Genomic DNA, 54,832 nt, shown 5'->3' on the forward strand with positions numbered 1-54,832 from the left:
CTCCACAAACTCCGCTGCTGCCCACTTCTCGCAGGTCAGCTCGTCAAAGCAATCCTTGTCCTTCAACTCCGCGACGCGGGATGAAAAGCGCTCAAGGAATCCGGCGTCGAATTCGCCGACGAGATCCACAACGAGCTGGTCAAGGTTCGTGCCGACCAGATGGAACTCGCGCAAGACCTGACCGAGCGCATCAACGGCGTCGCCAACCACCTCAAGCGCCTGGACGCGAGAGTCGAGAAGCGCTTCGAGGCGATCGACCAGCGCTTCGAGGCGATGGATCGTCAGTTCGAGGCCATCGATCAGCGGTTCGTGGCCATCGACCGGCGGTTCGATGGGCTCGATCGGCGACTCGACGCCATGGATCGTCAGTTCGAGGCCATCGACGTGCAGTTCGGTGAGGTCGGGAAGAGGCTCGACACGCTCGAGAGCACGCAGCAGGGGATGGTGACGATGCAGGCGGAGATGATGCAGGTCCTGCTCGGCATCCAGCGCAAGCTCGACGTCAACTGACCCCTCCGGCACAGGCCGGCCCGCTCTGGCGGACCGGCCTTCCGGTGTGCCCGGCCGTGCACCCTCAACGGACGACGCCCCAGGGCCGGGCCTCAGGCCGCCCGGGTCGGGCCCTCAGGTCGCCTCAAGGCCAGGCTTCCGGGGGTGGCCCCCAAGGAGCTCAGGCGTACAGGTTGTCGATCTCCTGGGCGAAGTCGCGTTCCACGAGGTTGCGCTTGACCTTGAGGGTGGGGGTGAGGTGGCCGCTGTCCTCGGTCAGGTCGGCGGGCAGGATCATGAACTTCTTGATCTGCTCGGCCTTCGAGACCATGAGGTTCGCCCGGTCGACCGCCTCCTGGACCGCCGCCAGCGTCTTCGGGTCGGAACGCAGCTCGGCCGCGGACGCGTCCTCAGGCAGCGCCTCCGGATCGAGCGTGATCAGGGCCGCGACGTACGGCCGCCCGTCGCCGACGAGCATCGCCTGCGAGATCAGCGGATGCGCGCGCAGCGCGTCCTCCACCGGGCCGGGCGCGACGTTCTTGCCCGCCGCCGTCACCAGGATCTCCTTCTTGCGCCCGGTGATGCGCAGGTAGCCGTCGGCGTCGAGCTCGCCCGCGTCGCCCGTGTGGAACCACCCCTCGGCGTCGATCGCCTCGGCGGTGGCCTCGTCGTTCTTCCAGTAGCCGTGGAAGACGTTGCGGCCCTTGGCGAGGATCTCGTCGTCGTCGGCGATGCGCAGCGTGACGCCGGGCAGCGGCTTGCCGACCGTGCCGATCTTGTTGGCGCCCGGCATGTTGACCGAGCACGGGGCGGTGGTCTCGGTCAGGCCGTACCCCTCGAAGACCTCGATGCCGACGCCGCGGAAGAAGTGTCCGAGCCGCTCGCCCAGCGCCGAGCCGCCGCACACCGCCGCCGTGAGGCGGCCGCCGGTGGCGGCGCGCAGCTTGGCGTACACCAGCTTGTCGAAGACGGCTCGCTGCAGGCGCAGGCCCAGCCCCGCGCCGCCGGAGCCCTCGGCCTTGCTCCAGGCCACGGCCACGTCGACGGAGCGGGCGAAGATCTTGCCCTTGCCGCCGGCGATGGCCTTCTGCTCGGCGGCGTTGTAGACCTTCTCGAACACCCGCGGCACGCCCAGCAGGAACGTGGGGCGGAAGTCGATCAGGTCGGGGCCGACGTTCTTCATGTTGGGAGTGTGCGCCAGCACCGCGCCCACCTCGAAGAGCGCCACCTGGATGATGCGGGCGAAGATGTGCGCGAGCGGCAGGAACAGCAGCGCGGCCGGGGTCTTGCCGACGAACAGCGGCTCCAGCGGCCCCCGCACCACGTTGAGCGCCGTGAACAGCAGGTTGTCGTGGGTGATCCGGCAGCCCTTGGGCCGTCCGGTGGTGCCCGAGGTGTAGACGATCGTGGCGAGGTCGGCACCGACGACCGCGTCGCGGCGCGCGTCGACGTCGGCGGCGGTGACGTCGCCGGTCTCGAGGGCGGCGTCGATCCGCCACACGCGCTTCAGGCCGGGGGCGGCCTCTCGCAGGGTCTCCTCGTGCGTGTCGAGCTCGACGAAGACGGCCTTGGCCCCGCTGTCCTCGACGATCCACCGGACCTGTTCGACCGACGAGGTCTCGTAGATCGGCACGGTCACCGCGCCGACGGTCCAGAGTGCGTAGTCGACGAGCGTCCACTCGTAGCGGGTGCGGGACATGAGGGCGACCCGGTCGCCGTGCTCGACGCCCGCCGCGATCAGGCCCCGCGCGACCTCGATCACCTGGTCGCGGAACTCGGCCGCGGTGACCTCGGGCCAGCCGGCGCCGGTCTTGCGCCGCATGACCACGGCGTGCGGCTCACGTTCTGCGCGCTCGAACACGGTGTCGGCCAGGCTGGCGGAGGCAGGCACATCGACCAGCACAGGGACGCTGTACTCGCGCACGGATCAACTCCTCTTCGGGGACCGCCGAGACGTTACCGCGTTAAGTTACGCGCCGGTAGGTTCGTCATTGAGGCGTTATGAACAGCGTTCAACACGCTAGCAGTCGCACTCGTAAGATCTGTCTCATGAGGGTCCATGTCATCAGCGACGTCCATGGCAGGGCCGACGCGCTGGCCAGGGCCGGAGACGACGCGGACGCGCTCGTCTGCCTCGGTGACCTGATCCTCTTCGTCGACTACGACGACCACGCCAAGGGCATCTTCGCCGACCTGTTCGGCGCCGCGAACGCCGCCGAGTTCATCGGCCTGCGCACGGCCGGACGGTTCGACGAGGCCAGGGCGATGTCCGCGCGGCTTTGGGCGACGCTCGACGGCGACCCCCGCGAGCACATCGAGCGCAACGTCCACGCCCAGTACGAAGCCCTCTTCGCCGCCATGCCCGTCCCCGCCTACCTGACGTACGGCAACGTCGACCTCCCGCGCCTGTGGACCGACCACGTCAGGCCCGGCCAGCGGGTGCTCGACGGAGAGGTGGCCGAGATCGGCGGCCTGCGGTTCGGGTTCGTCGGCGGCGGACTGAAGACCCCCTACCGCACCCCCCACGAGATCAGCGACGAGGAGTACGCCGCCAAGGTCGAGGCGGTCGGCGCGGTCGACGTGCTGTGCTGCCACATCCCGCCCGCGGTGCCCGAGCTGCTGTACGACGTGGTCGCCCGGCGCTTCGAACGGGGCAGCGAGGCGACCCTCGAGGCCATCAGGCGCACCCAGCCGCGGTACGCCCTGTTCGGCCACGTCCACAATCCGCTGCGCGCCCGCACCCGTATCGGCCGTACCGAATGCGTGAACGTGGGCCACTTCCGCGCGAAAGGCGTCCCGTACGTGCTGGAGTGGTGACCTGACCGCTTCGTGGTGGCGCGGACGCCGGTCCGCCGCAAGTTGCGGATTGTGCACTACGGTGGTCGCATGCCTGATCGCACCACTTCGAGCATCACCGTCGGGGCCGCCCGCACCGAGGTCATGGCGGTCATCGCGGACTTCGCCCGCTACCCGGAATGGGCCGGCCAGGTCAAGAGCGCCGAGGTCGTCGACACCGGCCCCGAGGGCCTGCCGTCGACGGTGCGGTTCGCGCTGGACGGCGGCCCTATCAGCGACACCTACACCCTGGGCTACACCTGGCAGGGCGACGACAGCGTCAGCTGGAAGGTCGTCGAACCCGGCCGGATGGTCTCCGACCTGCAGGGGAGTTACCGCCTCACCGACAAGGGCAGTGGCACCGAGGTGACGTACGAGCTGACGGTCGAGCTCAGCGTGCCGATGCTCGGCCTGATCAAGCGGAAGGCGGAGAAGGTGATCGTGGACACCGCGCTCAAGGGCCTGAAGAAGCGCGTCGAAGGCCGCCGGAGTTGAGCCCGCGGGTCCTGCTCTTCACCGGCAAGGGCGGCGTCGGCAAGACCACGGCCGCCGCGGCCACGGCCACCCTCGCCGCCCGCCGCGGGCTGAAGACGCTGATCGTCTCGACCGACACCGCCCACTCGCTGGCCGACGCGCTCGGCGTCGAGCCGGGCGAGGTCGCGCCGGGCCTGCACCTCCACCAGGTCGACACCCAGAAGTCGCTGGAACGCCACTGGGGCGAGCTGCGGGAGTACGCCAGGAACGCGCTGGTCGAGCTGGGCCTCGACGAGATCACCTCCGAGGAGATCACGGTGCTGCCCGGCGCCGAGGAGGTCATCGCGCTGCTCGAGCTGCGTGAGCGGGCCCGCGAGGGCTGCTGGGACGTCATCGTCGTCGACTGCGCGCCCACCGCCGAGACGCTGCGGCTGCTCGCCCTGCCCGAGGCGCTCGACTGGCACGTCAACCGGCTGCTGCCGATCGGCCGCAGGATCGCCCGGCTGGTCTCGCCGTTCGTGCGCAACGTGGCCCACGTCAGCGTGCCCGGCGACGAGGTCATGAACGCGGGCGAGCGCCTGCACCGCGGCCTGATGGAGGTGCGCGAGCTGCTCACCGGCGACCACGCCTCCGTGCGGCTCGTGCTCACCCCCGAGTCGGTGGTGCTCGCCGAGGCCCGGCGCACCCTGACCTCCCTCAGCCTGTACGGCTACCGCGTCGACGCCGTCATCGCCAACCGGGTCTTCCCGGCGGAGGGCGCCGACGAGTGGCGCGCCGGGTGGGTGGCGGCGCAGGGGCGGCTGCTGGCCGAGGCGGAGCAGTCGTTCGCGCCGCTGCCCGTCCACGTCGTCCCGTACCTGCCGGGAGAGCCGGTCGGGACGGACGCGCTGGCCGAGGTGGGCGCCGCCCTGTACGGCGAGTCCGACCCGTTCGCGCCCCACGACATCGAGCCGCCGCTGCGGCTGAGCGCGGACGATCTGTCGCTGGCCCTGCCAGGAGCCGACCGCGAGCACGTCGATCTGGCCCGCAAGGGCGACGAGCTGATCATCACGGCCGGCCCGTACCGCAGGATCCTGGCGTTGCCGGCGGCGCTGGCCCGTAGGAAGATCGGCGGGGCGGCGCTGCGCGACGGACATCTGCGCGTGTGGTGGGAGCCGTCCGGCCCGCCCACGGGGTCCTCGGCTGGGCTACGGTCCAAGGCGGGGAGCGATTCCGCTACCTCATGAGTTGTAGTGGATGAGCGACCCCGGACGCAGGAGGGCCACATGACCGAGAGCAATGACCGAGACCCCATCGGCACCGTCGCCGACGAGGCGCGCAAGCTGTTCGAATCGATTCAGGGAGCGGCGACCCGGCAGGTCGGCAAGAGCGTGCTCAACTCGTTCACCACGGGCGGCCGCCGCGAGCGCGACGTGTGGGAAGAGGCCGTCTCCGAACCCCACGACGAGTACATCTGCCGCGCCTGTCCCGTCTGCCGGGCCATCGCCGCGCAGCGCGAGGCGGGCGGCGGCGACGTGACGGGCCACCTGATGGCCGCGGGCGGCGAGCTGTTCGCGGCGTTCCGCGGCGCGCTCGACACACTCAGCCGGCCCGCTCCCCGTACCCCGCGTGACGACCGTGATCGGTCGGAGCGCGACAATGTGGAACGCATAGATCTGGGATAGGGAGACACGTCGCATGCTCACGATCGGTGTCGACATCGGCGGTACGAAGGTGGCCGCGGGTGTGGTCGACGACAACGGCGAGATCGTCGCGCACACGCGCAGGCCCACTGCCGCCGACCGCCCCGAGGTGGTGGCGGAGACCGTGGCCGACGTCGTTCGCGAGTTGTCCGACGGCAGGGACATCGAGGCGGTCGGCGTGGGCGCGGCCGGGTTCATCGACGAGACCCGGTCGATGGTGCGTTTCGCCCCCAACCTCGCCTGGCGCGAGGAGCCGCTGCAGAAGAAGATCAGCGGGCTGGTGGGCCTGCCCGTCGTCATCGAGAACGACGCCAACGCCATGGCCTGGGGCGAGTCGCGCTTCGGCGCGGGCCGCGACCAGTCGCACGTGGTCTGCATGACGCTCGGCACCGGCATCGGCGGCGGCATGGTCTTCGACGGCGCCCTCTACCGCGGGCGCTGGGGCATGGGCGCCGAGCTCGGCCACATGCAGGTGCGGCCCGGCGGGCGCGCGTGCGGCTGCGGCAACGTCGGCTGCTGGGAGCAGTACGCCAGCGGCCAGTCCCTCGTCAAGGACGCCAGGGAGATCGCCGAGGCCCACCCCGAGCGCGCCCGTACGCTGCTCGGCCTGGCGGGCGGCACGATCGAGGGCGAGGAGGTCACCGAGGCCGCGCGCCTGGGCGACGAGGCCTCGCTGGCCGCGTTCGACTCGTTCGCCGACTGGCTCGGCCAGGGCATGGCCGACCTGGCCGCGATCCTCGACCCCGGCTGCTTCATCATCGGCGGCGGCGTCTCGCGGGCCGCCGACCTGTTCCTCGACCGGGCCAGGCGGGTCTTCGCCGAACGGCTCACCGGCCGCGGCCACCGCCCGCTGGCCGAGATCAGGCTGGCCCAGCTGGGCGCGTCCGCCGGCCTGGTGGGGGCCGCCGACCTCGCCCGGCGACGCTAGAGCCGCCGTACGTGTCGGTCAGGGTCGCCACCTACAACCTGCACGGGATGCGCGACAGCGTGCCCGCGCTCGCCCGGGTGATCACCGCCATGGACGCCGACGTGCTGTGCGTCCAGGAGGCGCCCAGGTTCGGCCCGTGGCGGGCCAGGCGCCGCGCGCTCGCCGAGGCGGCCGGCCTCACGCTCGTGACGCCGGGCCGGATCGGCGGCGTGGCCGTGCTGTGCGGGCGGCGGGTTCGTGTCGTGCACGCCGCCGCCCACCGCCTGCGCGGCTTCGCGGGGCTGGAGCAGCGCGGGCTGGCCGTCGCGGTCGTGCAGGCGGGCGCGGCGCGGCTGGCCGTCGGCTCGCTCCACCTCGACCTCAGTGGCCCGGCCAGGATGCACCACGTCGCCGAGGCCATGACGGTCATGGAAGGGGTGGCCGCGCGGTTCTCCGCCACCGTGGTGCTGGCCGGCGACGTCAACGAGCAGCCCCATCAGCCCGCCTGGCGCTACCTCGCCGCCCGGCTGGCCGACTGTCACGCCGTCGCCCCCAAGGGCGACGGGCTGACCTTCGCCTCCCGGCGGCCGTCCGTACGGATCGACGGGGTGTTCGCCGGGCGGACGGCGCAGGTCGTGTCGTGCGGGGGAGTGGACGCCGAGCTGGGTGACCTCGTCACGGCCAGTGACCATTTGCCGGTAGTGGCGGAGTTGCGACTTGGGCACTAAAGGGCAAGAGGGGCCGGGCAGTGCGTAGCATTTTCCCTATGACCCGTCGCTTTCGGCGGCGTGCGCTCTCTTCGCTCCTGGTGACACTCGTGGCCTGGTGCCAGGTCGCTCCGGCCGCGCATGCCGATCCTCGCCCGCGCTCGATCGAGGCGTGGCAGCAGTCGACCAGCGTGCGTCTCCAGGCCGACGCCTCGCTCTCCGACGTGCTGGCCCTGTCCGCGAGCGACGTGTGGGCGGTCGGCCAGCAGGAGATCTGGGACGTCTGGAAGAACCGCGGCACCATCCGCCACTGGAACGGCAGCGGGTGGTCGGAGGTGCCCGTACGCGACAACACGGCCGCCGGCAACCTGCGCGGGCTGGCGGCGGCCTCGCCGTCGCAGGTGTGGGCGGTCGGCGACGGGCACGACGGCCTGCCCTATCTCGCCCACGGCGACCAGTCGGGCTTCGACCGCGTCAGGCCGCAGGGGCTGCGCGCGGGCGACTGGCTGGGCGGCATCGACGCCAAGCCCGGCCGGGTGGTGGCGGTCGGCAGCCGCGAGCGCAACGGGCTGATCCTCACCGGCGAGGGCTCCCACTGGACCGTCCAGGAGACCAGGAAGGGCGCCCTGTACGCGGTCGACGGCGGGTTCGCGGTGGGCGACACCGGCGCCCAGCCGCTGGTCGTCCACCAGTCGGGTGGCTCGTGGAAGGCCATGGAGCTGCCGTCCATCCGCGGCGGCTACCTGCGTGACGTACAGGTCGACAACTCCAAGCGGGCGATCGCCGTCGGCGGCGTCTACCACGGCCCCGGCGACATCTCCCCGCTCGTGCTCGTCTGGAACGGCAAGCGCTGGCGCGAGGTGCGGGTGCCGGGCGAGGCCCGGCTGTACGGGGTGACCGGCGACGGCAAGGGCCGGTTCTGGATCACCGGCTACGACCCGTCGCGGCCGGCGGAGCCGTACCTGCTGCGCTGCGAGAAGAACGCGTGCGCGGCCATCCGCGGCGGCGCGCAGGACGGCCGGCGCAGCGTGCGGCTGCAGGCGGTGACGTACTTCCCCGGCAAGGGCACGGTGTGGGCGGTCGGGCACGTGGTGTCCGACGACGACCGCTACACCGACGTCGTCGAGTCGTTCGCGCCGAAGAACGTCATCACGAAGTCGTGAGCCGGCACGCGGCGCCGCTCAGAACGGCGGCGCGGCCGGACCCGGATGCCGCTCAGAACGGCGGCGCCGCTCAGACGACGGCGCCGTCGTCCCAGCCCGAGTCGTTGGGCGGGCCGTCACCCATGCGCACCACCAGCGCCACGAACCCGCCGATGAACGCCGCCACCGCCGTGAAGAGCGCCCAGCCCTCCATGTGCCAGCCCGCCACCGCCGCGACCAGCAGGTACGCCGGGCCGCCGAACAGCGCCACCCACGCGAGCTTGGTCGGCAGGTCGAGCTTGGGCAGCGGAGGCGGGGGCGGGGGCTGGAAGTGGCCCTCGTCATCGTCGTCATCGTCATCGCGGCGCTCGAGCTCGTCGTCGCGGAGTTCGTCGTCGCGGAGTTGGTCGCCGAAGGAGCCGGACATGAGGGGCCCCTCCGGCGGCTTGACGACCCGGCGGGTCGGCTCGGGGGAGAGGTTCTCGCTGTCCGGCCATGGCTGATCGGCCGAGTCGTGCTCGGCTGTGTCGTTGAAGGACGCGACGATCTGCCGCCAGACCTCGTCCTCGTCACTCTGGGGCGTCACCTAGATGAGCCTCTCCGCAGCGACCGCAACTTCCCCCTGGGTGCGATCAGTCCCTCTGCAAGGGTACCGAGGCATGTGTCCGGATGAAGTCGAGGCTACCGGCAAAGATCCTGTGGGCATCGTTGTCCAGCGTCGCAACATGGTAGCTATCGGTAAGCTCCTCGATCGTGGCCTGCGAGACCTTCTCACGGATGATCGCGACACTCGTGGGCCTGACCACGTGGTCGTCCGTGCTGTGGAAGACCAGCAGCGGCTGTGTCACCTTCGCCAGGTCGGCCTGGACGAGCGACCACAGCCCGGGCAGTGAGGCGGCCGCCTTCACGGGGGTGCGGGTGTAGGCCAGCTCGGTCACGCCGGGCTTCTTGACGTCGTTGCCGACGCCGGGCACCGACGGCACGAACCACTTCAGCAGCGGAGCGAGCCGCATCAGCGGCACGTCGTTGACGATCGACGGGTTGACCAGCACGACGCCCCTGATCGCCGAACCGTGCACCTCGGCCAGCCGCAGCGCCATGCAGCCGCCTAGCGACAGCCCGGCCACGAAGACCTCGGCGCAGCGCCCGCGCAGGTCCTCGTACGCCTTCTCCAGCTCGGCGTACCAGTCCTCCCACCGCGTGCGGTTCATCTCCTGCCACCGTGTGCCGTGGCCGGGCTGACGCGGCAGCGAGACGCTGAGCCCCCGTCCGGCCAGGTATTCACCCCACGGGCGCAGCGACTGCGGCGTGCCGGTGAACCCGTGGCACAGCAGCACACCGATCTCGCCCGCCTCATGGTGGTACGGTTCCGCGCCTGGCATGAGCGGCATAACAGCTCCTCCGTGCCGTTTCATTCCGGCAATTTCTTCCAGAACGGCCCGATCGTCGCATGTTTGTGGGTAGTTGTGCGAGAGCTGGTGTAGGAGCATCGTGCTCGAGGTGGGAAGATGACTGTGCTCGCCCACACTGCTCGACCAGAACAGCGCTGAGGAAGAGGTGCCAGGTGTTCTACTGGGTGGTCAAGGCCATCTTGGGGCCGTTCCTCCACCTCGTGTTCCGGCCGTGGACGGAGGGCGCCGACAACGTGCCCAAGCAGGGTCCCGCGATCCTGGCGGGCAACCATCTGTCCTTCGCCGACCATTTCTTCGGCCCCCTGCAGATCCGCCGTAAGGTCATCTCGCTGGGCAAGGCCGACTACTTCACCGGGCGCGGCGTGAAGGGCTTCTTCACCCGGCTGTTCTTCAGCGGTGTCGGCACCGTGCCGATCGACCGTTCCGGCGGCAAGGCCAGTGAGGCCGCGCTCCGCACCGGCCTGCGGGTGCTGCGCGAGGGCTACCTCCTCGGCATCTACCCCGAGGGCACCCGTTCACCCGACGGCCGCCTCTACAAGGGCAAGACCGGCGTCGCCCGGCTCGCTCTGGAGTCGCGGGCCCCGGTGATCCCGTGGGCGATGGTCAACACCTACGAGATGATGCCGACCGGGCGTCCGCTGCCCAAGCTCGGCATCCGGCCGGGCGTGCGGTTCGGCAAGCCGCTCGACTTCTCCCGCTACTACGGCATGGAGGACGACCGCCTCGTGCTGCGCGCGGTGACCGACGAGATCATGTACGCGCTGATGGAGCTCTCGGGCCAGGAGTACGTCGACAAGTACGCCGCCAGCGCCAAGGTGGAGATGGAGCGCGCCAGGCGCGCCGCTGCGGCGGGCAACTGACCGCACGAGGGCGGGTCACCCGGAGGCCCGTAAGGCCTCTTCCGTCCTGCGCATCGCCGTGGTCATCGCGAGCAGTTCCGCGCGGCTGAGCCGGTCGACGAGATAGTCGCGGACGATCTCCAGATGGGCCGGCGCCACCCGCTCCAACAGGTCGGCGCCCGCCGAGGTGAGCCGGGCGAGCACGCCGCGGTCGTCCGACGGGCAGGTCAGCCGCTCGACGAGCCCGGCCTTCTCGAGCCCGCCCACCTGGTAGGTGAGCGCGCTCTTCGACACCACCACGTCACGCGCGAGCTCCGTCATGCGCAGCCGCCGCCCGGGTGCCTCGGCGAGCCGGACGAGGATCTCGTACTGCGGGTGGGTGAGGCCGGCGGCGGCCTTGAGGTGCTCCTCGATCCGTCGCTCCAGCAGATGCGAGGTCGTCAGGAAGGCCCGCCACGCCGCCATCTCGGTCTGGTCGAGCCATCGGGGCTGCGTCATCGGCTCAGTCTACTTGTCGTTCAGATTTGAACCCCATCTTGTTACAGTGGTCGTTCAAATCTGAACAACAGCTGGAGGAGGCCGTATGGCCGACCAGGTGCGTCCCGTCGTCCTGCTGGTGGCCAGGGTCGCCATCGGAGTGATCTTCTTGGTGCACGGTTACCAGAAGTTCTTGACCATCGGGATCGAGGGCACGACCGAGTTCTTCGAGTCCGTCGGCATCCCGTTGGCGGCGCTCGCGGCCCCGGCCGTGGCGGCGACGGAGGTCGCGGGCGGGCTGGCGCTCATCGCGGGCGCGGCGCTGCCGCTCGCGGGCTCCCTGCTCGCCCTCAACATGATCGGCGCCATCGTGTTCGTGCACGGGGAGAGCGGCTTCTCCGCCGGCGACGGCGGTTACGAGTTCGTCCTGGCGCTCGCGGCGGCCAGTCTCGCCGTCGGGTTCTCCGGTGGGGGCGCGTTCGCGCTCGACAACGTGCGGTTGCGCCGCCGCGGCGCCGCCGCCGTGATCGCCTGACGCCCGCTCAGGTCAGATGGGCCCTGATCTGCTCGATGTGCTCGGGCGTGGTACGGCAGCAGCCGCCGATCAGTGAGGCCCCCGCCTGCTGCCACTCCTTGGCGGCCTGGCCGAACTCCACCGGGTCGGTCAGGCCGAGCCACCGGCGGTTGCCGGCGTCCCACGTCTCGCCCGAGTTGGGGTAGACGACCACGGGCAGCCCTCCCGACAGTGTCCTGACCAGCGTCGGCATGTGGCGCGGCGCCGTGCAGTTGACACCCACCGCCACCACCTGCGGGTTGCCGGTGAACAGCGCAGCGGCCTCGGCGATCGGCGTGCCGTCGCTGATGCGCTCGCCGTCGCGGCACGAGAAGCTCACCCACGCCTTCACCCCGGGAGTGGCCGCCAGCAGCCGGGCCAGCGCCCGCGCCTCGGTGTAGGACGGGATGGTCTCGCAGGCCAGCAGGTCGGGGCCGGCCGAGGCGAGGATCTCCCAGCGGGGCAGGTGCCAGGCGTACAGGCCGTCCTCGTCGAGGTCGTAGTCGCCGGTGTACTCGGCGCCGTTGGCGAGGTAGGCGCCGTACGGGCCGACCGAGGCCGCCACCAGGCCGCCACCCGCCTCGTCGCGCGCCTGGGCGGCGAGCTCGACCGACAGCCTGATCAGCTCCTCGGACCGCGCCTGGTCGAGGCCGCGCCGTGCGAAGCCGGGCAGCGTCGCCTGGTAGCTCGCGGTCGTGGCGACGTCGGCGCCCGCCGCGAAGTAGGCGGCGTGCACGCGCCTGATCAGCTCCGGCTCCTCCATGAGCAGCCGCGCCGACCACAGCTCGTCGCGAAGATCGGCGCCGAGCCGTTCGAGCTGGGTGGCCAGCCCCCCGTCGAGGACAAGTGTCGTCACCCATCCAGGGTAGAAGCTACGGCGGACATCTCCTGACACGCCTCCGCCCGGGCACCGGACGCCAGGGCCGGAGGACGGCCGGCCCGCGGCTCCGGCCCCGACCGTCGGCACAGGGCCGCGGCGGCCCGGCTCAGGCCGCGAGACGGGTCAGGGCGGGGCGGTCGAGGACGGTCACCTCACCGTGCCCGATCACGATGATCCCGCGGCGCTCGAACCCGCGCAGCGCGCGGTTGACACTCACGCGCGTCGCGCCGATCTCGGCCCCGAGGCCCGCCTGGCCGCCGTGCAGGGCCACCCGGCCGCCGTCGCACCGGCGCACCAGCCAGGACGCCACCCGCGCGGGCACGTCGCGGACCGCCGCGTCGAGCAGCCGCTCGTCCAGGTCTCGCACGGTGGCCGCCAGCGTGCGCAGCAGCCGCGCCGCCACGGACGGTTCCGCCTCGAGCAGCTCCAGCACGGCGGCCCGCGGCAGGTAGGCGACCCGCACGGCGGTCATGGCCGTACGGGTGGCGCGGTGCGGGCCGTCGACGAGGAGGGCTGTCTTGTCGAAGGCCACCGGCGCCTCCTCCACCGCGAGCACCACCTCCCTGCCGTCGGCGCTCACCCTGGCTGCCTTCACCCGTCCGTCAAGCAGCACGATCAGCTGGTCGGCAGGGTCGCCTTCCGTGCACAGCACCTGCCCGGCCGGGTAGTCACGCCACCGCGCCCGCCCCGCGAGCCGGCGCACCCGCTCCTCGTCGAGCCCCGCGAACATCGGCAGGTCGGCCAGCGCGTACGTCATGTATCCCGTGATACACCAGCCGCGTGCCCGGCGATGCCGTGCCCGCCGGGCCGCGGCGCCTAGGGTGCGGGGCCATGGCGAGATACGTGATGCACCTGGCGTTCGACGACGACCCCCGGCGGCTGGCCGCCCGCCCCGCCCACCGTGACCACCTGCGGCGGCTGAAGGAGGACGGGCGGTTGGTCACCGCCGGGCCGTGGGCCGACGACAGCGGAGCCCTGCACGTCTACGAGGTGGCGGACGAGGCGGAGCTGCGCGCGATCCTGCGGGACGATCCGTACACGGCGGTGGACGGCTACGAGATCGTGCTGCTCAAGGAGTGGACCCCGATCCTTTGACGCGCTCCCCGACCTGAAGGCCGGGGATTCAGCCTGTGCCGCGCGTGCGGCACTTCTGAAGGCTTCCTGTTTCGCCGGGTCCTGCCCTCCGCTAGGCGGCGGGTCTTACGGTCCCTCCGCAGGCGTTTAGCCTCTCCGCCCGTCCGGCGGCGAGGATGTTGATCGCGGCGTTGACGTCCCGGTCATGGGCCGCGCCGCAGGGGCACACCCACGACCGGACGTCGAGCGGCATCGACTCGGCGAGCGCACCGCATGCCGAGCACAGCTTCGAGCTGGGGAACCAGCGGTCCACCTTCACGAAGGTCCGGCCACGCCGGGCGGCCTTGTATTCCAGCATGCTCACGAACGCCGACCATCCGGCGTCGTGGACGGACTTGGCCAGGCGCGTGCGGGCCAGGCCCTTCACGGACAGGTCCTCCACCATCACCGCTTGGTTGTCGCGGATGATCTTCGTGGAGAGCTTGTGCGCGAAGTCCCGGCGCGCGTCGGCCACCCGGGCGTGCGCCCTGGCGACCTTGACGGCAGCCTTCTTCCTGTTCGCCGACCCCTTCGCCTTGCGGCTGAGGTTCTGCTGCGCCTTGCGCAGCCGTCGTTCGGCGCGGCGCAGGAAGCGGGGGTTGTCGATCTTCCGGCCGTCTGACAGGACCGCGAAGTATGTCAGGCCCAGATCGATGCCCATCTCCGACGCGATCCGCGGCAACGGCTCGTCGCCGACCTCGACCACGAACGAGGCGAAGTACCGGCCCGCCGCGTCCTTGACCACGGTCACACTCGAAGGCTCGGCGGGCAGCGAACGCGACCAGCGGACCGGCACATCCCCGATCTTCGGCAGGCGCAGCTTCCCACCCGCCGTGACACGGAACCGGGCGTTGCGAGTGAACCGGATCGCCTGCCGCCTGTCCTTGCGCGACCGCAACCGGGGCGGGGCCACCTTCAGCCCCTGGCGTTTGCCGGTGATCGAGGCGAAGAAGTTCCGGTAGGCGGTGTTCAGGTCGGCCAGTGCCTGCTGTAGCACCACCGCCGACACCTCGCCCAGCCAGGCCCGCTCGGGGGTCTGCTTGGCCTTGGTGATGACCCGCTTGGACAACTCGGCGTCCGGGACATACGGCAACCCCTGTTCGCGGGCTTCCTGCCGGGCGCGCAACCCGTCGTTGTACACCGTCCGCGCGCACCCGAACGCCTTGGCCAGTTCTTGGCGCTGACCGGCGGTCGGGTAGAGGCGGACGTTGTACCGAAGCTGCACGCCATGATCTTACCGTTGGTTTATGGCCGAGTACGGAGACATCAGAACCGGAAGACACTGCATTTTTGTCCTGCACGCCCACTTGGTTTTCGTGACCAAGTTCCGGCATCGGGTGTTCACCGGCACCCACCTGGAGCGCATGGAGCAGATCATGCGGGACGTGTGCGCTGATTTCGAGTGCGAGCTCGCGGAGTTCAACGGCGAGAGCAACCACGTCCACCTGCTGGTGCGCTTCCCGCCGAAGGTCGCCCTGTCCCGCCTCGTCAACTCGCTGAAAGGGGTGTCCTCCCGCAGAATGCGGCAGGAGTTCCCCGAGTTGGCCCGCCATTACTACCGGGCGAACAAGCTATGGTCGGGCTCCTACTTCGCCGGGAGCGTGGGCGGCGCACCGATCAGCGTCCTGCGCCAGTACATCGAGCAGCAAAACCGCCCTGTCTGATCCAAGACGCCGGTCCGCCTGACGGCGGACCGGCTTTCCCTGCCCCGCTACGCGGGAAAGTCCGCTTCACCCCCCGGCCTGAAGGCCGGAGCACTGCGGACGAACCTGGTAGCCGTCCGGCCTGTCAGTCGCGCTTCCAGAAGGGGCCGCGGCGGCGGGGGGCGGGCGCGGGGGGCGCCCCGCCCACCACCTCGGTCAGGACCGCCACGGCGCGGTCGTGCAGCAGCCGCGCGTCCGCGCCCGGCCGTTCGGCGGCCTCCAGCTCGCGGGCCAGGCCCTCCAGCCTCTCCTCGCCGCCGAGGTAGGCGGCCAGCGCGGCCAGCCGGGTGCCGAGGTCGGCCAGGTACGCCAGGTCGGGTGCGGGCAGGGCGCGCAGCCGCTCGAGCTCGGCGACGAGCTGCGGACGCACCGTCTCCACCGGACGCCCGCCACCTCGGGGAACAGGCATCGGCGGGCGGGGTGCGAACGGCGGCACGCCGGAGATCGGGCCGCCGCTGGGCGGAGCGGCGGAGAGATCGTGTTCCATGAGCGGCTCCACACGGGCCGCGCCGAGCCGCGGACCGCCCGGTCGCCCGCGTGCGAACGACTGGACGGCGACCTGCGGCGGGGCGGCCGCGGCGATGCCGAAGAGGCCCGCCGCCGGAGCCGCCCCCGGCAGCTCCCACCCGCTCGGCGGCTCGACCGGCTGGATCACCCGGTGCTCGGGCTCGCCGCCGGCGACCTCGCGGGTGTCGACGGCCACGTACGCGGTGAAGCGGCACAGCACGCCGTACGCGAGGGAGGTGTCCACGATCCGGGACTCCAGGTCGTGTTCGCCCATCGCGTACCGGTCCTCCAGCTCGCGCAGGTGGGCGCGGGCCCAGACGGCGCGCAGGGCCGGGTTGTCCGCGGTGACGCCCTCGACGTGTTCCTCCCACGGCCCGCCGGCCGCCGTCCCGCGTACGGTGACGGACGAGCCCGCGCGGCAGCGCCCGTACACCCGCAGCGGGACGCCAGGGAAGATCGAGCCGAGATGCGTGACCGTCTCCGGTTCGACGTCGAGGCCCTTCAGCGACAGGTCGGTCACCAGGGGAGCGCCGATCCGGCGGTGGATGTGCTCCATCGCGGCGTCCAGCCGGTCCTCCGACTCGACCAGCTCGCAGCGCCCCGCGCCGAGCCCGGCGAGCCGGCCGAGGAAGCCGGCGTTCACCGCCCGGTCGATGCCGACCGTGTGCACGCGCATGGCCGACAGCGCGCCGCCGGCCTGCTCGAGGATCTGGTCCTCGTTGCCCACCTGGCCGTCGGTGACGAGCACCACGACGCGTTCGCGCTCGCCTCGCGCGCCGAGCAGCCTGATCGCCTCGCGCAGCGGGGCCAGCAGCTCGGTGCCGCCGCGCGCGTCCACCCGCGCCAGGTGCTCGACCGCGCGGTAGCGGTTGCGGTCGGACGCCTCCACCAGCCCCTCGAACGCCTGCTCCACCACGGAGTCGAAGGTGAGCACCGCGAACCTGTCCTGCGGCGTCAGCGTGTCGACGATGCGGGCGGCGGCGCGGCGGGCGCAGACCATCTTCCAGCCGCTCATGCTGCCGGACCTGTCGAGCAGCAGCACCAGGTCGCGCGGCGGTCGCGGCGCCTGCAACGGCGGCGGGAGCACGGTCAGCGCGAACGTGCCCAGCCCGTCCAGCTGCAGCGACGTGGAGGCGTCGAACGACAGGCGCAGCACGAAGTCGCGGTCGAGGCGCTCGCCGGGACGCACGCGTACGGTGTGGACCCCGTCGTCGCGGCTCTCTTCCTCCACCACGTGCAGGCTGGAGGCGAGCTCGCGCAGCCGCAGGCCGGCGGCGTCGACGTCGGCGGTCAGCGACAGCCGCACCGGGTCGGGGAAGCCGGGCAGCAGGACGGGCGGGGTGATGCGGGAGGCGTCGGGGACGGCGTCGGTGTCGGGCGCCGTGCCGTCGCCGGCCGGTTGGCCGTCGACCGGGCTGCCCGGGATGTAGCGCGGGGCCACGACCAGCGGGAACCGGAAGGTGGCCGCGCCGTCCTCGTACGGCAGCGGCTGGCTCAGGGTGAGCCGTACGGACACGCGTTCGCCCGGCAGGATGTTGCCCACCCGGATGGTGAACACCTCGGGCCGGTCCTCCTCGGCGATCGCGGCCCGCCTGCCCTCGCGCAACGCCTGGTCGTAGTCCTGCCGGGCCTGCCCGCGCTCCTTGAGCACGCCCTCCACCACGTGGTCGGCGGCCTCCATGCGAAAGCCCGTCACGGCCGCCCGGTCGGGCAGCGGGAAGACGTACGTGGCCTCCAGCGTGACGTCGAACGGGTTGCGGAAGCCCTGGGTGACCTCGACCCCCGCGACGAGCCCGGAGATCGCGGCGCGCACGTCGACGCTTTCGAGCGGAAGGTTGCCGCGGCCCGTCCGCAGCGCGCCGAACCCGGCGTCGGGCACCGTCGGGCACTGTGCGGGCTCCAGCGACGTGATGTTCATATCAGTTCCCTCTCTTCGAGCACCGCGAGCAGCGGGCGGGCCGCCGCCAGCACCGCCTGTACGTCCTCCTCGGACGGGAGCCTGGTCGCGTCGAGCACGATCCGCACCCGTTCGGCCAGCCGCACCCCGGTCACCATCTCCCCGGGCGCCGGGCCGTCATGCAGCACGACGGCGTCCTGATCGGGTGTCCGAGGTCGTTCGGCCCAGAACCGCGCCCGGGGTTCGGCCGGCGGGTCGTCCGCCGGGCGCGCGGGTTCACCGGCGGCAGGCAGCCGGGCCGTGGCCTCCAGCATCCGGTCGGTCGCCCCCGCGAGGGCGGCCTGGATCTCCGCGATGGAACGGCCGGCCGCCTGCAGCCGCTTGACGGCCACGAGCTGCAGCAGGTGCCGGCGGCCGTACTGAGCCACCCGGCCGCGCCGGGCGAGCGGCGGGTCGATCAGGCCGATCGTGGTGTACCAGCGGATCAGCCGCTCTCCGGGCAGGTCGCGGACCCGGCCGTTCGCGGGCGGCGACGCGTCGGCGCGCAGGGCGCGCGCCGCGTGCCCGGCGAGCTCGCCGAGGGTCCAGGTGTCGCTCATGTCTCCACACTGACACTGTCACGATGACAGTGTCAACGTCGTTCCCGGAAGAACTGTCGTGCCTATTTCGTTATCTCTGTGGAAAGTCCGACCGACGGGGAGGAACGACACATGGCTACGATCACCGGTCCGCTCTCGGGAGAGGCCAGGAACACCGTCGCGGAGGCGCTCCAGGGCGCGCTCGTCGACCTGATCGACCTGTCACTGGTCGCCAAGCAGGCTCACTGGAACCTCATCGGCTCCCACTTCCGTCCGATCCATCTCCAGCTCGACGAACTCACCGACCTGGCCCGGCAGCACATGGACACCATCGCCGAGCGCGCCGTCGCCGTGGGGGTCAACCCCGACGGCAGGTCCGCCACGGTGGCCCGCTCCACGAAGCTGTCGCAGCCGGACGGCGGCTGGATCGAGGACGGCAAGGTCGTGGCGACCATCACCGACACCCTCGACGGCATCAGCAAGCGCATGTACGAGCGCATCAGGGCCGTGGATGAGCCCGATCCGGTCACCCAGGACCTGCTCATCGCGATCGCCCAGGACATCGACAAGCAGCACTGGATGTTCCAGGCACAGCGCTAGCCGTCGCGAGGCGCTCGAGAGCGGCGCCGCAGGAGGCCCGGGCCGGATCGCCCGGGCTTTCGCATGTCACGCGACGGCGACCCGTCGTGAGGAGTTCGGTGCCGGGATCCTTGCCCTTGGTGTCCGTGCGGTCGACTAGCGTGGCACCGAGAGGGAGGCCCACGATGTCCCACAAGACTCTCCCCCGTACGGGCCCGCTCCTGGCGGGCGGCGACGGCCTGTACGGCCCGATCGGCCGGCCGGGCGAGAGCGGCCTGGCGCTGCCCCAGGGTTTCGCCGGACGGGTCGTGGCCAGGTCGGGCGCGAAGGTCGCCGGGCTCACCTGGCACGCGGCCCCCGACGGCGGCGCCTGTTTCCCCGACGGCGACGGCTGGATCTACGTGTCCAACTCCGAGCTGCCCCTGCTCGGCGGCGCCTCGGCGCTGCGCTTCCGCGCGGGCGGCGACGTCATCGACGCGTACCGCATCCTGTCCGGCACCGACCTCAACCGCGCGGGCGGCGCCACGCCGTGGCACACCTGGCTGTCGTGCGAGCTCGGCCACCGCGGCCGCGTCTTCGAGTGCGACCCCTACGGCGTGCGCGCCGCGCGTCCCCGCCTGGCCATGGGCCGCTTCCGGCACGAGGCCGCCGCCTGCGACCCCGAGCGGCAGGTGGTCTACATGACCGAGGGCGAGCCCGACGGCTGCCTCTACCGGTTCCGCCCCGGCGACTGGGGCGACCTGACCGAGGGCACGCTGGAGGTGCTGTGCGCCTCGGGCCGCTGGCGACCGGTGCCCTCGCCGGCCGCGCTCCTCAGGGCGACCCGCCACCAGGTCGAGGAAGCCCGCCACTTCGACGGCGGCGACGACTGCCACTACGTGGGCGGCGTCTGCTACTTCACCACGCGCGGCGACCGCGGCCTGTGGGCCTACGACGCGGGCGGTTCCACGCTGGAACGGCTGTGCGAGGGCGTGCGCGCCGTCACCGCCGCGCCCTCGGGCGACCTGTACGTCGCCCGCGACGCCGGGCGGGCCAGGATCGACCTCGTCGCGCCCGACCGCTCGGTGGCCCCGTTCCTCAGGCTCGTCGGCCACGACGACGTCGAGCTGACCGGGCCGGCGTTCTCGCCGCGTGGTGATCGCCTGTGCTTCTCGGCCAGGCGCGGCCGCACCGAGGGGCTGACGTTCGAGGTCACGGGCCCCTTCCGGGCCTGACCGTCGCGGCCCGTGACGCGCCGCGACACGTGCCCGTCTGGAGGTCGCTGATCACCTTCGTATAGAACCGGGGTGCAGAAGCCGACCACAGGAGGATCACGCGGTGAAATACGTGCGCATAGGCGGATACGGCCCGGGCATCGTCACGATCGGCGGCGGCCTCACGAGGGTGGCCTCGCCCTCGTTCCTGACCGTGCATCCCACCCTGCCGGTGCTGTACGCCGTGGGGGAGCTCCAGCGCGGCTGGCTCACCGCGTTCACGGCCGAGGGCACGTTGCAGCCACTGGACGAGCGGCCGAGCGAGGGCGCCGACCCCTGCCACATCGCCGTGGACCCCGAGGGCGCGCTGCTCGCGGTGGCCAACTACGGCGACGGCACCGCCACGCTCTACCGGCTCGACGAGCGGGGAGCGTTCGCGGGCGACCCGATCGTGCTGCGCCACGCGGGCTCGGGCCCGGTCGCCGGCCGCCAGGAGGGCTCGCACGCCCACGAGGCCGTCTTCCACGACGGCGTGCTGCACGTCTCCGACCTGGGCACCGACGAGATCCGCCGCTACCGCCACGACGGCACCCCGCTGGAGCCGATCACGATGCCGCCCGGCACAGGGCCGCGCCACTTCGCCTTCGCCGGTTCGCGCCTGTACGTGACGGGCGAGCTCGACGGCTCGGTCACGCTCGTCGAGGGCGACCGCCGCACGAGCGTCCCCGCGAGCCGGCGTCCCGGCGAGAACATGCCCTCCCACCTGCACTTGGAAGGCGATCTCGTCTACGTCGGCAACCGCGGCCCCGACACCGTCTCGGTGCTGCGCGCCGCCGACCTGTCGCCGGTCGCCGAGGTGCCCACCGGCGGCGTGTGGCCGCGCCACTTCGCCATCGACGGCGACCGCATGTACGTGGCCAACCAGCGCTCCGACCAGGTCACCGTGCTCGCGCTGCGCGACGGCGTCCCCGAGCCGACCGGGGAGGCGCATGAGGTGGAGAGCCCGTCCTGCGTACTGGTCCAGTAGGGATCAGAAGTGCCGGGCGGCCGCCATGGTCAGGACGATCGCCGCCCGCCAGCGCTCGTACCCGGCGTCGTCGCGTTCGCCGGGTTCGAAGCGCCGGTCGAGGTGCCAGGTGTCGCGCAGCTCGCCCATCGAGCCCCACATGCCGGATCCCAGCCCCGCCAGGAACGCCGCGCCCAGCGCGGGCGTCTCCTGGATCGCGGGCCGTTCCACCGGTGAGCCGAGCTGGTCGGCCTGCATCTGCATGAGCAGGTCGTTGGTGCTGGCCCCGCCGTCGGCCTTGAGCACCTGCGCGTGGCCCGCGCCCATCGACTCCACCACGTCGCGCACCTCGTACGTGATCGCCTCCAGGGTGGCGCGGACCAGGTGCGCCCGCGTGGTGTCGCGGGTGATGCCGGCGATCATGCCGCGCGCGCCCGGCTCCCAGTGCGGCGCGCCCAGCCCCGTCAGGGCCGGTACGAACACCAGGCCGCCGCTGTCGGGCACCGTGCGGGCCAGAGCCTCCGACTCGGCCGCGCTGCCGAGCACCCCGAGCCCGTCGCGCAGCCACTGCACCGCCGCCCCGGTCACGAAGATCGACCCCTCCAGGGCGAACGTCCGCTCACCGGACGGCGTCTGCCAGGCCACCGTGGTGAGCAGCCCCGACCGCGAGCGCACGGCCTCGTGGCCGGTGTTGGTCAGGACGAACGAGCCGGTGCCGTAGGTGCACTTGACGTCGCCGACGTCGAAGCACGTCTGCCCGAACAGGGCGACCTGCTGGTCGCCGCCCATGCCGCTGATGGGCAGGTCGAGCCCCAGGAACGCTCCAGGATCGGTCTGCCCGACCGGGCCGAAGCTGGGCATGATCTCCGGCAGGGCCGACTCGGGCACCCCGAACAGCTCGCACAGCTCGGGCTCCCAGGCGCCGGACTCCAGGCCGTACAGGAGGGTGCGTGAGGCGTTGGAGGCGTCGGTGACGTGCCGCGCGCCCGAGGTCATCCTGGCGATCAGGTAAGAGTCCACCGTCCCCAGCGCGACGTTCCCTGACTCGACCCCTTCCCACAGTCCGGGGTCGTTCTCGGCCAGCCAGGTGAGCTTGGTCGCCGTGAAGTACGGGTCGAGGCGCAGCCCGGTCAGCTCCGAGACGCGGGGATCCAGCTCCGCCTCGCGCAGGCGCGTGCATATCGTGGAGGTGCGGCGGTCCTGCCAGACCATGGCACGGCGTGGCGCGGCGAGGGTCCGCCGGTCCCACAGCACCGCGGTCTCGCGCTGGTTGGTGATGCCGATGCAGCAGGGTGAGGCGGAGGCCCCGCTCAGGGCGGTGGCGCAGGCCGACAGTGTCGCCTGCCAGATGTCCTCGGGGTTGTGCTCGGCCCAGCCCGGCTGAGGAAAATGCTGGGTGAACTCTTCATAGCCCTTTGATTCCATCTGACCGTTTTCGGTGACTACGAGGGCGGTGACACCTATCGTCCCGGCGTGGATGGCCAACACGCTCACGATATGTCCTCCGTTCGCTCTTCGGCCGGTGTGCTCGGGCGTTTGGTCTAGACCACGGGTGTGATGCCGGGCACAATGCGAGTCTGTCATCAGCACTGGTTCATGGCCCCAACCGGGAGGAACCCGTCATGCGTATTGGAGTGCTCACCGGGGGCGGCGACTGCCCCGGTCTCAACGCCGTCATCCGGGCAGTGGTACGCAAGGGAGTAGCCGTCCACGGCCACGAGTTCGTCGGATTCCGCGACGGCTGGCGCGGCCCCCTCGAGGGCGACACCATGCCGCTCGACATCCAGGCCGTCCGGGGCATCCTGCCGCGGGGCGGCACGATACTCGGCTCGTCCCGCACCAACCCCGTGAAGATCGAGGGCGGGGTCGACCGGATCAAGGAGAACCTGGCGTCCACCCAGGTCGACGCGCTGATCGCCATCGGCGGCGAGGACACTCTGGGCGTCGCCCGGCAGCTGTACGAACGCGGGGTCAAGGTCGTCGGCGTACCCAAGACCATCGACAACGACCTGTCGGGCACCGACTACACCTTCGGCTTCGACACCGCCGTCAACATCGCGACCGAGGCCATCGACCGGCTGCACACCACCGCCGAGTCGCACCACCGGGCGCTCATCTGCGAGGTCATGGGCCGGCACGCGGGCTGGATCGCCCTGCACGCGGGCATGGCCGGCGGCGCCAACGTCATCCTCATCCCGGAGAAGCCGTTCGACATCGACCGGGTCTGCGAGTACGTCGAGTCCCGCTTCCGCACCCGCTACTCGCCCATCGTGGTGGTCGCCGAGGGCGCGCACCCCATCGAGGGCCAGATGGAGCTGCAGGCGGGCGAGCTCGACGCGTTCGGCCACGTACGGCTCGGCGGCATCGGCGAGGTGCTGGCCAAGGAGATCGAGAAGCGCACCGGCAAGGAGGCCCGCACCACGGTGCTCGGCCACATCCAGCGCGGCGGCACCCCGACGGCCTACGACCGGGTGCTGGCCACCCGGTTCGGGCTCCAGGCGATCGACGCGGCGCACGAGGGCGACTTCGGCGTCATGGTCGCGCTGCGCGGCACCGACATCGTCCGTGTCGGTCTCGACGAGGCCACGTCCGAGCTGAAGACCGTGCCGGTCGAGCGCTACGCGGAGGCCGAGGTGTTCTTCGGCTGAAAGCGGCTTGCAAGCGGGCGGCCGTACCGTCGCGGAGCAGCGGATCACTTCCGCTGGAGCCTCTCGGGTACGGCCCGCGCCGCAGCGAGTCGGCGGCCCACCACAGGCGTCGCGAGCCGTGCCCGTAGAGGCGGGTCACCCCCGTGAGGGCGTGCCGGAGAGTTCCCACTCCGGCACGCCCTCGGCAGGTGCCGGACTAGTCGCGGGGCTGCCGACGGGGGACGGCGCCGTTGTAGAGAAGCTCCTGCTGCTGCCGGGTGGCGCGGCGGCGCAGCTCCAGCCGGGCCACGAGCTCCGCGTCCTCGCGCTCCTCCTCCTGCGACGGCGACAGGATCACCATGAGGAGCATGGTCAGCGTGATCAGGCTGATCACGGTCATGAGCGGGACGAGGAAGTCGAGCGCGTCCGCACCGGCGATCCGGGCCGGCTCGCCGTGCACCGTGACGTGCATGGCGTACATGCCGGTGTAGTGCATCCCGGCCACGGCGGCGCCCATGACCAGGGAGGCGGCCGTGATCCAGACGGCCTTGCGCACCCGCAGGGTGAACCACAGCGCCACCGTGGCGGCCACCACGGCGATGCCCACGGACGCGGCCACGAGCAACCGGTCGTAGGAGACGTGGGCCGACATGTTCATCGCGTACATGCCGAGGTAGTGCATGGAGGCCACGCCGAGGCCCGTGAGCAGGCCGCCGCCGAGCAGCGCGGGCAGGCGCCCGCCGCCGTACGAGACCAGCAGCAGGCCGGTGCCGACGACCACGATGGCCACGACCGCTGAGGCGGCGGTGAGCCAGACGTCGTACTTGATCTGGGTGCCGTCCACCTGGAAGCCCATCATCGCGATGAAGTGCATCACCCAGATGCCGGTGCCGCCGATCGAGACGGCGGCGCCGAGCAGCCAGCGCAGCCGGGTGGCGCCGTGGGAGACATGGGCCTGCGCGGTGAGCCGCAGCCCGAGCATCGACCCGATGCAGGACATCACGTACGCCAGCACGGGCGTGAGCAGTCCGTACGTGAAGTGATTCACAGCAGAGGTCATAGATCGGTTCCTTGCCTTGGAGATCCGGAGATTCTGGCACTCGAGATGTCCTGTTTGCATGGATAACTCAACTATCTGTCAAAGATCGAGTCGGGAAGGCGGGGCGTGACGGGCGATCCCGCCGAGCGACACCCGGACTAAACTCGGAGGTCGCGACGTTGCCAACAGGGCGCCGTTTCTCCCCGTCTTCCCGGAGGTCCCACCATGACGATGTCCGCCCTGGGCGAGCCGTGTGTTCTGCTCAAGCTGGGCGAAATCGTCCTCAAGGGCAAGAATCGTGAGCTGTTCGAACGCCGGCTGATCAGCAACATCCGCGACGCGCTGCAGACCGTGGACATCAAGGTCGACGTGCGCAAGCGGCACGGCGTCATCGCGATCTTCCTGCCGCAGGGCGCCACCGCCGAGCAGGCCGACGCCGTCGCGCGGCGGGTCGCCGACGTGCCCGGCCTCATCTGGATCCACCAGGCCTGGCGGGTCGCCAAAGACCCCGACAGCGTGCTGAAGGCCGCCCTCGAACTGGCCGGCGAGAGCGAGGAGGCCAAGCGGGGCGCCCGCTTCGCCGTGCGCTCGCGGCGGCGCGACAAGCGCTTCCCGATGACCTCCAACGAACTCGACCGGTTCGTCGGCGGTGCGATCAACGACGAGTACCACCTGCCCGTCGACCTGAAGAACCCCGAGCTGACGATCTTCATCGAGGTCGACCGCGACGAGGTGTTCGTCTTCACCGGCGGCATCCCCGGTCAGGGCGGCCTGCCCGTCGGCAGCAGCGGCCGGGCGCTCGTGCTGATGTCGGGCGGCATCGACTCGCCGGTGGCGGCGTACCGGATGATGCGGCGCGGCCTGCACGTCGACTTCCTGCACTTCTCCGGCATCCCGTTCACCACGTCCGAGTCGATCTACAAGGCGTACGCGCTGGTCAGGAAGCTCGACAGGTTCCAGGGCAGGTCGCGGCTGTGGGTGGTGCCGTTCGGCAAGGCCCAGCAGTCGATCCGCAACTCCGGTCAGGACCGCCTGGCCGTGATCGCCCAGCGGCGGCTCATGCTCAAGACGGCAGAAGAGGTCGCCCACCGCATCCGCGCGTCCGCGCTGATCACCGGCGACGCCCTCGGCCAGGTCTCCTCCCAGACGCTGGCCAACATCACCGCCCAGGACAACGCCGTCGAGCTGCCGATCCTGCGGCCGCTGGTCGGCTGGGACAAGACCGAGATCATGGCCGAGGCCCGGCGTCTCGGCACGCTGGAGATCTCGGAACTGCCCGACGAGGACTGCTGCTCCCTGCTCGCGCCCAAGCGCGCCGAGACCCGGGCGAAGATCGAGGACCTGAAGCAGATCGAGCGGCGGCTCGACGCCGAGGAGCTGTGCGTCCAGCTCGCCGACTCCATCCAGGAGTACACGCTCTAGACGGCACGTCCCCGCCCGCGCCCTCTCCGCGCTGAGGGGAAGCTCGCTTCTCACGTGAAACGGCCCCCCGCGCGAGCGGGGGGGCCGTCCCGTGTCACATGGCGAGTGCTGCCGCTGCCGTCGTCTTGCCGAGCAGGGCGGGGAAGTCGTTCATCACCTGGGCGAGCTCGCCCAGGTCGGCGCCCACCAGGGCCTGCGGGCCGTCGCAGAGCGCCTGCTCGGGGTGCGGGTGCACATCGACGATCACACCGTCGGCGCCCACCGCGACGGCCGCGCGGGTCAGCGGCAGCACCAGCTCGCGCCGGCCGCCCGAGTGCGACGGGTCGATGATCACCGGCAGGTGCGACAGCTGCTGCGCGACCGGCACCGCGGAGACGTCGAGCGTGTTGCGGGTCGCGGTCTCGAACGTCCTGATGCCGCGCTCGCACAGGACGATGTCGAGGTTGCCGCGCTGGGCGATGTACTCCGCGGCCATCAGCCACTCCTCGACGGTGGCGTTCATGCCGCGCTTCAGCATCACCGGCCGGCCCGCCGTCCCGACCGCCTGCAGCAGCGCGAAGTTCTGCATGTTGCGGGTGCCGACCTGGAGCATGTCGGCGTACGAGGCCACCAGCTCGACGTCCCTAGCGTCCGTCACCTCCGTCACGATCGGCAGGCCCGTCTCCTCGCGGACGTCCGCGAGGATGCGCAGCCCCTTCTCGCCCAGCCCCTGGAACGCGTACGGCGACGTGCGCGGTTTGAACGCCCCGCCGCGCAGCAGCACCGCCCCCGCAGCCTGCGCCATCCTGGCCGCCTCCAGCGTCTGCTGGTGCGTCTCCACTGCGCACGGCCCCGCGATCAGCGTCACGGTGTCGGGGCCGATCGGCACACCCCCCACATGGACGGTCGACCGTTCCGGATGGTTCTCCCTGCTCACCAGCTTGTACGGCGTCGACACCCGTACCACGTCCTGCACCCCCCTCATGCCGCGCAGGCTCGCCGGATCGAGCTGCGTCACGTCGCCTACGAGGCCGACGATCGTCCGCCGCACGCCCTTGCTGACGAACGCGTCCACCCCGGCCGCCCGGACGACGTCCACGACCGACGTGAGGTCGTCCGCGGTCGCCTCGGGGCCCATCACGATCACCATTGCTGCTCCTTGTCGTCATGCCCCGGCCCGGCCCCGGGAACGCGAAAGGCCCCGGGTCCTCGGACCCGGGGCCTTTCGTTCGCCTGTCTGCTAGCGCAGCGTCAGATGGCGAACGGACTCGGGTCCGTCGCCATACCAAAACAGGAACGCGGTGCGCATAGTTCTCTTATCGTAGCGCACCCAACCCGGCGCGATGCCGGTGGCGGCTCGATGGCAGGATGGCCCATGACGCGAGACGGGTGAGGAGAGTGATCGTGGAGGAGTCGCGCCTGCCGCCAGGCCAGTACGTCCCGCGTGGCCGGCCTGTGATCCATTACGGCAGGGTGCCCACGTTCCGGCCCGAGCGCTGGGACTTCCGCGTCTTCGGGGCCACCGCCTCAGGGGCGGAGCACCGCTTCACCTGGGACGAGTTCGCCGCGCTGCCGCGCGACACCCGCATCTCCGACTTCCACTGCGTGACCAAGTTCTCCCTCATGGCCAACGAGTGGCACGGCGTCACCCCGGCCACGATCATGGAGATCGCGCCGCCCGACCCCGGCGTGCGCCACGTGATGATCTGGGCCGAGTACGGCTACAGCGCCAACCTGCGGCTGTCCGACCTGTCGGCGCAGGACACCCTCTTCGCCACGGACCTCGACGAGAAGCCCCTCAGCCCCGACCGCGGCCACCCCCTGCGGCTCGTGGTGCCCCACCTGTACGCGTGGAAGAGCGTCAAGTGGGTGCGCGGCATCGAGTACCTGCTGGAGGACCGGCGGGGCTTCTGGGAGGAGCGCGGCTACCACAACATCGGCGACCCGTGGCGTGAGCAGCGCTACTCGTACCAGGAGGAGCAGGGCGAAGGCCCACCCTGACCCACCGCCGCGTCCGACGTCGTGCACGGCAGGGTGAGGGCCCGCCTCTGCCGTGCGGCGGCGCGCCGGTCTTCAGCGTAACGTGAGCATCTGATTACACTATGCTGGCATTGCCCTGGCGACTTTGCTTTCATTCGGCGGCGTGGTGGGATGCTGAGAGTTCTGGCCGTGGACGACGAAGTGCCGGCTCTGGAAGAGCTGGCCTATCTGTTGCGCCAGGACGAGCGGATCGAACACGTCACCACCGCCGCCGACGGCGTCACGGCCCTGCAGGACATGGTTCAGATGATCGGCGGGGGAGAGCGGCTCGACGGGGTGTTCCTCGACGTGCGCATGCCGGGGCTCGACGGGCTCGACCTCGCCCGGCTCGTCAGCGGCTTCCCTTCGCCGCCCCGGCTGGTGTTCGTCACGGCCCACGAGGAGTGCGCGGTGCAGGCGTTCGAGCTGGAGGCGGTCGACTACCTCCTCAAGCCCGTGCGCGCCGAGCGGCTGGCGGAGGCCGTACGCAGGCTGGAGGCCGCCGCGTGTCCCGCGCCGCAGCAGGGCCAGGACGACGTGATCCCGGTCGAGCTGGGCGGGCGCACCCGGTTCGTGCCGCAGCAGGCCGTCCGGTTCGCCGAGGCCAAGGGTGACTACGTACGGCTGCACACCGTCGACGGCAGCTACCTCGTCCGCATGTCGCTGGCCGCGCTGGAGCGGCGGTGGTCGGAGGCGGGGTTCCTGCGCATCCACCGCAGCACGCTCGTCTCGGCCCGCCACGTGAGCGAGCTCCGGTTCGACGGCGGCCGTGTCACCCTCACGGTCGGCACCGAGACGCTGCAGGTCAGCCGCCGACACAGCCGCCAGGTCCGCGAGCAACTCGTCCGCCACCCCCGCAACGTCATCTCCTGACCCCCACGCGCCCACGGGGCGCCGGCATCACGTCCATCTCCGCCGTGCGCCCCCATGCCGCGCATGGACGGGCTGCCCGCCCTGCGCCGGCCTCTCCGCCGACGCCACCTCCCAGGCGCCACAACGCCCGTCCCGGCCGTACGTGCCGCCTCCGCGTGTGCTCTGTCGCTCTATCGGACGTACGTGCTCGGGCGGGCTCGCGCGTTCCACGCCCGGGCCGGCGTACGTGGTGGGAAACCTTCCGCCGCCCGGCTGGGGTGTGTGTCGTGGCCCGGTCGGGGGTGCCTGTGGGTCGAGTGGGGGGGTTGACGGGCGGGCGTGAACGGGGGAGAGAGGCGCTGGTGGGTGGGCGTGAAAGTGTGCGAGGCGGACTGGCGCGGCGTCCGTGGTGGTGCCGCCGGGTCAGGCTCGGCCGAGTGCGACGGTGCTGGTCACGACGGGAGTACGGAAGTGACTGGTGATGCCTGTGGTCGGCAAAGGGTGTGTCAAGTGTGTGTGCAGGCCCCCTGATTGACCGTTCGGCGTGCCGGGACGACCGCTCGTCGTTCGCGCACTCTCCGTATGTCGATGACTACAGACCGCTCAACGAGCTGGGCGTGAACGGGGTTTCGCCCACAAGATCGCAACCGTAGTGTTTCGGCATCGGAAAGCCACCTGGCGCATCGGGGGGCGGAGGCCGCAAGGCTCACGTACACCTCTGATGCGCCGGATTCACCGGCGACCACGCACGTCGCCGCGGCTGGCCGGGCCCTTGACCGGGGGGTGGGGGCCCGCCCAGCCGCATCGGTAGAAGGGGCGCCTGCGAGGCCGTAGAACCAGGCCCCGCGATCCGGCCTTCGGGGGCGGTCGGATCGCGAGAGCAGGCGCCCCATAACCACCACACACCTCCACTCACAGAGCGCCGCTCGCGGGGAAGCCCCTCTCAGGGGAAGTGGCCTTCGCAGGGGAGCCTCACTCTCGGGGAGCATGGCTCACGGGAAGCGCCCCTCACAGTCACCACCGCTCGCAAGGAGAGCGCTCCCCGTAGGATGCGGCACCCACGGGAAGCGCTGTTCGGGGAAGCGGCGCGTACGGGGAGTGGCGGGTGGGGGGAGAGGTCAGGTGGGGCGGAGTTGTTTGAGTAGCGCGATGTCCTCGGCGTGTTTGGGAGCCTTGCCGGGGGTTTCGATGCACAGGGGGACGCCTGCGGCCACCGGGTGGCGCATGATCTCGGCGAACGGGGCGCTGCCGATGTGGCCCGCACCGATGTTCTCGTGGCGGTCCTTCTTGGCGCCGCACACGTCCTTCGAGTCGTTGGCGTGGATCAGCTTGAGCCGTCCCGGCGCGATCGCGTGCAGGGCGTCGAACGTCTCCTTCACCCCGCCCTCGGCGGCCAGGTCGTGGCCCGCCGCGAAGGCGTGGCAGGTGTCGAGGCAGATGCAGGCCCGCGGGTGCCGGCCGAGGGCGTCGAGATACGGCTCGAGGTCCTGCACGGTGGCGCACAGCATCGCGCCCTGACCTGCCATCGGTTCGAGCAGCAGGTCGGGCCCGCCGTCGGGGATCTCGTCGAGCAGCGGCACCAGGTTGTCGCCCACCTGCCGCAGTGCCTCGTCGCGCCCCTGGGTCACCGCCGAGCCGGTGTGCACCACGACCCCTTTGGCCCCGATCTCGACCCCGCGCCGCAGCGCGTGGCGGACGACCGCGACCGAGTCCTTCAGCGTCGCGGGATTGGGCGAGCCGAAGTTGACGAGGTAGGGCACGTGGATGAAGGCCGGCACGCCCGACTCGGCCAGCTTGGCGTCCTCGTCGGGCTTGCCGTCGTTGAGCGCCCACCCGCGCGGGTTGGTGACGAACACCTGGATCATCTCGGCGCCGATCTCGGCCATGTACTTCAGGCCGCCCGTCGCGAGGCCGCCCGCGACGGAGACGTGTCCGCCGATGAGGGTTGTGGGAGTCATGGTGCCTTCCAGTCTAGGCAGCCGGTCGGGACCGCCGGCCGTGCGCTGACCAGCGGAAAGCGTACCCCCTGAGGGTGGCAAAGGTTGCCTCAAGCGACGGCGGCGGGGGAGCGATCCGCCCGCGCTCCGTGACGTCTCTTGGAGCATGACACGAAAAGGACGGAGAATCCGGGCGGTCACTTCGGAGTTCTCGTCCCTGGACCGGGCACAAGCGCCTGTGTGTACTTCTGACATGCCGGACGCTCTCGACGCCTTCAACGCCCTGCCGCCCGCCGAGGCCGAGCGGGACCTGCTCACCTGCTGCGCCTCGCGCGCCTTCGCCGCGCGGATTGCGTCACTGAGGCCGTACGCCGACCTGAATGCGCTGCTGGACGCGGCGGACGCGGCCGTGCGGGAGCTGAGCCGGGACGACGTACTGGAGGCGCTGAAGGCGCACCCGCGGATAGGCGAGCGTCCTGACGGCGACGGCAGAGAGGCGGCGTGGTCACGGCGCGAACAGTCCGGCGTCGAGGACGGGTTGCGCGCCGAACTGGCCGCGGGCAACCGGGCGTACGAGGACAGGTTCGGGCACGTCTACCTGGTCTGCGCCACCGGGCTCACCGGCGCCGAGCTGCTCGCCAAGCTGCGTGATCGCCTCGGCAACGACGAACGGGCCGAACGCGGGGCCGTACGCCGCGAGCTGGCGGCCATCGCGCGGCTGCGGCTGTCCCGGCTCATGGAGGAGGGCGGATGAGCTTCTCCACGCACGTGCTGGACGCGGTCACCGGCCGCCCGGCCGCCGGCCTGCGGGTACGCCTCGAGCACGAGGGCCGCGTCGTGGCCGAGGGACGCACCGACGCCGACGGCCGCATCAAGGGCTGGGACGCGGGGCCCGGCGTGCACCGCGTCGTCTTCGACACCGGCGCCTACCTGGCCGAGACCTTCTACCCGGAGGTCGTCGTGACGTTCACCGTGGCCGACCCCGCCCAGCACCACCACGTGCCGCTGCTGCTCAGCCCGTACGCCTACTCCACCTACCGAGGGAGCTAGATGTCCGTGAAGCTAGGCCCCAACCGCTACGGCAAGGCGGAGACCAGGCTCGTCCACGTGGTCAGGGAAGGCCCGGTCCACCGCATCAAGGACATCACCGTCAGCACCTCGCTGTCGGGTGACATGGAGGCTGTCCACCTCACCGGCGACAACGCCTCCGTCCTGCCGACCGACACGCAGAAGAATACGGCGTACGCGTTCGCCAGGAAGCACGGCGTCGGGCAGATCGAGGAGTTCGCCCAGCTGCTGGCCCGGCACTTCGTCAGCTCCCAGCCGTCGATCCACCACGCCCGCGTCCAGATCGAGGAGTACGCCTGGGACCGCGCGGGCCCGCACTCGTTCGTCCGCGACGGCGGCGAGGTGCGCACGTGCGTCGTCCACCACGACCGCGACGGGCGCGGCACGGTCGTGTCGGGGCTGACCGACCTGGTGGTGCTCAACACGGCGGGCTCGGAGTTCCACGGCTATCTCGTGGACGAGTACACCACCCTGCCGCCCACCCGCGACCGCATCCTCGCCACGGCCGTGACCGCCCGCTGGCGGCACACCGGCGGGACCCGCTCGTACGCCGGGTCGTACGAGAAGCTGCGGGCGGCGCTGCTCGACGCGTTCGCCGGGACCCACAGCCTTTCCCTGCAGCAGACCCTGTACGCCATGGGCGAGCGCGCTCTCAGCGTGTGCCCCGAGATCTGCGAGGTCAGGCTGGTGATGCCGAACAAGCACCACGTCGCGGTCGACCTGTCGCCGTTCGGCCTGGACAACGACAACGTGGTTCTCCAGGCCCTCGACCGGCCGTACGGGCTGATCGAGGGCTCGGTGCTGCGCGAGGACGCGCCCGACGCCGGATTCGCCTGGGAGTAGGAGAGATGGACTTCTTGCGGCCCACGACGTGGGCGGAGGCGCTGGCCGCCAAGGCGGACCGGCCCGAGGCGGTGCCCATCCAGGGCGGCACCGACGTGATGGTGGAGCTCAACTTCGACCGGCGCAGGCCCGAGGCGCTGCTCGACCTCACCCGGGTGGCGGAGCTGCGGGAGTGGGAGACGCTGCCCGGGTACTGCCGGGTGGGGGCGGGGGTGCCGTACGCGACCGTCATCGACGAGCTGTCCGGCCCGCTGCCGGGGCTGGCGCAGGCGTCGCGCACGGTCGGCTCGCCGCAGATCCGCAACCGGGGCGGCGTCGGCGGCAACCTGGGAGCGGCCTCGCCCGCCGGCGACAGCCATCCGCCGCTGCTCGCGGCGGGGGCGGTGGTCGAGGTGGAATCGCGCGACCGGGGCGTGCGGACGGTCCCGGCCGCCGAGTTCTATCTCGGGCCGAAGCGCAGCGCACTGGAGCCGGACGAGCTCATCCGGGCCGTGCGCGTGCCGCCCGCGACAGGACCCCAGTACTTCTCCAAGGTCGGCACCCGCAACGCCATGGTGATCGCGGTGTGCTCGTTCGCCGTCGCGCTGCACCCCGGCGAGCGGCGGGTCGGCACCGGCATCGGCTCGGCAGGGCCGACCCCGCTGCGGGCGCTGGAGGCCGAGGACCTGCTGGCCCGCGAGCTCGACTGGGACGCGCCGCTCGACCCCGCGCTGGCCCGCCGCTTCGGCGAGCTGGCCGCCCGCGCCGCCGCGCCGATCGACGACGTACGGGGCACCGCCGCGTACCGGGTGCACGCCGTCGGCGTGCTGGCCCGCCGCACGCTCACCTGGGCCTGGAACGACCACCGCGAGGAGAGGGCCGCCTGATGCGCGTCACGTTCACCGTCAACGGTCGCGAGCAGACCGCCGACGGCGTCTGGGAGGGCGAGAGCCTCCTGTACGTCCTGCGCGAACGTCTCGGCCTGCCCGGCGCCAAGAACGCCTGCGAGCAGGGCGAGTGCGGCTCGTGCACGGTCCGGCTGGACGGCGTGCCGGTCTGCGCCTGTCTGGTCGCGGCAGGACAGGCCGAGGGCCGCGAGGTGCTGACGGTCGAGGGGCTGGCCGACGGGGGCGCCCTCGACCCGGTGCAGGAGGCGTTCGTGGAGTGCGGGGCCGTGCAGTGCGGCTTCTGCACGCCCGGTCTGGTGGTGCAGGCTCACGACCTGCTGGAACGCGTACGCCACCCGTCCGACGCGGAGATCAGGGAGGCGCTGGCGGGCAACCTGTGCCGGTGCACCGGCTACGAGAAGATCCTCGACGCGGTACGGCTCGCCGCCGCCCGCCGGGCCGGGGGAGCGGACGGTGAGTGACCAGGGGAGCGGGGTGGTGCTCGTCACGGACGTGGCGGTCGCGCCGGTGGTGGGCCCCGAGATCGAGTCCGGATATATCAGGATCGAGGGCGACCGGATCGCCGAGCTGGGCCCCGGACCGGCGCCCGACGTCCCCGGCGCCGTCCGGATCGACGGCAGCGGCTGCCTGGCCACGCCCGGCCTGGTCAACACCCACCACCACCTGTACCAGTGGGCCTCACAGGGGCTCGTCCAGGACGCGACGCTGTTCGAGTGGCTGGTCGCGCTCTATCCGGTGTGGGCGGCCATGGACGCCGAGGTGGTCAGGGGAGCGGCCACCGCCGGACTCGGCTGGCTCGCCCTGTCGGGCTGCACGACCACCAGCGACCACCACTACGTCTTCCCCAAAGGGCGCGGCGACCTGCTCGCGGCCGAGATCGAGGCGGCCCGCGAGGTGGGGCTGCGCTTCCACCCGGCGCGCGGATCCATGGACCGGGGTCACTCCAAGGGCGGGCTGCCGCCGGACGCCGTCGTCGAGGACCTGGACGACATCCTCGCCGCCACCGCCGAGGCCGTGGACGCCTACCACGACCCGTCCTTCTCCTCGATGCTGCGCGTGGTGGTTGCGCCCTGCTCGCCGTTCTCGGCCAGCGCCGAGCTGATGACCGAGTCGGCCGCCCTGGCCAGGGCCGCGGGGGTGCGCCTGCACACCCACCTCGCCGAGACCCTCGACGAGGACGAGCACTGCCTCGAGCAGTTCGGGGCGCGCCCGGTCGACTACATGGACAAGCTGGGCTGGCTGGGCCCGGACGTGTGGTTCGCGCACGCCGTCCACCTCAGCGACGGCGACATCGGCAAGCTGGCCGCCACCGGCACCGGCGTCGCCCACTGCCCGTCGTCCAACGGGAGGCTCGGCGCCGGGATCGCCCGCGTGTCGGAGCTGCTGCGCGGCGGCGTGCCGGTGGGTCTCGGGGTGGACGGCAGCGCCTCGTCCGAGCTGACGCCGCTGTCCGGCGAGATGCGCCAGGCCCTGGTGTTCCAGCGCGCCCGTCTGGGGCCCAGGGCGCTGAGCGCCCGGCAGGCGCTGAAGCTGGCCACGCTGGGCGGCGCCCGCAACCTCGGCAGGGAGGCGGAGCTGGGCACGCTGCAACCGGGCAAGCTGGCCGACGTCGCGCTGTGGCGGGTCGACGGCCCCTTCACCCCAGCCGTCCCCGACCCGGTCTGCGCGCTGGTCTTCGGGCCCCCGCCGCCGCTGGCCCGCCTGCTGGTCGGCGGGCGCACGGTGGTGGCGGACGGCGAGCTGCGGACCGTCCCCCAGGACGTGGCCGGCCGCGCGGGCGTCGCGGCCCGCCACCGCCTGCTGCGGGCGGCGGAGGAGCAGGGCGTCACGGTCGGGAGCGAGCTGGACGTACGCAGCCGGAGCACCCGAAGGTCCTGAGCCAGGTGGCCCGGCACCGGACCCGGCGAACCTCAACGCTACGATCACCACGGCGATCTGGGCAAATCCCCCAAATAGTCAGTTCATCCGTCATTTCTCGCATAGGGGTACTTTCTTTCATGACCAAGGTCATCGTGGTGGCGACACCCGTCCATGGGCACGTCATGCCACTCCTCGCCGTCGCCGCGGACCTCGTGCGCCGGGGACACGACGTCGTCGTGCACACCGGTTCCAGGTTCGGCGAGCACGTCCGGCGGATCGGGGCCCGCCACGTGCCGCTCCCCGCGGAGGCCGACTACGACGACCGCGACTACTCGGCCTCCTTCCCCGGCCGCGACGACGTCCCCCCGGGGCCGCCGCGGATGGCGTGGGACCTCATGCACATCTTCGGCGACCCGGTTCCTGCCCAGTACGACGGCCTGCGCAAGCTGCTGGCCGAGTTCCCCGCCGCCGTCGTGATCGGCGACGCGTCGTTCGGCGGCAGCGCGGCGCTCGCGCTGACCCACGAGCGGACGGCACGTCCGACCGTGGTGGGCGTGGGCATCATGCCGGTCATGTTCGAGAGCGTCGACGCCGCGCCGTTCGGTCTCGCTCTGCCGCCGCTCGCCGGTGACGAGGGCAGGGCCCGCAACCAGGCGCTCAACCAGCAGGCGCGGGAAATGCTCGCCCCGCTGCACGGCTATCTCGCGCAGGTGTACGCCAAGGTGGGCGTGCAGCTCGACGACCAGCTGTTCAACATGGTGGGCACGGCGCCCGACCACTTCGTCCAGCTCACGGTGCCCGGCTTCGAGTACCCGCGCAGCGACCTCCCGGCGTCCTTCCGCTTCGTCGGCGCGCTGCCGCCCGCACCGGAGCCCGGCATGGAGCTGCCCGACTGGTGGTCCGATCTATCCGGTGAGCGGCCGGTCGTCACCGTCACCCAGGGCACCGTCGACAACGCCGACCTGACGGCGCTCGTCGTCCCCACCCTGCGCGCCCTCGCCGAACTGGACGTGACCGTCGTCGCGGCCACGGCCCGTCCCGACGGCCCGGCCGCCGTGCTCGACGCCCTCGGTGAGCTGCCCGCCAACGTACGGCTGGGTGGTTACATCCCGTTCGGGCAGCTGCTCCCGCTGAGCGACGTGCTGATCACCAACGGCGGGTACGGCGGGGTACAGACCGCGCTGCGCCACGGCGTGCCGCTGATCGTCGCCGGTGAGACGGAGGACAAGCCAGAGGTGGCCGCCCGCGTCGAATGGAGCGGCGCCGGCGTGAACCTGCGCACCGGACGCCCCGACGAGGCCGCCGTCCGCGCCGCCGTGGAGTTGGTGCTCGGCACGCCGCGGTACCGCGAGCGGGCCCTGGCCCTTCAGGCGGAGATGGAGACGTACGACCCGTTCGACGCCATCGCCGAGATCGTCGAGCAGGCCTGACGCGCGTTTCGCGCCCGCCCGGGGCGCGTACGGAACCGCCTGGGATGTGATGATGAGTCACGCCTTCCTGCCCGCTCGCGCCGGGCAGGAAGGCGTGTCAGGACATTGTTCATCATCAGGTGGGAGTTCCTAGTGGTTCAGCACGTTCTGGTGGCACCTGACAAGTTCAAGGGATCCTTGACGGCGGCCGAGGTGGCCTCCCGGATCTCGGCCGGCATCGGCGTGCCCACGGTCGAGCTGCCCGTCGCCGACGGCGGCGACGGCACCGTGGACGCCGCGGTCGCGGCCGGCTTCGGCCGGATCACCGTCGAGGTCACCGGGCCGACGGGCGAACGCGTCCCCGCCTCCTACGCCTGGCAGCCCACCGGGACGGCCGTGATCGAGCTCGCGGAGGCGTCCGGACTGCGCCGGCTGCCCGGCGGGCACGAGCCGCTGACCGCCACCAGCTACGGCACCGGCGAGCTGATCGCCGACGCCGTCCGCAGGGGAGCCAAGCGCGTCGTCCTCGGCCTCGGTGGCAGCGCCTGCACCGACGGAGGGGCGGGCATGGCCCAGGCACTGGGCGCCCGCCTGCTCGACGCGGGCGACCACGACCTGCCGCGCGGCGGGGCCGCGCTCAAGGACCTCGCCCGCATCGACCTGTCCGGCTTCCTCGACGTCTCCGGCGTCGAGTTCGTGGTGGCGAGCGACGTGGACAACCCCCTGCTCGGCCCGCACGGCGCCGCCGCCGTCTACGGCCCGCAGAAGGGCGCCACCCCCGGCGACGTCGAGGTCCTCGAATCGGCGCTGGCCCGCCTGGCCGCCGTCGCCACCGCCACCCACGGCCTCATGGGCGCGGTCGAGCACGACGGCACCCCGCGCGCGATGGGTGTGGCAGGGGCGCCCGGCGCCGGCGCGGCGGGCGGGGTCGGGTTCGCGGCCCTCGCCTTCCTGCACGCCGAGATCAGGCCCGGCATCGACTACCTGCTCGACCTGCTCGGCTTCGGCGACATGGTCCGTGACGCGCGGCTCGTGATCACCGGTGAGGGGTCGCTGGACGCCCAGTCGCTGCGCGGCAAGGCGCCCGTCGGCGTCGCGCAGGCCGCCGCCCGGGCCGGCGTGCCGGTCGTGGCCGTCTGCGGCCGTCGTACGCTCGGCGACGCGGAGCTGAAGGCGGCGGGCATCGAGGCCGCGTACGCGCTGACGGACCTGGAGCCCGACCCCGAGCGCTGCATGGCCGAGGCAGGTCCGCTGCTCGAACGCCTGGCCGCCCGCCTGGCCGCCGAGCTCGGCCTCGCGCGGGACGACGTCCGGTGATCCCGTACGACCTCGTCGTCCGCTCCCGCAGGACCGTCACGCCCGAGGGTGAGCGGGCCGCGGCGGTGGCGGTGCGGGGGGAGCGGATCGCCGCGGTGGCGGGCTACGCCGACCGGCTGCCCGCCGCCGCCGAGGTCGACCTGGGCGACACGGCGCTGCTGCCCGGCCTGGTCGACACCCACGTGCACGTCAACGAGCCGGGACGGACCCACTGGGAGGGGTTCGCCTCGGCGACCAGGGCCGCCGCGGCCGGAGGCGTCACCGCCGTCGTCGACATGCCGCTCAACTCCCTGCCGCCCACCGTCGACACGGACGCGCTCGACGCCAAGCTGCGGGCTGCCGAAGGGCGCTGCCACGTGGACGTGGGGTTCTGGGGCGGGGCCGTCCCCGGCAACGTCAAGGACCTCGCGCCCCTGCACGAGCGCGGGGTGTTCGGCTTCAAGTGCTTCATGTCGCCGTCGGGGGTCGAGGAGTTCCCTCCGCTCGGCGACGGCGAGCTGCGGCGGGCGCTGGAGGAGGTCGCCGCACTCGGCGCGACGATGATCGTGCACGCCGAGGACCCGGCGCTGCTGGGCGAGCCGGGCGGACCGACGTACCGGGAGTTCCTCGAGTCGCGGCCCGGCGCGGCCGAGCGCGGCGCGGTCGAGCGGCTGGTGGCGCTGGCCGACGGGACCGGCGCGCGCGTGCACGTCCTGCACGTCTCCAGCGCCGCATGCCTCGGCGTCCTGGAGGAGGCGCGGGCGCGCGGCGTGGCGGTGACCGCGGAGACCTGCCCCCACTACCTGGCACTGGCGGCCGAGCAGGTGCCCGAGGGACGCACAGCCTACAAGTGCTGCCCGCCCATCCGGTCAGCGGCCAACCGCGACCTGCTGTGGGAGGGGCTGGCCCGCGGCGTGCTGAGCTGCGTCGTGTCGGACCACTCGCCCTCGACCGCCGACCTCAAGGTGCCCGACTTCGCCGCCGCCTGGGGCGGCGTCTCCTCGCTCCAGCTCGGCCTGCCGGTCGTCTGGACGCAGGCCCGTCGGCGCGGCTTCGGGCTGGCGGACGTGGCCCGCTGGATGTCCGCCCACCCGGCCGCGCTCGCCGGCATCCCCGGCAAAGGGGCCATCAGCGTGGGCGGCGACGCCGACCTCGTGGCCTTCGACCCCGACGCCGACCACGTGGTCGACGCCACCCGCCTGCACCACAAGAACCCCGTCACCCCGTACGACGGGCACGCCCTCAAGGGCGCCGTCCTGACCACCTGGCTGCGCGGCCGCCCCGTGGACGGCGAGCCGCGCGGACGATTCCTGTGGAGGGCCCGCTAGATGACACCGTTCACCACCCTTCCCGACCTCGCCCTGCGGACGTTCGGCGGCGCCGTCGTGGCGGCCAGCGACGAGTCGTTCGCCGAGAAGGAGAGCCTCATCCGGCCAGGACGGCCAGGATTCCGCCCCGAGACGTTCAGCGGCAAGGGGCAGGTGTACGACGGCTGGGAGACCCGCCGCCGCCGCGAACCGGGGCACGACTGGGCGCTCGTCCGCCTCGGCGTGCCCGGCGCGATCCGTGGCGTGGTCGTCGACACGGCCTGGTTCAAGGGCAACTACCCGCCGCACGCCTCCCTCGACGCCGCCGCCGTCGAGGGCCACCCCTCACCGGACGAGCTGCTGGAGGCGGCCTGGACGCCGATCGTCCCGCTGTCGGAGCTCAAGGGCGACGCCGAGCGCCTGTTCGAGGTCGCCGATGAGCGCCCGTACACGCACGTACGCCTCAACATCCACCCGGACGGGGGAGTGGCGCGCCTGCGCGTCCACGGCGAGCCCCGTCCCGACCTGTCGATCCACGACGGGCTCGGCCTCGACCTGGCGGCGCTCGCGAACGGCGGGCTCGTCACCGCCTGCTCCGACGCCTTCTACTCCGCGCCCCACAACGTCATCGCGCCCGGCCTGGCCCGCCACCAGGCGGAGGGCTGGGAGACCGCGCGGCGGCGCGACGGCGGCAACGACTGGCTGGTCATCCGGCTGGCCGGGCGCGGGATCATCAGGCTGGCCGAGATCGACACGACCAACCTGCTCTTCAACGCGCCCGGCGCCGTGACGCTCACCGGCCTGGACGGCGAGCGCGAGGTGCCGCTGCTACCGCGCACCCGCCTGCAGCCCGACACCCCGCACCGCTTCCGCCTCGGCCACACCGACCCCGTCACCCACGTACGGGTGGACATCCACCCCGACGGAGGGCTGGCCCGGGTGCGCCTGCACGGCCACCTGGCCTAGCGGGCGTCACTGCCAGAGGAAGACCGTCGTGCCCGGCGGGCGCTCGCTGTTGGGCAGCGGCCGCTGGTACTGCACCACGCCGCCGTTGCCCAGCCGCTGCACGCGCACCTTGAAGCCGAGCGCCTCCAGCTCGGACTTGGCGTCGCCGACGTTCTTGCCGATCACGCCGGGCACCAGGGCGAACTGCTGGTTGTCACCGGCCTGCGCGTCGTCCTGCCCGTTGCCGTCACGGTCGCCGCCGCGGAACCACTGCCAGAAGTCCGTCTGGCAGCGCGCCACCGTGACCATGACCGGAGTGCCGGGGTTGACCTCGGTCTTGGCCTTGGGCGCCTGCGCGATGACCGTGCACGGCTCGGCGTCGTCGTCGACCTCGTTGACCTGCACCTGGAAGCCCTGGCCGCCGAGGTAGGCGGCGGCCTCGTCCTTCGGCATGCCGGACACGTCGGGCATGACCAGGCCGGCGCTGACGAAGATGTTGACCTTGGCGCCCTTCTTCACCTTCTCGCCCACCTGGGGCGAGGTGCGGATGACCTTGTCGCGCTCGACCTGCTGGTTGGGCAGGCGCTTGACCGAGCCCACGGTGAGGCCGGCGCCGGCGATCGCGGCGCGGGCGTCGTTGCCGTTCAGGTTGGCCACGTTGGGCACCACGATGCGCTCGGGCCCGAGGGAGACCACCAGCGTGACCGTGGACCCCTTCTCCAGCTCGGCGTTCGCGGCCGGCTCTGAGCTGATCACCACGCCCTCGGCCACCTGCTCGCTGTAGACGCTCTCGCCCTTGACCATCCGCAGGTCGCGGCCGGCGAGGTTCTTCTCGGCCATCGCGATGCTCTTGCCCACGAGGTTGGGCACGACGACCGTCTCCGGACGGGAGAAGTACCAGCCCGTCACCCCGACCGCCACCACCATCACGGCGGCCAGCGCCCCGAGGAACCAGCCGGGCCGGAAGCCGCGCCGCCGCTGCGGCGCCGCCTCGGCGCGCGGCTGGACGAGCGTGTGGGCAGGAGCGGGCTGCGGCGCAGAGACGGCTCCCGAGCCGGGACGGGATGCCCGCGGCATGGCGTAGGCGGCCGGCGGGCCGGGCATCGGCGGGGTCGTCGTGCGCGGCAGCACCCGATGCGCCTCCACCGCGTGCACCAGCATCGCGGTGGCGTCGGCGGGACGGTCGTGCGGCTCGCGGGCGGTGGCGTGCCCGACCAGCACGTCGACGAGCTGCGGCACCTCAGGCACCAGCGACGACGGCGCGGGCACGGTGTCGTGCACGTGCCGGTAGGCCACCGACATCGGCGTCTCGCCGTCGTAGGGCTGCTGGCCGGTCACCAGCTCGAACAGCATGATGCCCGCGGCGTAGACATCGCTGCGGACGTCGGCGGCGCCCGTGGTGACCTGCTCGGGCGCCATGTAGCCGATCGTGCCGATCATCATGCCGGTACGGGTCTGGTTGGTCGCCTCGATCGCCCTGGCCAGGCCGAAGTCGACCACCTTGACGCGGCCGTCGTCGGTCATGAGGACGTTCTCGGGCTTGACGTCGCGGTGCACCATGCCGGCCTGGTGGGCGGCGCCCAGGGCGGCGAGCACCGGGATCAGGATCTCGAGCGCCTCGCGGGCCGGCAGCCTGCCGCGCTCGCGCAGGATGTCGCGCAGCGTGCGCCCGGGGACGTACTCCATCGACAGGTAGACGACATCGTTGTCGGTGCCCTGGTCGAAGACGGCCACCACGTTGGGGTGGGACAGGCTGGCGACGGACTTCGCCTCGCCGATGAACCGCCGGACGAACGCCGGGTCGGCCGCCAGCGAGCGGTGCATGACCTTGAGCGCGACGGTCCGGTCGAGACGGATGTCGAGCGCCAGGTAGACGGTCGCCATACCGCCCTGGGCGATCCGGCTCTCGATGCGGTAGCGCCCATCGAGTAGCCGCCCGACCAGGGGGTCCGCAGTCGTCGTATCCACCCCGCCGAGTTTACGGGCGTTTTGCCACTGGCAGGGCCTCACCACCCGAAACCGATGCGGAGCCGTGCTCACAGGAGCGCCTCAGGAGCGCGCTCCTGTCACGGCGGCATCGTCGGCACAGGAGCGCGCTGCTGTCACGGCGTCATCGGGGAGGACGCCTCGGCGTAGCGGCGGCGCGGGATGCGGCCCGCCTGCCGCGCCAGGCGGCCCGCCACCACGGCCTCCTTCATGGCCGTCGCCATGAGGTCGGGCCGCTGGGCCCGGGTGACCGCCGTGGCGAGGAGCACGGCGTCGCAGCCCAGCTCCATCGCCAGCGCGGCGTCGCTGGCCGTGCCGATGCCCGCGTCGAGGATGACCGGCACCGAGGCCGCCTCCACGATCAACTCGATGTTGTGCGGGTTGCGGATGCCGAGCCCGGAGCCGATCGGCGCGCCGAGCGGCATCACGGCCGCGCAGCCTGCCTGCTCGAGCCGCCGGGCCAGCGCCGGGTCGTCGCCGATGTACGGCAGCACCACGAACCCGTCGGCCACCAGCCGCTCGGCGGCGTCGAACGTCTCGATCGGGTCGGGCAGCAGGGTGCGCTCGTCGGCGATGACCTCGAGCTTGACCCAGTTGGTCTCGAGCGCCTCGCGGGCCAGCCGGGCCGTCAGCACGGCCTCGCCCGCGGTGAAGCAGCCCGCCGTGTTGGGCAGCACCTTGATGCCGCGGCGGCGCAGCACGTCGAGCACGGAGCCGCGGGAGGCCGGGTCGAGCCGCCGCATCGCCACCGTGGTCAGCTCGGTGCCGGACGCCACCAGCGCCTGGTCGAGCACCTCGAGGGAAGGCGCGCCGCCGGTGCCCATGATGAGCCGGGAGGAGAACTTCTCCCCGGCGATGATCAGATCATCCACCTTGCACCGCCGTCAGCACCTCCACGCGGTCACGCTCGCGCAGCTCCGTGGTCTCCCAGGCGCCGCGCGTGACCACCTCGTCGTTCAGGGCCACGGCCACACCGGTGGTGGCCGTGGTGAGCGTGCGCACGGCCTGGGCCACGGTGATGCCGTCGGCCACCTCGTGCGCGGCCCCGTTGATGGTAACAATCATGAAAAATCCCGAAATCTTCCAGGGGCGCACAGCGCCGCCAGCTCGCTCTCCTCGCCCATCAGGACGGCCGTCGTCAGCGGCGCCAGCAGCACGCCGCCCCGGTGGTGGCCGGTCGCGTACACGAGCCCCTGCGTCCCGCTCGGCCCGATGAGGGGGAGATTGTCGGGGGTGCCCGGCCGCAACCCCGCGACCACGTCGGAGACCTCCAGCTCGGTGACGCCGGGCACCAGCTCCCTGGCGTCGCGCAGCAGCTCGTACAGGCCCCCGGCGGTCACCCTCGTGTCGAACCCCATCTCCTCCTGGGTGGCCCCGACCACCAGCTCGCCGTCTCCCCGGGGGACGAGGTAGACGGACGCGCCGTGGACGGCGCCGCGCACACATCGGCCGAGCAGCGGCTGGGGTGAGCGCAACCGCATGATCTGGCCCTTCACCGGGCGCACCGGCACGCCGGCCAGCTCGGTGCTCCAGGCGCCCGCGGCCAGCACGACCCGCTCGGCCCGCAGCTCGCCGCCCGTCTCCAGACGTACGCCGACGACCGCGCCGTCGCCGTCGTGCAGCAGGCCGGCCGCGCGCTCGCGCACCACGGGGACGGCGCGCCGCTCCAGGGCGGCCAGCAGCGCCGCCGTGACGCGGCGCGGATCGACCCACGCGTCGCCCGGCGCCAGCAGACCACCCCGTACGGACGGCGCCAGCATGGGCTCCAGCCGCCGGCACTCGCGCCCGGTCAGCCGCTCGACGGGCAGCCCGAGCTTGTCGAGGTAGGCCGCCATCTCGTCGAGCACGGCCATGTCGTCGGCGCCGAAGGCGACGTCAAGGGTGCCGTCGCTGCGCAGGTCGAGCCCGCCAGGCTCCAGGCCCGCGTCGTCGGCCAGCTCGGCGGCGAAGCCGGGCCAGCGGCGCAGCGACGCCACCCCGAGCCGCAGCAGCGGCACCTCGGTGTAGGTCACCTCGCTGACCGGGGCCAGCATGCCCGCCGCCGCGTAGGAGGCGCCCCTGCCGGGCGCCGGGTCGACCACGGTGACCGGACGGCCGGCGCGGGCCAGCCGCCAGGCGATCGACAGCCCGACGACCCCGCCACCCACGATCACGTCCACATGCGCTCCCTTCGCCGGCATGATCCGGATCAGGTGTCTTGCGGTCGAAGGCCCGTGCAGCCTTCCTCTCAGCCCGGTACGGCCGGACTCCCGCGCGTCTTACCGCCCCAAGCCTACGGCCTCGGCGCGACGGCCGGATACCCTCCCCGTTAAGGTCGTTCCCGTGGAGCATGTCGTCGTGGTGGGAGCGGGCCTGGCCGGGGTGCGTACGGTCGAGGCCCTTCGCGGGCGCGGTCACACGGGCCGCATCACTCTCGTGGGGCGCGAGCGCCACCGCCCCTACGACCGGCCGCCGCTGTCGAAGGCGGTGCTGTCCGGCAAGGCCGACAGCAGCTACATCGAGACCGACCTCGCCGCGCTCGGCGTCGACTTCCTGCCAGGCGTCGAGGCCAAGTCGCTGCGCGAGGGTGTCGTCGAGACCACCGAGGGCGAGCTCGGCTACGACGGGCTGGTCATCGCGACCGGCGCCGACCCGATCCGCCTGCCTGGCGACGGCCCCCAGCACGTCCTGCGCACCCTCGACGACGCCCACGAACTGCGGGCGATGCTCGTCCCCGGCGCCCGCGTCGCCGTCATCGGCGCGGGCTGGATCGGCGCGGAGGTCGCGACGGCGGCCCTGCGCGCCGGCTGCGCGGTGACGGTCGTCGAGGCGGCCGAGGCCCCGCTCGCCACGGCCGTGGGCGCCGCGCTCGGTGCCCGCACCCTGTCCTGGTACGACGACGTCGACCTGCGCCTCGGCACCATGGTCGAGTCCGTCGACGAGGGCGGCGTCCAACTGGTGGGCGGCGGATTCGTCGAGGCCCACGCGGTCGTCACCGGCATCGGCGTGCGCCCGGCGGTCGAATGGCTCGCCGACGCCGACATCGACCTGCACAACGGCGTGGTCGCCGACGAGCACCTGCGCACGTCCCTGCCAGGCGTGGTCGCCGTGGGCGACTGCGCGGCGTGGTGGTCGCGGCGCTGGAACACCAGGCTGCGGGTCGAACACTGGGACACCGCGCTCAACGCCCCCGACGTGGCCGCCGCGACCCTGCTCGGCGAGGAGGCCGTGTACGACCCCGTCCCGTACTTCTGGTCGGAGCAGTTCGGCCACATGATCCAGTACGCCGGCCACCACCCCGCCGGAGAGCGGCTCGTGCACCGCGGCGAGCCCGGCGGGAAGTGGTCGGCCGTCTGGCTGACCGCCGACGACACCATCGCCGCGGTGCTGGCCGTCGACCTGCCGCGCGATCTCGCCCAGGGACGGCGTATCATTCAAGATGGCCAACACGTGGACACGGAACGCCTGGTAGATCCACAGGTATCCCTACGAGATTGTGTTGTTTGAGCAAGCACGGCATGTGGTAGTTGTGGTTCCGTGACGCTTTCTGTTGCACAGATCGACCGGGAGACCGATGCCCTCGTCGACGAGTGGCTTACGCTCCCCCAAGTGGCCCAGCGCCTCGATCTCTCGATCGGCCGGGCCAAACAACTCCTCAAGGACCACAAGCTCCTCGGCGTGCGCCGGGGCAGCGGCGGGCCTCAGGTACCCGCGGTGTTCCTCCAGGGGCAAGAGGTGATGAAAGGCCTGCCGGGCACCCTGACCGTGCTCCTGGACGCCGGTTACGACGACATCCAGGCGTTGCGCTGGCTCTTCACCCCCGACGAGTCGCTGCCTGGCTCGCCCATCGAGGCGATCAAGGCCGGACGTCACACCGAGGTCAAGCGTCGTGCCCAGGCCCTCGCTTTCTGACGCCCGCCTCTACCTCTGCACCGACGGCCGCCGCGACCGCGGCGATCTGGCGGACTTCCTCGACGCGGTGCTGGCCGGCGGTGTCGACATCGTCCAGCTGCGGGAGAAGGGTCTGGAGGCGCGCGAAGAGCTCGCGCTCCTCGAGGTCTTCCGCGACGCCTGCGACCGGCACGGCAAGCTGCTCGCCGTCAACGACCGGGCCGACATCGCCTTCGCGGCCCGCCCCGACGTGCTCCACCTGGGGCAGGACGACCTTCCCTTGACCGTCGCGCGAGAGATACTCGGCGACGACATCGTCATCGGACGGTCCACCCACTCCGCCGCCGAGGCGTCCGCCGCGGCCGTGGAGGAGGGCGTCGACTACTTCTGCTGCGGCCCCACGTGGCCCACGCCGACCAAGCCCGGCCGCCCGGCCCCGGGCCTGCCGCTGCTCGACCACGCGGCGTCGCTCGGGTCCGCGCGGCCCTGGTTCGCGATCGGCGGCATCGACCTCGACAACCTCGACGAGGTCCTGTCCCGTGGCGCGAGCCGGGTGGTGGTCGTCCGGGCCATCACCGAGGCCGACGACCCCGGGGCGGCCGCGGCGGAGTTCGCCAAGCGGCTCTCGTCCCACTGATCCAGCGGCGCCCGTCCGGCCATCCGGACGGGCGCCCCCTACCTCTCAGGTGGTCCGCGAGGTGGCGGCCACCGCGAGCTCCCGGAGAGCCGTACGCGCCTCCGGCGTGACAGGGGCCGCGTCCAGCGCGGCCAGCGCCTCGCCCAGATACTCGCCGATCAGCTCCTCGCACTCGCCCAGCGCGCCGGTGTCGTGGATGATCCGCCGCAGCGCCGCGACACCGTCCTCGTCGAGCATGGGGTCGCCGAGCAGCCGCCGCACCGTCGCAGCGTCCTCGGCGGAGGCCGCCGCCAGCGTCCGGGCCACGAGCATCGTGCGCTTGCCCTCGCGCAGGTCGTCGCCCGCGGGCTTGCCGGTCTGCGTCGGGTCGCCGAACACGCCCAGGATGTCGTCACGCAGCTGGAACGCGATCCCCACCCGGCGGCCGTAGCCGGTGCACAGCTCGTCCATCCACGGTTCGAGCCGTTGTCCTGCGAGCACCAGCCCGAGCCGGAGCGGCTGCTCCACCGAGTACCTGCCGCTCTTGTAGAGCGCCACCCGGAGGGCCGACTCGAACGTGTTCTCGCCGTGCGCCTGTTCCAGCAGGTCGAGGTACTGGCCGCACATCAGCTCGGTACGCATGTGGTCGTGGAGCGGCTGGGCCGCCGCCAGCGACTCGCGGGGCAGGTCGCTGCCCCGCCACATCTCGCCCGACCAGAGCAGCAGCAGGTTGCCCAGCAGGATCGCCGCGCCCTCCCCGAACTGCCCGGCCGACCCGTGCCAGCCGGCCTTCTCGTGCATCGTCTCGAAGCGCCGGTGCGCGGACGGCATGCCCCGGCGCAGGTCGCTCTTGTCCATCACGTCGTCGTGCACCAGGGCGCTGGCCTGCAGGAGTTCCAGTGAGGCGGCGGCGGTGAGGATGCCGGGCCCGTCGGCGCCCCCGGCGCCGCGCCAGCCCCAGTAGCAGAACGCGGGCCGCAGCCGTTTGCCGCCCGCGAGCAGCTTGTCGGCCGCCGTACGGAGCGGCCGGAACTCCGGTTCTCCGCCGGACGGCAGTTGTCGTTCCACGAACTCTCCGAGGGCACGCTCCACGTGTGTGCGCAGGACGCCCATGCCGGCGGGGTCGTTGGTCATGTATTGAGACTAATGGCCCGATTGCCGGAACGGGATCTCCGCCCGCCACCTGGCGCCCGGCGCGGCGTGACTACCTACCTGTAACCTTGGCGCATGGCGCTTGGTCGACCTTCTGTCCGGCCCGATCGGGTTCCCACCGTCCGCGAGATGCTCGCCGCCGGTGGGCGGTCGTTCTCGTTCGAGTTCTTCCCGCCGAAGACCGACGAGGGCGAGCGGCAGCTGTGGCGAGCGATCAGGGAGCTGGAGTCGCTGCGGCCGACCTTCGTCTCGGTGACGTACGGCGCGGGCGGCTCCACCCGCGACCGCACGGTCGACATCGTCGAGCGGATCGCCCACGACACCACACTCACCCCGGTGGCCCACTTCACTGCCGTCAACCACTCCGTCCGCGAGCTGCGCCACCTGGTGGGCCGCTTCGCCGACGCGGGGGTTCGCAACATCTTGGCCGTGCGCGGCGACCCTCCGGGCGACCCGATGGGCGAGTGGGTGCCCCACCCCGAGGGCGTGCTCTACGCCGAAGAGCTCGTACGGCTGATCAGGCAGGCGGGCGACTTCTGCGTCGGCGTGGCCGCCTTCCCCTACAAGCATCCGCGCTCGCCGTCCATCGAGGCCGACACCGAGTACTTCGTCCGCAAGTGCGAGGCGGGGGCCGACTACGCGATCACGCAGATGTTCTTCCAGGCCGACGACTATCTGCGGCTGCGCGACCGGGTGGCGGCCAGGGGCTGTGACACGCCGATCATCCCGTGCATCATGCCGGTGACGCAGATGAGCACGATCGCGCGGTCGGAGCAGCTGTCGGGGGCGCCGTTCCCGCCCGACGTGGCGGCCCGGTTCGAAGGGGTCCGGCACGACCCGGCGGCGGTGCGCAGGCTCGGCATCGACCACGGCGTCGAGATGTGCCAGCGCCTGCTCGACGAGGGCGCACCAGGCATCCACTTCATCACCTTCAACCGCTCAAGCGCCTCCCGCGAGGTCTTCCAACGCCTCGACCGCGTGTCCCTGCCGGTGTAGCCGGCAAAGACCGACCCGGCACCTCCCACTGCGATGTCCGAGCGTCTTGACCGCCTTTGTAGCTCGGGAGACCGGTCGAGCGCCTCTCGTGCGGTTTCCAACGCCCCGACCGCCCTTCTCTGCCGGCGTGGCCGAGGCGGGAGCGGTCGGGTGCCTTGAGTGAGGTCTTTCAGCGTCTCGACCGTGCCGCAGCGGTGACCGGCGTGACCCCCACCGCCCAGAACGCCGACCGCCGGCCCGACACCTCGCCGAGCAGCGCGCCCCCGGGCATGCCCGTGGGGAGGCGCCGGTCACGCCTGTTGGTGGGGCGGGACTTGGCGTCCGTAGGCGTGATGGCGACGGCGGTGACTAGGGCTGCTGTGAGGAACCCGGCGTTGGCTGGAGCGCGACGGCCTGGGTGACGAGCGCGTGCCGTAGCTGGATGTGGCCGCTCCGACCACGTGGGCAAGCAGGAAAGCCGGCCGGGCGCGCAGGGCGGCCCGCGGCGACAGGCGCAGGCTCCTTGCCGGTGCAGTTGAGGTCGTGGGCGGTCGAGCGCGTCGCGTGAGGTTTTTCAGCGTTTCGAGCGCGCCTCTGTGCGAGTGCAGGCCGGGGGAGGTCGGTCTTCCGTGGGGGTGCTTCCTGCGTCTCGACCGGGTTTTGTGGTGATGCAGGGGGAGCGGTCGGGTGTCTGGGGTGCGGTGTTCCGGCGTTTTGGACCGCGTCCGGTGTGTGGCATGGGGGAGACCCGCCACCCGCCCGCAGGGGGATCGGGCGGGTGACGAGCCGGGGGCGTAGCCTCTCGGTAAAGGGGCGGTCACTGACTGTCATGGAGTGTGCCCTACGCCCGTGCCCGATAAACCGGCTGGTCAGATGTTCGTCACGGAAGGCTCAAGGCAGCGGGAGCGGGCGGCCTGCGATGACGTACTCCTCGCGTCCGCCAGGGAAGACGAACCTCGGCAGCAGGTCGGTGAAGCCCATGTCGGCGTAGAGGTGCCGGGCCGCCGTCGGACGGTCGTGTGTCGAGAGCACGGCCGAGCGCTCGCGGCGTCCGGCGCACAGCGTGCGGATCATCGCCCGGCCGATGCCCTTGCCCTGGTGGTCGGGGTGCACGTGGATCTCGGCCAGCTCGAACGCGTGGCCCATCCAGGCGTCGGCGGCCTCCCCGCCCATCTTGTCGGCCAGCCCGCGATGGACCACGTCGTGCCACCACTGGCCTGGCTCACCCCGGAAGCCGTACGCGAACCCGACAATGTCCGGCTCAGAGGATGAATGACGCAATTCTGCGAAATAGCACTGAAAATAGGGATACGTCCCATGCGTGCGCATAATGCTCATCCGGCCGGCGATCTGGTCCGTGGGCGGGCGCATCGCCGCCGCGTAAATGCCGATCACCGCTTCCAGCCGATCGGCGAACTCCGCCGGGCCTGCGCCGCGAAACTCGATCACCTGTCGCACGCTACTCGACGTCCGCCGGCGTTCCCCCGGTGATGCGTACGAGCTCGTCGAACGACGTCGGGAACACGGTCGACGGATGCCCGCCCGCCGCCCACACCACCTCGTGCTTGCCCAGCCAGGTGTCGACCAAGGTGCGGACGGGTGCCGGGTGTCCGACCGGGGCGACGCCGCCGATCGGCTGCCCCGTGGCCGCGCGGACGAACTCCGGCGTGGCCCTGCGCACCTGCTGGACGCCCACCGTACGGGCGATCAGCTCGACGTCGACGCGGTGCGCGCCGCTGGTCAGCACGAGCAGGGGAGCGCCGTCGGCGTCGAAGATCAGGCTGTTGGCGATGGCCCCGACCTCGCAGCCGAGCTGGGCCGCCGCGGCCGCGGCCGTGGGCGCCTTCTCCGGCAGGACCACGATCTCGCCGCGGGCGCCGCGTTCGCGCAGCGCGTTCTCCACGACGACGGCGTTCTCCGGCAACTTCTGAGACATGGGGACACTCTAAAGGGATTGGTGAAGGATTCACCGTTCATGGCTGATAAGACAAACTAGGGTGATCTCTTCTTTACGTCTGGGATGGTGGTACACATGTGGGCTCGACGTCTGCCCCGGATGGCCGCGCTCCTGACGGCGGCCGCTGTCGCGGTCCCGGTTGGCGCTGCGCACGCCGAACGAAGCCCCGACCAGTCACCGGCCCCCATGCGCCTCGCCGCCGCGACATCCCTCGCCGCGGCAGCCCCGGCCGCGCCATCCCTTTCCTGGCCGTCCCTCCCAGGCACCGCACGCCACGTCACCGCGCCTGCCGTCATGCCCGCCGCCGAGCCCGTCACGGCGCCGCGCCAGACCTTACGACTCGGCGCCAAGGGCAAGGCCGTCACCTGGTTGCAGCGGCGGCTCGCCGACCTGGGCTACCGCCCGGGCAGGATCGACGGCCAGTACGGCTCCACCACGCTCGCCGCCGTCTGGGCGTTCCAGAAGGTCAACGGCATCAGGCCCACCAGCACCGTCGCCCGCCGCACGTGGCAGGCCCTGGAGGCGCCGAAGGCGCCGCGCGTCCTCGCGCCCCACGGGCGGGCCACCCGGGTCGAGATCGACCTCACCCGGCAGATCATGGTCCTGTACGTCCGCGGCGAGGTCGAGCTCATCTCCCATATCTCGTCCGGCAGCGGGGTGCCGTACTGCGAGACCGCCACCTGGCAGGGCCGCAGGCAGCGGTTCTGCGGCTCGGCCACCACCCCCACCGGCAACTACCGCACCACGTGGCGGGTGAGCGGCTGGCACCGCTCGTACCTGGGCGAGCTGTACAACCCGATCTTCTTCAACGGCGGCATCGCCCTCCACGGAGCCCTGTCGGTGCCGCTGTACCCGGCCTCGCACGGCTGCGTCCGCCTGCCGATGAACGTCGCCAGGGAACTGCCCGGCAAGCTGGGCAAGGGCGTGCCGGTGCACGTCAGGGGCAAGTTCCGGCGCGCCTAGCTGTCGGAACACAACCGCTTCTCAGGCCGGCGGCCGGGCCGCGGACGCCCGTCTGCCCTGGGCGGCGGCGACCACCAGGCCCACGCTCTGGACCGCCCCCGCGCCCAGCAGGAGAAAGGCGGCGGCGGGTTGCCAGGACGGCAGGCCGCTCACGAAGCCGGACGCGCCGTAGAGCCCTGCCAGCAGTTTCGCCGGATTGACCAGCGCGACCACGCAGCCGAGCACGTACGGGAAGATCAGAAAGCCCGAGAGCACCAGCAGGAACGCGCGCCCGCGGCGTAAGGGGCGGCGCAGCAGCAGGCCGATCACCGTGTAGGCCAGCGCGACCACGCCGACGAGCAGGGCGGTCCACCACGTCATCCGCCAGGCGTCCACGCCCAGAGACGTCAGCCCGCCGGGGCTGATCCGGCCGCCCGCCCACGCGGGGTCGGCGATCTGCGCCGCGGCCGCCCCTCGGACGGCCAGCAGCCCGAGGCCCGCGTACACCGTCACCAGGACCGGCCCGAGGGCCAGCAGGACGAGCCCGGCCAGGCGGCCGCGACCGTTTCCCGCCATGTGATCCGCCTCTCCGCTCGGCTGCGATGGACCACACCGATGGTGTCATGGCCGCCGAGGCGGGAAGCCGCCCGCGGGCGCGATCAGCCCAGGGCGGAACCGGCCGCGGACTCCGCTTCGTCCAGAGCGCGCAGCCCGGCCACGACGACCTCGGCGGCGTGAAGACCGGTGTGGTAGATCGCCTCCAGCGAACGGTCCTCCTCCGCGCCCGCCACGACCGCCAGCTGTATCGCGCCGATGATCGCTCCGCACGCGGCCGCCGCCTCTATCGGCGTCACCCGCTCGGGGAACGCCTCGTGCAGGGCCCTGGCCAGCCTGAGCTGGTTGCCGAGCAGCATCCGCAGCGCCCGTGCCTGCAGCGCCGGTTCTGTCATGACGAGGCGCAGCCGCAGCCGGGCGTCCTCGACGGTGCCGCGCTCCTCGGAGGTCGCCCATCTCAGGCCGGCGTCGATGACCCGCAACAACATCCCGGTCACCGTGTCGTCGGGCTGTCGGTCCGCGAGGATGGCGACGGCCATCTCGTGGCGCTCCTCCGCGTCGTGGAAGACGATGTCCTCCTTGCTGGCGAAGTAGCTGAAGAACGTCCGTGTCGAGATGTCGGCCGCCGCCGCGATCTCGGCGAGCGTCGTCGCCTCGAAGCCCTTCTCGTCGAACGACCGGAGGGCCGCCTCGATCAACGCCCGGCGCGTGCGCTGCTTCTTGCGCTCTCGCAGTCCCACCATGCCGGAACTGTACTGCACATGGTCACCTTTATGCACCCATTGAATTTTTGCACTCGTTGAGGTTTCCTGGGAAGGGTGAAGGAAAGGAGCAGAACATGTCACACGTGAGCATGCCTACCCTGCGCCGGCAGCCGCTCGACCCGCCCGAGGAGGTCCTCCGGCTGCAGGAAGAGGGCCCGATACACCGCATGACGTTCGCCGACGGCCACCTCGGCTGGCTGGTGACGGGCTACTCGACCGCCCGCGCGGTGCTGGCCAGCCCGCACTTCTCGAACAGGCCGGAGACGATGCATCCGATCGTGCCGAGCCGGCTGGAGATCGCCAGGCGCGGAGTCCCCCCGGTGACGCGCGGCTTCTTCCTGCGCATGGACCCGCCCGACCACACCCGCTACCGCAAGCTGCTGACCGGGCAGTTCACCGTCCGCCGCATCAAGATGCTGGAACCGCGGATCGCCGAGATCACCGCGGCCTGCCTCGACGAGATGGAGGCCGCCGGAGGGCCCCTCGACCTCGTGGAGGCGTTCGCGCTGCCGATCCCGTCGCTGGTCATCTGCGAGCTGCTCGGTGTCCCGTACGAGGACCGCGCGCAGTTCCAGGTCGACAGCCAGATCTTGTTCAACCTCGAGACCGGCGCCGACGAAGCGCTGGCCGCGATCGGCAGGATCTCCGCCTACCTGCACGGGCTCATCCAGCACAAGCGCGAGACGCCGTCGGACGACCTGCTCAGCGGCCTCATCGAGGGCGGGGAACTCGACGACGAGGAGCTCATCGGGGTCAGCTTCCTGCTGCTGGTGGCCGGGCACGAGACGACCGCCAACATGCTGGGGCTCGGGACGTACGCGCTGCTCACCAACCCCGACCAGCTCGCCGCCATGCGCGACGACCCGTCGGTGGCGGAGAACGGCGTCGAGGAGCTCCTGCGCTACCTCACGATCATCCACCTCGGCCCGCTGCGCACCGCGCTGGAGGACGTCGAGATCGAGGGCGCGCTCATCAAGGCGGGGGAGACGGTCGCCATGCATCTGCCCGTCGCCAACCGCGACCCCGAGCGCTTCCCGGACGGCGACCGGCTCGACGTCACGAGGCCCGCCGGCGGTCACCTGTCCTTCGGCCACGGCATCCACCAGTGCCTCGGTCAGCAGCTGGCACGCGCGGAGATGCGCATCGCCTACCCGGCGCTGCTGCGCCGCCTGCCTGGCCTACGCTTGGCCGTATCACCGGAAGAGGTGCCGATGCGCTCCGACATGAGCATCTACGGAGTGCACCGCCTCCCTGTCACCTGGTAGGTCATGATGAAGATCAAGGCAGATACGTCGGTGTGCATCGGCGCGGGCATGTGCGTGCTGACGGCGCCGGATGTGTTCGACCAGAGCGATGAGGACGGCACGGTGGTGCTCCTCCAGGAGTCGCCGCCCGAGGGCCAGGAGGAGGCCGTACGCCGCGCCGTGACCCTGTGCCCGTCCGGGGCGCTGTCGGTCGAGTGACCCGGCCCGGAGCGCGAGCAGCCGGACCGCTCCGCTCTGGGCAGCAGTCGGATTGCCCACGGGGATGAGCATGAGCACGTAACGGGCGC

58 protein-coding genes and 1 riboswitch are annotated in these 54,832 nt (G+C 71.9%); of the genes, 36 read left to right on the forward strand and 22 right to left on the reverse strand.

Annotated features, from left to right (window positions below; all coding sequences use genetic code 11):
• Positions 1-159: 159 nt before the first annotated feature.
• Complete coding sequence (locus BLR04_RS30555) at positions 160-510, forward strand: hypothetical protein (protein WP_090771793.1); 351 nt, start codon at positions 160-162, stop codon at positions 508-510.
• A 160-nt stretch (positions 511-670) separates the two neighbouring features.
• Here BLR04_RS30555 and BLR04_RS30560 read toward each other — a convergent pair whose 3' ends face one another.
• Positions 671-2,413 (reverse strand): AMP-dependent synthetase/ligase, encoded by a 1,743-nt coding sequence (locus tag BLR04_RS30560; RefSeq protein ID WP_090771795.1) that lies wholly within the window; start codon positions 2,411-2,413, stop codon positions 671-673.
• Between the two features lie 125 nt (positions 2,414-2,538).
• Between BLR04_RS30560 and BLR04_RS30565 the strand changes: the two genes are divergently transcribed.
• From BLR04_RS30565 to BLR04_RS30595, 7 genes are all read left to right on the forward strand, one after another.
• Positions 2,539-3,306 (forward strand): metallophosphoesterase family protein, encoded by a 768-nt coding sequence (locus tag BLR04_RS30565; protein WP_090771797.1) that lies wholly within the window; start codon positions 2,539-2,541, stop codon positions 3,304-3,306.
• 69 nt (positions 3,307-3,375) lie between these two features.
• Positions 3,376-3,819: an SRPBCC family protein gene (locus tag BLR04_RS30570; RefSeq protein ID WP_090771799.1), complete on the forward strand. Its 444-nt coding sequence runs from the start codon at positions 3,376-3,378 to the stop codon at positions 3,817-3,819.
• Positions 3,816-5,024 (forward strand): ArsA family ATPase, encoded by a 1,209-nt coding sequence (locus BLR04_RS30575; protein ID WP_090771800.1) that lies wholly within the window; start codon positions 3,816-3,818, stop codon positions 5,022-5,024. Before BLR04_RS30570 ends, BLR04_RS30575 begins: the two co-directional genes overlap by 4 nt.
• A gap of 39 nt (positions 5,025-5,063) precedes the next feature.
• Positions 5,064-5,462 (forward strand): DUF5304 family protein, encoded by a 399-nt coding sequence (locus tag BLR04_RS30580; RefSeq protein WP_090771804.1) that lies wholly within the window; start codon positions 5,064-5,066, stop codon positions 5,460-5,462.
• A gap of 13 nt (positions 5,463-5,475) precedes the next feature.
• Complete coding sequence (locus tag BLR04_RS30585) at positions 5,476-6,408, forward strand: ROK family glucokinase (protein ID WP_090771806.1); 933 nt, start codon at positions 5,476-5,478, stop codon at positions 6,406-6,408.
• 11 nt (positions 6,409-6,419) lie between these two features.
• Positions 6,420-7,115, forward strand: a complete 696-nt coding sequence (locus BLR04_RS30590) for an endonuclease/exonuclease/phosphatase family protein (protein ID WP_090771808.1) — start codon at positions 6,420-6,422, stop codon at positions 7,113-7,115.
• Between the two features lie 38 nt (positions 7,116-7,153).
• Entirely contained in the window at positions 7,154-8,257 is a 1,104-nt protein-coding gene (locus tag BLR04_RS30595) for a beta propeller repeat protein (RefSeq protein WP_245740727.1), read from the forward strand.
• 70 nt (positions 8,258-8,327) lie between these two features.
• Here the strand turns inward: BLR04_RS30595 and BLR04_RS30600 are convergent, their stop codons facing one another.
• Both BLR04_RS30600 and BLR04_RS30605 read right to left on the reverse strand, forming a co-directional pair.
• The gene (locus BLR04_RS30600; protein WP_090771810.1) at positions 8,328-8,822 is read right to left on the reverse strand and encodes a hypothetical protein; all 495 of its coding nucleotides are present in this window, start codon (positions 8,820-8,822) and stop codon (positions 8,328-8,330) included.
• 46 nt (positions 8,823-8,868) lie between these two features.
• Positions 8,869-9,627 carry an alpha/beta hydrolase gene (locus BLR04_RS30605; protein ID WP_090771812.1) on the reverse strand — a complete coding sequence of 253 codons (759 nt, stop codon included), beginning with the start codon at positions 9,625-9,627 and terminating at the stop codon, positions 8,869-8,871.
• 173 nt (positions 9,628-9,800) lie between these two features.
• Between BLR04_RS30605 and BLR04_RS30610 the strand changes: the two genes are divergently transcribed.
• Positions 9,801-10,508, forward strand: coding sequence for a lysophospholipid acyltransferase family protein (locus tag BLR04_RS30610; RefSeq protein ID WP_090771814.1), 708 nt, complete (start codon positions 9,801-9,803; stop codon positions 10,506-10,508).
• A gap of 15 nt (positions 10,509-10,523) precedes the next feature.
• On the opposite strand, the gene BLR04_RS30615 is transcribed toward BLR04_RS30610, so the two are convergent.
• Positions 10,524-10,985, reverse strand: coding sequence for a MarR family winged helix-turn-helix transcriptional regulator (locus BLR04_RS30615; protein ID WP_090771816.1), 462 nt, complete (start codon positions 10,983-10,985; stop codon positions 10,524-10,526).
• Between the two features lie 85 nt (positions 10,986-11,070).
• Here BLR04_RS30615 and BLR04_RS30620 point away from each other — a divergent pair, with 85 nt between their 5' ends.
• Positions 11,071-11,499 carry a DoxX family protein gene (locus BLR04_RS30620; RefSeq protein ID WP_090771818.1) on the forward strand — a complete coding sequence of 143 codons (429 nt, stop codon included), beginning with the start codon at positions 11,071-11,073 and terminating at the stop codon, positions 11,497-11,499.
• Between the two features lie 7 nt (positions 11,500-11,506).
• Here BLR04_RS30620 and mmuM read toward each other — a convergent pair whose 3' ends face one another.
• Both mmuM and BLR04_RS30630 read right to left on the reverse strand, forming a co-directional pair.
• Positions 11,507-12,373 carry a homocysteine S-methyltransferase gene (gene mmuM, locus BLR04_RS30625; RefSeq protein ID WP_090771820.1) on the reverse strand — a complete coding sequence of 289 codons (867 nt, stop codon included), beginning with the start codon at positions 12,371-12,373 and terminating at the stop codon, positions 11,507-11,509.
• 130 nt (positions 12,374-12,503) lie between these two features.
• Positions 12,504-13,154: a Crp/Fnr family transcriptional regulator gene (locus BLR04_RS30630; RefSeq protein ID WP_090771822.1), complete on the reverse strand. Its 651-nt coding sequence runs from the start codon at positions 13,152-13,154 to the stop codon at positions 12,504-12,506.
• A gap of 74 nt (positions 13,155-13,228) precedes the next feature.
• Between BLR04_RS30630 and BLR04_RS30635 the strand changes: the two genes are divergently transcribed.
• The gene (locus BLR04_RS30635; protein WP_090771824.1) at positions 13,229-13,492 is read left to right on the forward strand and encodes a YciI family protein; all 264 of its coding nucleotides are present in this window, start codon (positions 13,229-13,231) and stop codon (positions 13,490-13,492) included.
• Between the two features lie 91 nt (positions 13,493-13,583).
• On the opposite strand, the gene BLR04_RS30640 is transcribed toward BLR04_RS30635, so the two are convergent.
• Positions 13,584-14,735 (reverse strand): RNA-guided endonuclease InsQ/TnpB family protein, encoded by a 1,152-nt coding sequence (locus tag BLR04_RS30640; RefSeq protein ID WP_090771825.1) that lies wholly within the window; start codon positions 14,733-14,735, stop codon positions 13,584-13,586.
• 22 nt (positions 14,736-14,757) lie between these two features.
• On the opposite strand from BLR04_RS30640, the gene tnpA reads away from it, so the two are divergent.
• Complete coding sequence (gene tnpA, locus BLR04_RS30645) at positions 14,758-15,174, forward strand: IS200/IS605 family transposase (RefSeq protein ID WP_090771827.1); 417 nt, start codon at positions 14,758-14,760, stop codon at positions 15,172-15,174.
• Between the two features lie 124 nt (positions 15,175-15,298).
• Here the strand turns inward: tnpA and BLR04_RS30650 are convergent, their stop codons facing one another.
• Positions 15,299-17,638 carry a VIT domain-containing protein gene (locus tag BLR04_RS30650; RefSeq protein WP_090771829.1) on the reverse strand — a complete coding sequence of 780 codons (2,340 nt, stop codon included), beginning with the start codon at positions 17,636-17,638 and terminating at the stop codon, positions 15,299-15,301.
• Positions 17,635-18,216: a MerR family transcriptional regulator gene (locus BLR04_RS30655; protein ID WP_090771831.1), complete on the reverse strand. Its 582-nt coding sequence runs from the start codon at positions 18,214-18,216 to the stop codon at positions 17,635-17,637. The genes BLR04_RS30650 and BLR04_RS30655 overlap by 4 nt, the downstream gene beginning before the upstream one ends.
• Before the next feature lie 111 nt (positions 18,217-18,327).
• On the opposite strand from BLR04_RS30655, the gene BLR04_RS30660 reads away from it, so the two are divergent.
• From BLR04_RS30660 to BLR04_RS30670, 3 genes are all read left to right on the forward strand, one after another.
• On the forward strand, positions 18,328-18,795 hold the full coding sequence (locus BLR04_RS30660; protein WP_090771833.1) for a Dps family protein: 468 nt from the start codon (positions 18,328-18,330) through the stop codon (positions 18,793-18,795).
• A 164-nt stretch (positions 18,796-18,959) separates the two neighbouring features.
• Positions 18,960-19,988 (forward strand): alkaline phosphatase PhoX, encoded by a 1,029-nt coding sequence (locus BLR04_RS30665; RefSeq protein WP_090771835.1) that lies wholly within the window; start codon positions 18,960-18,962, stop codon positions 19,986-19,988.
• Between the two features lie 103 nt (positions 19,989-20,091).
• Positions 20,092-20,994, forward strand: a complete 903-nt coding sequence (locus BLR04_RS30670; protein ID WP_176903368.1) for a lactonase family protein — start codon at positions 20,092-20,094, stop codon at positions 20,992-20,994.
• A 3-nt stretch (positions 20,995-20,997) separates the two neighbouring features.
• On the opposite strand, the gene BLR04_RS30675 is transcribed toward BLR04_RS30670, so the two are convergent.
• On the reverse strand, positions 20,998-22,467 hold the full coding sequence (locus BLR04_RS30675) for an FGGY family carbohydrate kinase (RefSeq protein WP_090771839.1): 1,470 nt from the start codon (positions 22,465-22,467) through the stop codon (positions 20,998-21,000).
• Positions 22,468-22,595: 128 nt separating this feature from the next.
• Between BLR04_RS30675 and BLR04_RS30680 the strand changes: the two genes are divergently transcribed.
• Positions 22,596-23,621, forward strand: a complete 1,026-nt coding sequence (locus BLR04_RS30680; protein WP_090771841.1) for a 6-phosphofructokinase — start codon at positions 22,596-22,598, stop codon at positions 23,619-23,621.
• A 196-nt stretch (positions 23,622-23,817) separates the two neighbouring features.
• Here the strand turns inward: BLR04_RS30680 and BLR04_RS30685 are convergent, their stop codons facing one another.
• The gene (locus tag BLR04_RS30685) at positions 23,818-24,660 is read right to left on the reverse strand and encodes an MHYT domain-containing protein (protein WP_090771843.1); all 843 of its coding nucleotides are present in this window, start codon (positions 24,658-24,660) and stop codon (positions 23,818-23,820) included.
• A gap of 204 nt (positions 24,661-24,864) precedes the next feature.
• Between BLR04_RS30685 and thiI the strand changes: the two genes are divergently transcribed.
• Complete coding sequence (thiI, locus tag BLR04_RS30690) at positions 24,865-26,061, forward strand: tRNA uracil 4-sulfurtransferase ThiI (protein ID WP_090771845.1); 1,197 nt, start codon at positions 24,865-24,867, stop codon at positions 26,059-26,061.
• Positions 26,062-26,155: 94 nt separating this feature from the next.
• On the opposite strand, the gene aroF is transcribed toward thiI, so the two are convergent.
• Positions 26,156-27,190 carry a 3-deoxy-7-phosphoheptulonate synthase gene (gene aroF, locus BLR04_RS30695; RefSeq protein ID WP_090771847.1) on the reverse strand — a complete coding sequence of 345 codons (1,035 nt, stop codon included), beginning with the start codon at positions 27,188-27,190 and terminating at the stop codon, positions 26,156-26,158.
• A 254-nt stretch (positions 27,191-27,444) separates the two neighbouring features.
• Here aroF and BLR04_RS30700 point away from each other — a divergent pair, with 254 nt between their 5' ends.
• Both BLR04_RS30700 and BLR04_RS30705 read left to right on the forward strand, forming a co-directional pair.
• Positions 27,445-28,041: a molybdopterin-dependent oxidoreductase gene (locus BLR04_RS30700; RefSeq protein WP_245740729.1), complete on the forward strand. Its 597-nt coding sequence runs from the start codon at positions 27,445-27,447 to the stop codon at positions 28,039-28,041.
• A 150-nt stretch (positions 28,042-28,191) separates the two neighbouring features.
• A complete protein-coding gene (locus BLR04_RS30705; RefSeq protein WP_090771851.1) occupies positions 28,192-28,932 on the forward strand; it encodes a LytR/AlgR family response regulator transcription factor in 741 nt (246 codons plus the stop codon).
• A gap of 1,097 nt (positions 28,933-30,029) precedes the next feature.
• Here BLR04_RS30705 and BLR04_RS30710 read toward each other — a convergent pair.
• Complete coding sequence (locus BLR04_RS30710) at positions 30,030-30,869, reverse strand: deoxyribonuclease IV (protein ID WP_090771853.1); 840 nt, start codon at positions 30,867-30,869, stop codon at positions 30,030-30,032.
• A gap of 232 nt (positions 30,870-31,101) precedes the next feature.
• On the opposite strand from BLR04_RS30710, the gene uraD reads away from it, so the two are divergent.
• The 10 genes from uraD (at position 31,102) to alc (ending at position 40,484) form a co-directional block, all read left to right on the forward strand.
• On the forward strand, positions 31,102-31,602 hold the full coding sequence (uraD, locus tag BLR04_RS30715; RefSeq protein WP_090771854.1) for a 2-oxo-4-hydroxy-4-carboxy-5-ureidoimidazoline decarboxylase: 501 nt from the start codon (positions 31,102-31,104) through the stop codon (positions 31,600-31,602).
• On the forward strand, positions 31,599-31,898 hold the full coding sequence (uraH, locus tag BLR04_RS30720; protein WP_090771856.1) for a hydroxyisourate hydrolase: 300 nt from the start codon (positions 31,599-31,601) through the stop codon (positions 31,896-31,898). The genes uraD and uraH overlap by 4 nt, the downstream gene beginning before the upstream one ends.
• Positions 31,899-32,759, forward strand: a complete 861-nt coding sequence (gene pucL / locus BLR04_RS30725; protein WP_090771858.1) for a factor-independent urate hydroxylase — start codon at positions 31,899-31,901, stop codon at positions 32,757-32,759. It begins immediately after the preceding gene.
• A gap of 5 nt (positions 32,760-32,764) precedes the next feature.
• Positions 32,765-33,625 (forward strand): FAD binding domain-containing protein, encoded by an 861-nt coding sequence (locus BLR04_RS30730; RefSeq protein ID WP_090771860.1) that lies wholly within the window; start codon positions 32,765-32,767, stop codon positions 33,623-33,625.
• Entirely contained in the window at positions 33,625-34,107 is a 483-nt protein-coding gene (locus tag BLR04_RS30735; RefSeq protein ID WP_090771862.1) for a (2Fe-2S)-binding protein, read from the forward strand. Before BLR04_RS30730 ends, BLR04_RS30735 begins: the two co-directional genes overlap by 1 nt.
• Positions 34,100-35,524 carry an 8-oxoguanine deaminase gene (locus BLR04_RS30740; protein WP_425413461.1) on the forward strand — a complete coding sequence of 475 codons (1,425 nt, stop codon included), beginning with the start codon at positions 34,100-34,102 and terminating at the stop codon, positions 35,522-35,524. The genes BLR04_RS30735 and BLR04_RS30740 overlap by 8 nt, the downstream gene beginning before the upstream one ends.
• A 119-nt stretch (positions 35,525-35,643) precedes the next feature.
• Positions 35,644-36,936 carry a nucleotide disphospho-sugar-binding domain-containing protein gene (locus BLR04_RS30745; RefSeq protein ID WP_090771864.1) on the forward strand — a complete coding sequence of 431 codons (1,293 nt, stop codon included), beginning with the start codon at positions 35,644-35,646 and terminating at the stop codon, positions 36,934-36,936.
• Between the two features lie 150 nt (positions 36,937-37,086).
• Positions 37,087-38,232 carry a glycerate kinase gene (locus BLR04_RS30750; protein ID WP_090771966.1) on the forward strand — a complete coding sequence of 382 codons (1,146 nt, stop codon included), beginning with the start codon at positions 37,087-37,089 and terminating at the stop codon, positions 38,230-38,232.
• On the forward strand, positions 38,229-39,539 hold the full coding sequence (gene allB, locus BLR04_RS30755; protein WP_090771866.1) for an allantoinase AllB: 1,311 nt from the start codon (positions 38,229-38,231) through the stop codon (positions 39,537-39,539). The genes BLR04_RS30750 and allB overlap by 4 nt, the downstream gene beginning before the upstream one ends.
• A complete protein-coding gene (gene alc, locus BLR04_RS30760; protein ID WP_090771868.1) occupies positions 39,540-40,484 on the forward strand; it encodes an allantoicase in 945 nt (314 codons plus the stop codon).
• Between the two features lie 6 nt (positions 40,485-40,490).
• Here alc and pknB read toward each other — a convergent pair whose 3' ends face one another.
• The 4 genes from pknB to thiO all read right to left on the reverse strand — a co-directional run bounded on the left by pknB (position 40,491) and on the right by thiO (position 44,608).
• Positions 40,491-42,431, reverse strand: a complete 1,941-nt coding sequence (gene pknB / locus BLR04_RS30765) for a Stk1 family PASTA domain-containing Ser/Thr kinase (protein ID WP_090771871.1) — start codon at positions 42,429-42,431, stop codon at positions 40,491-40,493.
• Positions 42,432-42,565: 134 nt separating this feature from the next.
• Positions 42,566-43,321: a thiazole synthase gene (locus BLR04_RS30770; RefSeq protein WP_090771873.1), complete on the reverse strand. Its 756-nt coding sequence runs from the start codon at positions 43,319-43,321 to the stop codon at positions 42,566-42,568.
• Positions 43,314-43,514 carry a sulfur carrier protein ThiS gene (gene thiS, locus BLR04_RS30775; RefSeq protein ID WP_090771875.1) on the reverse strand — a complete coding sequence of 67 codons (201 nt, stop codon included), beginning with the start codon at positions 43,512-43,514 and terminating at the stop codon, positions 43,314-43,316. Before thiS ends, BLR04_RS30770 begins: the two co-directional genes overlap by 8 nt.
• Entirely contained in the window at positions 43,511-44,608 is a 1,098-nt protein-coding gene (gene thiO / locus BLR04_RS30780; protein WP_090771877.1) for a glycine oxidase ThiO, read from the reverse strand. The genes thiS and thiO overlap by 4 nt, the downstream gene beginning before the upstream one ends.
• Positions 44,598-44,712, reverse strand: a riboswitch (TPP riboswitch). (Overlaps the previous gene by 11 nt.)
• Before the next feature lie 59 nt (positions 44,713-44,771).
• Between thiO and BLR04_RS30785 the strand changes: the two genes are divergently transcribed.
• From BLR04_RS30785 to thiE, 3 genes are read left to right on the forward strand one after another with little or no spacing between them, the layout of a single operon-like run.
• Positions 44,772-45,935, forward strand: a complete 1,164-nt coding sequence (locus BLR04_RS30785; RefSeq protein ID WP_090771879.1) for an NAD(P)/FAD-dependent oxidoreductase — start codon at positions 44,772-44,774, stop codon at positions 45,933-45,935.
• A 30-nt stretch (positions 45,936-45,965) separates the two neighbouring features.
• A complete protein-coding gene (locus BLR04_RS30790) occupies positions 45,966-46,340 on the forward strand; it encodes an Rv2175c family DNA-binding protein (protein WP_090771881.1) in 375 nt (124 codons plus the stop codon).
• The gene (gene thiE, locus BLR04_RS30795; protein ID WP_090771883.1) at positions 46,318-46,956 is read left to right on the forward strand and encodes a thiamine phosphate synthase; all 639 of its coding nucleotides are present in this window, start codon (positions 46,318-46,320) and stop codon (positions 46,954-46,956) included. Before BLR04_RS30790 ends, thiE begins: the two co-directional genes overlap by 23 nt.
• Before the next feature lie 45 nt (positions 46,957-47,001).
• On the opposite strand, the gene BLR04_RS30800 is transcribed toward thiE, so the two are convergent.
• On the reverse strand, positions 47,002-48,069 hold the full coding sequence (locus BLR04_RS30800) for a polyprenyl synthetase family protein (protein ID WP_090771885.1): 1,068 nt from the start codon (positions 48,067-48,069) through the stop codon (positions 47,002-47,004).
• Positions 48,070-48,162: 93 nt separating this feature from the next.
• Here BLR04_RS30800 and metF point away from each other — a divergent pair, with 93 nt between their 5' ends.
• Positions 48,163-49,083, forward strand: coding sequence for a methylenetetrahydrofolate reductase [NAD(P)H] (gene metF / locus BLR04_RS30805; protein WP_090771887.1), 921 nt, complete (start codon positions 48,163-48,165; stop codon positions 49,081-49,083).
• Between the two features lie 870 nt (positions 49,084-49,953).
• Here the strand turns inward: metF and BLR04_RS30810 are convergent.
• Positions 49,954-50,511, reverse strand: a complete 558-nt coding sequence (locus tag BLR04_RS30810; RefSeq protein ID WP_090771968.1) for a GNAT family N-acetyltransferase — start codon at positions 50,509-50,511, stop codon at positions 49,954-49,956.
• A 10-nt stretch (positions 50,512-50,521) separates the two neighbouring features.
• Positions 50,522-50,998: a YbaK/EbsC family protein gene (locus BLR04_RS30815; protein ID WP_090771889.1), complete on the reverse strand. Its 477-nt coding sequence runs from the start codon at positions 50,996-50,998 to the stop codon at positions 50,522-50,524.
• 96 nt (positions 50,999-51,094) lie between these two features.
• Here BLR04_RS30815 and BLR04_RS30820 point away from each other — a divergent pair, with 96 nt between their 5' ends.
• Positions 51,095-51,982 (forward strand): L,D-transpeptidase family protein, encoded by an 888-nt coding sequence (locus BLR04_RS30820; RefSeq protein WP_245740731.1) that lies wholly within the window; start codon positions 51,095-51,097, stop codon positions 51,980-51,982.
• Between the two features lie 21 nt (positions 51,983-52,003).
• Here BLR04_RS30820 and BLR04_RS30825 read toward each other — a convergent pair whose 3' ends face one another.
• Positions 52,004-52,537, reverse strand: a complete 534-nt coding sequence (locus tag BLR04_RS30825) for a hypothetical protein (protein WP_090771893.1) — start codon at positions 52,535-52,537, stop codon at positions 52,004-52,006.
• Positions 52,538-52,620: 83 nt separating this feature from the next.
• Entirely contained in the window at positions 52,621-53,259 is a 639-nt protein-coding gene (locus BLR04_RS30830) for a TetR/AcrR family transcriptional regulator (protein ID WP_090771970.1), read from the reverse strand.
• A gap of 95 nt (positions 53,260-53,354) precedes the next feature.
• Here BLR04_RS30830 and BLR04_RS30835 point away from each other — a divergent pair, with 95 nt between their 5' ends.
• Together BLR04_RS30835 and BLR04_RS30840 are read left to right on the forward strand one after the other, a co-directional pair.
• Entirely contained in the window at positions 53,355-54,545 is a 1,191-nt protein-coding gene (locus BLR04_RS30835; RefSeq protein WP_090771895.1) for a cytochrome P450, read from the forward strand.
• A 3-nt stretch (positions 54,546-54,548) separates the two neighbouring features.
• On the forward strand, positions 54,549-54,743 hold the full coding sequence (locus tag BLR04_RS30840; protein WP_425413462.1) for a ferredoxin: 195 nt from the start codon (positions 54,549-54,551) through the stop codon (positions 54,741-54,743).
• Positions 54,744-54,832: the final 89 nt, after the last annotated feature.

The sequence above is a fragment of the Nonomuraea maritima genome (assembly GCF_900100395.1).
Lineage (GTDB): Bacteria > Actinomycetota > Actinomycetes > Streptosporangiales > Streptosporangiaceae > Nonomuraea > Nonomuraea maritima.

What these genes read in the sequence shown, in the direction of transcription:
- BLR04_RS30595 (WP_245740727.1), top strand. Translation starts at nt 7,154, where the DNA reads ATGACCCGTCGCTTTCGGCGGCGTGCGCTCTCTTCGCTCCTGGTGACA.
- BLR04_RS30835 (WP_090771895.1), top strand. Translation starts at nt 53,355, where the DNA reads ATGTCACACGTGAGCATGCCTACCCTGCGCCGGCAGCCGCTCGACCCG.
- aroF (WP_090771847.1), bottom strand. Translation starts at nt 27,190, where the DNA reads ATGGTGATCGTGATGGGCCCCGAGGCGACCGCGGACGACCTCACGTCG.
- alc (WP_090771868.1), top strand. Translation starts at nt 39,540, where the DNA reads ATGACACCGTTCACCACCCTTCCCGACCTCGCCCTGCGGACGTTCGGC.
- uraH (WP_090771856.1), top strand. Translation starts at nt 31,599, where the DNA reads ATGAGCTTCTCCACGCACGTGCTGGACGCGGTCACCGGCCGCCCGGCC.
- BLR04_RS30555 (WP_090771793.1), top strand. Translation starts at nt 160, where the DNA reads ATGGAACTCGCGCAAGACCTGACCGAGCGCATCAACGGCGTCGCCAAC.
- BLR04_RS30800 (WP_090771885.1), bottom strand. Translation starts at nt 48,069, where the DNA reads ATGACCAACGACCCCGCCGGCATGGGCGTCCTGCGCACACACGTGGAG.
- BLR04_RS30730 (WP_090771860.1), top strand. Translation starts at nt 32,765, where the DNA reads ATGGACTTCTTGCGGCCCACGACGTGGGCGGAGGCGCTGGCCGCCAAG.
- BLR04_RS30570 (WP_090771799.1), top strand. Translation starts at nt 3,376, where the DNA reads ATGCCTGATCGCACCACTTCGAGCATCACCGTCGGGGCCGCCCGCACC.
- BLR04_RS30630 (WP_090771822.1), bottom strand. Translation starts at nt 13,154, where the DNA reads ATGACGTACGCGCTGGCCGACCTGCCGATGTTCGCGGGGCTCGACGAG.
- BLR04_RS30615 (WP_090771816.1), bottom strand. Translation starts at nt 10,985, where the DNA reads ATGACGCAGCCCCGATGGCTCGACCAGACCGAGATGGCGGCGTGGCGG.
- BLR04_RS30565 (WP_090771797.1), top strand. Translation starts at nt 2,539, where the DNA reads ATGAGGGTCCATGTCATCAGCGACGTCCATGGCAGGGCCGACGCGCTG.
- BLR04_RS30580 (WP_090771804.1), top strand. Translation starts at nt 5,064, where the DNA reads ATGACCGAGAGCAATGACCGAGACCCCATCGGCACCGTCGCCGACGAG.
- BLR04_RS30605 (WP_090771812.1), bottom strand. Translation starts at nt 9,627, where the DNA reads ATGCCGCTCATGCCAGGCGCGGAACCGTACCACCATGAGGCGGGCGAG.
- BLR04_RS30650 (WP_090771829.1), bottom strand. Translation starts at nt 17,638, where the DNA reads ATGAACATCACGTCGCTGGAGCCCGCACAGTGCCCGACGGTGCCCGAC.
- thiI (WP_090771845.1), top strand. Translation starts at nt 24,865, where the DNA reads ATGACGATGTCCGCCCTGGGCGAGCCGTGTGTTCTGCTCAAGCTGGGC.
- BLR04_RS30660 (WP_090771833.1), top strand. Translation starts at nt 18,328, where the DNA reads ATGGCTACGATCACCGGTCCGCTCTCGGGAGAGGCCAGGAACACCGTC.
- thiS (WP_090771875.1), bottom strand. Translation starts at nt 43,514, where the DNA reads ATGATTGTTACCATCAACGGGGCCGCGCACGAGGTGGCCGACGGCATC.
- tnpA (WP_090771827.1), top strand. Translation starts at nt 14,758, where the DNA reads ATGGCCGAGTACGGAGACATCAGAACCGGAAGACACTGCATTTTTGTC.
- BLR04_RS30825 (WP_090771893.1), bottom strand. Translation starts at nt 52,537, where the DNA reads ATGGCGGGAAACGGTCGCGGCCGCCTGGCCGGGCTCGTCCTGCTGGCC.
- BLR04_RS30635 (WP_090771824.1), top strand. Translation starts at nt 13,229, where the DNA reads ATGGCGAGATACGTGATGCACCTGGCGTTCGACGACGACCCCCGGCGG.
- uraD (WP_090771854.1), top strand. Translation starts at nt 31,102, where the DNA reads ATGCCGGACGCTCTCGACGCCTTCAACGCCCTGCCGCCCGCCGAGGCC.
- BLR04_RS30685 (WP_090771843.1), bottom strand. Translation starts at nt 24,660, where the DNA reads ATGACCTCTGCTGTGAATCACTTCACGTACGGACTGCTCACGCCCGTG.
- metF (WP_090771887.1), top strand. Translation starts at nt 48,163, where the DNA reads ATGGCGCTTGGTCGACCTTCTGTCCGGCCCGATCGGGTTCCCACCGTC.
- BLR04_RS30815 (WP_090771889.1), bottom strand. Translation starts at nt 50,998, where the DNA reads ATGTCTCAGAAGTTGCCGGAGAACGCCGTCGTCGTGGAGAACGCGCTG.
- BLR04_RS30620 (WP_090771818.1), top strand. Translation starts at nt 11,071, where the DNA reads ATGGCCGACCAGGTGCGTCCCGTCGTCCTGCTGGTGGCCAGGGTCGCC.
- BLR04_RS30705 (WP_090771851.1), top strand. Translation starts at nt 28,192, where the DNA reads ATGCTGAGAGTTCTGGCCGTGGACGACGAAGTGCCGGCTCTGGAAGAG.
- BLR04_RS30710 (WP_090771853.1), bottom strand. Translation starts at nt 30,869, where the DNA reads ATGACTCCCACAACCCTCATCGGCGGACACGTCTCCGTCGCGGGCGGC.
- BLR04_RS30735 (WP_090771862.1), top strand. Translation starts at nt 33,625, where the DNA reads ATGCGCGTCACGTTCACCGTCAACGGTCGCGAGCAGACCGCCGACGGC.
- BLR04_RS30665 (WP_090771835.1), top strand. Translation starts at nt 18,960, where the DNA reads ATGTCCCACAAGACTCTCCCCCGTACGGGCCCGCTCCTGGCGGGCGGC.
- BLR04_RS30745 (WP_090771864.1), top strand. Translation starts at nt 35,644, where the DNA reads ATGACCAAGGTCATCGTGGTGGCGACACCCGTCCATGGGCACGTCATG.
- BLR04_RS30820 (WP_245740731.1), top strand. Translation starts at nt 51,095, where the DNA reads ATGTGGGCTCGACGTCTGCCCCGGATGGCCGCGCTCCTGACGGCGGCC.
- BLR04_RS30680 (WP_090771841.1), top strand. Translation starts at nt 22,596, where the DNA reads ATGCGTATTGGAGTGCTCACCGGGGGCGGCGACTGCCCCGGTCTCAAC.
- BLR04_RS30830 (WP_090771970.1), bottom strand. Translation starts at nt 53,259, where the DNA reads ATGGTGGGACTGCGAGAGCGCAAGAAGCAGCGCACGCGCCGGGCGTTG.
- BLR04_RS30585 (WP_090771806.1), top strand. Translation starts at nt 5,476, where the DNA reads ATGCTCACGATCGGTGTCGACATCGGCGGTACGAAGGTGGCCGCGGGT.
- pucL (WP_090771858.1), top strand. Translation starts at nt 31,899, where the DNA reads ATGTCCGTGAAGCTAGGCCCCAACCGCTACGGCAAGGCGGAGACCAGG.
- BLR04_RS30655 (WP_090771831.1), bottom strand. Translation starts at nt 18,216, where the DNA reads ATGAGCGACACCTGGACCCTCGGCGAGCTCGCCGGGCACGCGGCGCGC.
- BLR04_RS30840 (WP_425413462.1), top strand. Translation starts at nt 54,549, where the DNA reads ATGATGAAGATCAAGGCAGATACGTCGGTGTGCATCGGCGCGGGCATG.